Origin of the sequence: Nonomuraea sp. NPDC049158, from assembly GCF_040648335.1 — a bacterium.
GTDB lineage: Bacteria > Actinomycetota > Actinomycetes > Streptosporangiales > Streptosporangiaceae > Nonomuraea.
In genome coordinates this window covers 1-55729 of record NZ_JBEZDM010000040.1, presented here as the reverse complement: position 1 = coordinate 55729, position 55729 = coordinate 1, and the positions used below count along the sequence as shown (strand labels likewise).

The 55729-nt window shown below is 69.6% G+C and carries 52 protein-coding genes (1 of these 52 cut by a window edge); 19 read left to right on the top strand and 33 right to left on the bottom strand.

Going from position 1 to position 55729, the window contains the following annotated elements; translation table 11 throughout:
• The 3 genes from AB0B61_RS48165 to AB0B61_RS48155 all read right to left on the bottom strand — a co-directional run.
• On the bottom strand, nucleotides 1-313 hold the start of the coding sequence (locus AB0B61_RS48165; RefSeq protein ID WP_358447594.1) for an N-acetylmuramoyl-L-alanine amidase. It extends 551 nt beyond the left edge of the window; the window shows 313 of its 864 coding nt (coding positions 1-313); its start codon is at nucleotides 311-313; its stop codon lies off the left edge, out of view.
• A gap of 76 nt (nucleotides 314-389) precedes the next feature.
• Nucleotides 390-644, bottom strand: a complete 255-nt coding sequence (locus tag AB0B61_RS48160; protein WP_358447592.1) for a hypothetical protein — start codon at nucleotides 642-644, stop codon at nucleotides 390-392.
• 96 nt (nucleotides 645-740) lie between these two features.
• Complete coding sequence (locus tag AB0B61_RS48155) at nucleotides 741-1712, bottom strand: LacI family DNA-binding transcriptional regulator (protein WP_225301705.1); 972 nt, start codon at nucleotides 1710-1712, stop codon at nucleotides 741-743.
• A gap of 278 nt (nucleotides 1713-1990) precedes the next feature.
• On the opposite strand from AB0B61_RS48155, the gene AB0B61_RS48150 reads away from it, so the two are divergent.
• Nucleotides 1991-2602, top strand: a complete 612-nt coding sequence (locus tag AB0B61_RS48150) for a TetR/AcrR family transcriptional regulator (protein WP_358447591.1) — start codon at nucleotides 1991-1993, stop codon at nucleotides 2600-2602.
• Between the two features lie 135 nt (nucleotides 2603-2737).
• On the opposite strand, the gene bldC is transcribed toward AB0B61_RS48150, so the two are convergent.
• Together bldC and AB0B61_RS48140 are read right to left on the bottom strand one after the other, a co-directional pair.
• Nucleotides 2738-2941 carry a developmental transcriptional regulator BldC gene (gene bldC, locus AB0B61_RS48145; protein ID WP_013133571.1) on the bottom strand — a complete coding sequence of 68 codons (204 nt, stop codon included), beginning with the start codon at nucleotides 2939-2941 and terminating at the stop codon, nucleotides 2738-2740.
• Nucleotides 2942-3263: 322 nt separating this feature from the next.
• The gene (locus AB0B61_RS48140) at nucleotides 3264-4127 is read right to left on the bottom strand and encodes a hypothetical protein (protein ID WP_358447589.1); all 864 of its coding nucleotides are present in this window, start codon (nucleotides 4125-4127) and stop codon (nucleotides 3264-3266) included.
• A 107-nt stretch (nucleotides 4128-4234) separates the two neighbouring features.
• Here AB0B61_RS48140 and AB0B61_RS48135 point away from each other — a divergent pair, with 107 nt between their 5' ends.
• Entirely contained in the window at nucleotides 4235-5314 is a 1080-nt protein-coding gene (locus tag AB0B61_RS48135) for a Glu/Leu/Phe/Val dehydrogenase dimerization domain-containing protein (RefSeq protein ID WP_358447587.1), read from the top strand.
• 151 nt (nucleotides 5315-5465) lie between these two features.
• Entirely contained in the window at nucleotides 5466-5678 is a 213-nt protein-coding gene (locus AB0B61_RS48130) for a DUF3073 domain-containing protein (protein WP_358447586.1), read from the top strand.
• Between the two features lie 360 nt (nucleotides 5679-6038).
• Here the strand turns inward: AB0B61_RS48130 and purM are convergent, their stop codons facing one another.
• The 4 genes from purM to AB0B61_RS48110 all read right to left on the bottom strand — a co-directional run bounded on the left by purM (nucleotide 6039) and on the right by AB0B61_RS48110 (nucleotide 9419).
• Nucleotides 6039-7064 carry a phosphoribosylformylglycinamidine cyclo-ligase gene (gene purM, locus AB0B61_RS48125; protein ID WP_358447584.1) on the bottom strand — a complete coding sequence of 342 codons (1026 nt, stop codon included), beginning with the start codon at nucleotides 7062-7064 and terminating at the stop codon, nucleotides 6039-6041.
• Nucleotides 7061-8497, bottom strand: coding sequence for an amidophosphoribosyltransferase (gene purF / locus AB0B61_RS48120; protein WP_358447582.1), 1437 nt, complete (start codon nucleotides 8495-8497; stop codon nucleotides 7061-7063). The genes purM and purF overlap by 4 nt, the downstream gene beginning before the upstream one ends.
• A 141-nt stretch (nucleotides 8498-8638) precedes the next feature.
• Complete coding sequence (locus tag AB0B61_RS48115; protein ID WP_358447659.1) at nucleotides 8639-8938, bottom strand: SDR family NAD(P)-dependent oxidoreductase; 300 nt, start codon at nucleotides 8936-8938, stop codon at nucleotides 8639-8641.
• Nucleotides 8939-9014: 76 nt separating this feature from the next.
• Nucleotides 9015-9419, bottom strand: a complete 405-nt coding sequence (locus AB0B61_RS48110) for a MarR family transcriptional regulator (protein ID WP_358447580.1) — start codon at nucleotides 9417-9419, stop codon at nucleotides 9015-9017.
• 142 nt (nucleotides 9420-9561) lie between these two features.
• Between AB0B61_RS48110 and AB0B61_RS48105 the strand changes: the two genes are divergently transcribed.
• Nucleotides 9562-10548 carry a hypothetical protein gene (locus AB0B61_RS48105; protein ID WP_358447578.1) on the top strand — a complete coding sequence of 329 codons (987 nt, stop codon included), beginning with the start codon at nucleotides 9562-9564 and terminating at the stop codon, nucleotides 10546-10548.
• 9 nt (nucleotides 10549-10557) lie between these two features.
• On the opposite strand, the gene AB0B61_RS48100 is transcribed toward AB0B61_RS48105, so the two are convergent.
• Entirely contained in the window at nucleotides 10558-10968 is a 411-nt protein-coding gene (locus AB0B61_RS48100; RefSeq protein ID WP_357939646.1) for a sterol carrier family protein, read from the bottom strand.
• A gap of 196 nt (nucleotides 10969-11164) precedes the next feature.
• Here AB0B61_RS48100 and AB0B61_RS48095 point away from each other — a divergent pair, with 196 nt between their 5' ends.
• Both AB0B61_RS48095 and AB0B61_RS48090 read left to right on the top strand, forming a co-directional pair.
• Nucleotides 11165-13165, top strand: a complete 2001-nt coding sequence (locus AB0B61_RS48095) for a PhoX family phosphatase (protein WP_358447576.1) — start codon at nucleotides 11165-11167, stop codon at nucleotides 13163-13165.
• 34 nt (nucleotides 13166-13199) lie between these two features.
• Entirely contained in the window at nucleotides 13200-15077 is a 1878-nt protein-coding gene (locus AB0B61_RS48090) for an ABC transporter ATP-binding protein (RefSeq protein ID WP_358447575.1), read from the top strand.
• Nucleotides 15078-15119: 42 nt separating this feature from the next.
• Here the strand turns inward: AB0B61_RS48090 and AB0B61_RS48085 are convergent, their stop codons facing one another.
• Nucleotides 15120-16547 carry an MFS transporter gene (locus tag AB0B61_RS48085; RefSeq protein WP_358447573.1) on the bottom strand — a complete coding sequence of 476 codons (1428 nt, stop codon included), beginning with the start codon at nucleotides 16545-16547 and terminating at the stop codon, nucleotides 15120-15122.
• A gap of 69 nt (nucleotides 16548-16616) precedes the next feature.
• Between AB0B61_RS48085 and AB0B61_RS48080 the strand changes: the two genes are divergently transcribed.
• Together AB0B61_RS48080 and AB0B61_RS48075 are read left to right on the top strand one after the other, a co-directional pair.
• Nucleotides 16617-17273 (top strand): TetR family transcriptional regulator, encoded by a 657-nt coding sequence (locus AB0B61_RS48080; protein WP_358447658.1) that lies wholly within the window; start codon nucleotides 16617-16619, stop codon nucleotides 17271-17273.
• A 10-nt stretch (nucleotides 17274-17283) separates the two neighbouring features.
• Complete coding sequence (locus tag AB0B61_RS48075) at nucleotides 17284-18033, top strand: methylenetetrahydrofolate reductase (RefSeq protein ID WP_358447571.1); 750 nt, start codon at nucleotides 17284-17286, stop codon at nucleotides 18031-18033.
• A gap of 15 nt (nucleotides 18034-18048) precedes the next feature.
• Here AB0B61_RS48075 and AB0B61_RS48070 read toward each other — a convergent pair whose 3' ends face one another.
• The 8 genes from AB0B61_RS48070 to purS form a co-directional block, all read right to left on the bottom strand.
• Complete coding sequence (locus tag AB0B61_RS48070; protein ID WP_358447569.1) at nucleotides 18049-18174, bottom strand: hypothetical protein; 126 nt, start codon at nucleotides 18172-18174, stop codon at nucleotides 18049-18051.
• Between the two features lie 116 nt (nucleotides 18175-18290).
• Nucleotides 18291-19721: an MFS transporter gene (locus AB0B61_RS48065; protein ID WP_358447568.1), complete on the bottom strand. Its 1431-nt coding sequence runs from the start codon at nucleotides 19719-19721 to the stop codon at nucleotides 18291-18293.
• Nucleotides 19722-19765: 44 nt separating this feature from the next.
• Complete coding sequence (locus AB0B61_RS48060) at nucleotides 19766-20428, bottom strand: Crp/Fnr family transcriptional regulator (protein ID WP_358447567.1); 663 nt, start codon at nucleotides 20426-20428, stop codon at nucleotides 19766-19768.
• Nucleotides 20429-20460: 32 nt separating this feature from the next.
• Nucleotides 20461-22479, bottom strand: a complete 2019-nt coding sequence (locus AB0B61_RS48055; protein ID WP_358447565.1) for an adenylate/guanylate cyclase domain-containing protein — start codon at nucleotides 22477-22479, stop codon at nucleotides 20461-20463.
• Nucleotides 22480-22981: 502 nt separating this feature from the next.
• Nucleotides 22982-25186 carry a phosphoribosylformylglycinamidine synthase subunit PurL gene (gene purL / locus AB0B61_RS48050; RefSeq protein WP_358447656.1) on the bottom strand — a complete coding sequence of 735 codons (2205 nt, stop codon included), beginning with the start codon at nucleotides 25184-25186 and terminating at the stop codon, nucleotides 22982-22984.
• Between the two features lie 44 nt (nucleotides 25187-25230).
• Nucleotides 25231-25908 (bottom strand): phosphoribosylformylglycinamidine synthase subunit PurQ, encoded by a 678-nt coding sequence (gene purQ / locus AB0B61_RS48045; protein ID WP_358447564.1) that lies wholly within the window; start codon nucleotides 25906-25908, stop codon nucleotides 25231-25233.
• A 138-nt stretch (nucleotides 25909-26046) separates the two neighbouring features.
• Nucleotides 26047-26433 carry an ATP-binding protein gene (locus tag AB0B61_RS48040; protein ID WP_225301701.1) on the bottom strand — a complete coding sequence of 129 codons (387 nt, stop codon included), beginning with the start codon at nucleotides 26431-26433 and terminating at the stop codon, nucleotides 26047-26049.
• 222 nt (nucleotides 26434-26655) lie between these two features.
• Entirely contained in the window at nucleotides 26656-26901 is a 246-nt protein-coding gene (purS, locus tag AB0B61_RS48035) for a phosphoribosylformylglycinamidine synthase subunit PurS (protein ID WP_225301645.1), read from the bottom strand.
• A gap of 226 nt (nucleotides 26902-27127) precedes the next feature.
• Between purS and pdhA the strand changes: the two genes are divergently transcribed.
• From pdhA to AB0B61_RS48020, 3 genes are read left to right on the top strand one after another with little or no spacing between them, the layout of a single operon-like run.
• A complete protein-coding gene (gene pdhA, locus AB0B61_RS48030) occupies nucleotides 27128-28219 on the top strand; it encodes a pyruvate dehydrogenase (acetyl-transferring) E1 component subunit alpha (RefSeq protein WP_358447562.1) in 1092 nt (363 codons plus the stop codon).
• 45 nt (nucleotides 28220-28264) lie between these two features.
• Complete coding sequence (locus AB0B61_RS48025; RefSeq protein ID WP_357652161.1) at nucleotides 28265-29245, top strand: alpha-ketoacid dehydrogenase subunit beta; 981 nt, start codon at nucleotides 28265-28267, stop codon at nucleotides 29243-29245.
• A 12-nt stretch (nucleotides 29246-29257) separates the two neighbouring features.
• On the top strand, nucleotides 29258-30706 hold the full coding sequence (locus AB0B61_RS48020; RefSeq protein ID WP_358447560.1) for a dihydrolipoamide acetyltransferase family protein: 1449 nt from the start codon (nucleotides 29258-29260) through the stop codon (nucleotides 30704-30706).
• 62 nt (nucleotides 30707-30768) lie between these two features.
• Here AB0B61_RS48020 and AB0B61_RS48015 read toward each other — a convergent pair whose 3' ends face one another.
• The 4 genes from AB0B61_RS48015 to AB0B61_RS48000 are packed head-to-tail and all read right to left on the bottom strand — an operon-like array spanning nucleotide 30769 to nucleotide 34510.
• A complete protein-coding gene (locus tag AB0B61_RS48015) occupies nucleotides 30769-31941 on the bottom strand; it encodes an adenylosuccinate synthetase (protein ID WP_358447558.1) in 1173 nt (390 codons plus the stop codon).
• 52 nt (nucleotides 31942-31993) lie between these two features.
• Nucleotides 31994-32929 carry a hypothetical protein gene (locus AB0B61_RS48010; RefSeq protein ID WP_358447556.1) on the bottom strand — a complete coding sequence of 312 codons (936 nt, stop codon included), beginning with the start codon at nucleotides 32927-32929 and terminating at the stop codon, nucleotides 31994-31996.
• 10 nt (nucleotides 32930-32939) lie between these two features.
• A complete protein-coding gene (locus tag AB0B61_RS48005; RefSeq protein WP_358447554.1) occupies nucleotides 32940-33782 on the bottom strand; it encodes a molecular chaperone DnaJ in 843 nt (280 codons plus the stop codon).
• A complete protein-coding gene (locus AB0B61_RS48000; protein WP_358447552.1) occupies nucleotides 33779-34510 on the bottom strand; it encodes an NUDIX hydrolase in 732 nt (243 codons plus the stop codon). Before AB0B61_RS48000 ends, AB0B61_RS48005 begins: the two co-directional genes overlap by 4 nt.
• A 143-nt stretch (nucleotides 34511-34653) precedes the next feature.
• Here AB0B61_RS48000 and AB0B61_RS47995 point away from each other — a divergent pair, with 143 nt between their 5' ends.
• Together AB0B61_RS47995 and AB0B61_RS47990 are read left to right on the top strand one after the other, a co-directional pair.
• Nucleotides 34654-37917 carry a fibronectin type III domain-containing protein gene (locus AB0B61_RS47995; RefSeq protein ID WP_358447550.1) on the top strand — a complete coding sequence of 1088 codons (3264 nt, stop codon included), beginning with the start codon at nucleotides 34654-34656 and terminating at the stop codon, nucleotides 37915-37917.
• A 4-nt stretch (nucleotides 37918-37921) separates the two neighbouring features.
• Nucleotides 37922-38215 (top strand): Dabb family protein, encoded by a 294-nt coding sequence (locus AB0B61_RS47990; RefSeq protein ID WP_358447549.1) that lies wholly within the window; start codon nucleotides 37922-37924, stop codon nucleotides 38213-38215.
• Here the strand turns inward: AB0B61_RS47990 and AB0B61_RS47985 are convergent.
• Nucleotides 38205-39188 (bottom strand): CU044_5270 family protein, encoded by a 984-nt coding sequence (locus AB0B61_RS47985; RefSeq protein ID WP_358447547.1) that lies wholly within the window; start codon nucleotides 39186-39188, stop codon nucleotides 38205-38207. The two genes, AB0B61_RS47990 and AB0B61_RS47985, sit on opposite strands and share 11 nt — an antisense overlap.
• Nucleotides 39185-39721, bottom strand: coding sequence for an RNA polymerase sigma factor (locus tag AB0B61_RS47980; RefSeq protein ID WP_358447545.1), 537 nt, complete (start codon nucleotides 39719-39721; stop codon nucleotides 39185-39187). The genes AB0B61_RS47985 and AB0B61_RS47980 overlap by 4 nt, the downstream gene beginning before the upstream one ends.
• 244 nt (nucleotides 39722-39965) lie before the next feature.
• Between AB0B61_RS47980 and AB0B61_RS47975 the strand changes: the two genes are divergently transcribed.
• The gene (locus tag AB0B61_RS47975; protein ID WP_358447544.1) at nucleotides 39966-40886 is read left to right on the top strand and encodes an NAD-dependent epimerase/dehydratase family protein; all 921 of its coding nucleotides are present in this window, start codon (nucleotides 39966-39968) and stop codon (nucleotides 40884-40886) included.
• Here AB0B61_RS47975 and AB0B61_RS47970 read toward each other — a convergent pair.
• The 3 genes from AB0B61_RS47970 to AB0B61_RS47960 form a co-directional block, all read right to left on the bottom strand.
• Nucleotides 40883-41107, bottom strand: a complete 225-nt coding sequence (locus AB0B61_RS47970; RefSeq protein ID WP_357652141.1) for a hypothetical protein — start codon at nucleotides 41105-41107, stop codon at nucleotides 40883-40885. The two genes, AB0B61_RS47975 and AB0B61_RS47970, sit on opposite strands and share 4 nt — an antisense overlap.
• 65 nt (nucleotides 41108-41172) lie before the next feature.
• Nucleotides 41173-42114 carry an MBL fold metallo-hydrolase gene (locus AB0B61_RS47965; protein WP_358447542.1) on the bottom strand — a complete coding sequence of 314 codons (942 nt, stop codon included), beginning with the start codon at nucleotides 42112-42114 and terminating at the stop codon, nucleotides 41173-41175.
• A gap of 117 nt (nucleotides 42115-42231) precedes the next feature.
• Complete coding sequence (locus AB0B61_RS47960) at nucleotides 42232-44037, bottom strand: acyl-CoA dehydrogenase (RefSeq protein ID WP_358447540.1); 1806 nt, start codon at nucleotides 44035-44037, stop codon at nucleotides 42232-42234.
• Nucleotides 44038-44128: 91 nt separating this feature from the next.
• Between AB0B61_RS47960 and AB0B61_RS47955 the strand changes: the two genes are divergently transcribed.
• Nucleotides 44129-44938, top strand: coding sequence for a methyltransferase domain-containing protein (locus AB0B61_RS47955; RefSeq protein ID WP_358447538.1), 810 nt, complete (start codon nucleotides 44129-44131; stop codon nucleotides 44936-44938).
• A 41-nt stretch (nucleotides 44939-44979) separates the two neighbouring features.
• Entirely contained in the window at nucleotides 44980-45480 is a 501-nt protein-coding gene (locus AB0B61_RS47950) for a zinc-binding dehydrogenase (RefSeq protein WP_358447536.1), read from the top strand.
• On the opposite strand, the gene AB0B61_RS47945 is transcribed toward AB0B61_RS47950, so the two are convergent.
• Entirely contained in the window at nucleotides 45446-45895 is a 450-nt protein-coding gene (locus tag AB0B61_RS47945) for a hypothetical protein (RefSeq protein WP_358447534.1), read from the bottom strand. The two genes, AB0B61_RS47950 and AB0B61_RS47945, sit on opposite strands and share 35 nt — an antisense overlap.
• An 84-nt stretch (nucleotides 45896-45979) precedes the next feature.
• Here AB0B61_RS47945 and AB0B61_RS47940 point away from each other — a divergent pair, with 84 nt between their 5' ends.
• Nucleotides 45980-46444 carry a GNAT family N-acetyltransferase gene (locus AB0B61_RS47940; protein ID WP_358447533.1) on the top strand — a complete coding sequence of 155 codons (465 nt, stop codon included), beginning with the start codon at nucleotides 45980-45982 and terminating at the stop codon, nucleotides 46442-46444.
• Here the strand turns inward: AB0B61_RS47940 and AB0B61_RS47935 are convergent.
• Nucleotides 46417-46965: a PadR family transcriptional regulator gene (locus AB0B61_RS47935; protein ID WP_358447531.1), complete on the bottom strand. Its 549-nt coding sequence runs from the start codon at nucleotides 46963-46965 to the stop codon at nucleotides 46417-46419. The genes AB0B61_RS47940 and AB0B61_RS47935 overlap by 28 nt on opposite strands.
• Before the next feature lie 67 nt (nucleotides 46966-47032).
• Here AB0B61_RS47935 and AB0B61_RS47930 point away from each other — a divergent pair, with 67 nt between their 5' ends.
• Entirely contained in the window at nucleotides 47033-47770 is a 738-nt protein-coding gene (locus AB0B61_RS47930) for a hypothetical protein (RefSeq protein WP_358447529.1), read from the top strand.
• On the opposite strand, the gene AB0B61_RS47925 is transcribed toward AB0B61_RS47930, so the two are convergent.
• On the bottom strand, nucleotides 47748-49727 hold the full coding sequence (locus AB0B61_RS47925) for a molybdopterin oxidoreductase family protein (RefSeq protein ID WP_358447527.1): 1980 nt from the start codon (nucleotides 49725-49727) through the stop codon (nucleotides 47748-47750). The two genes, AB0B61_RS47930 and AB0B61_RS47925, sit on opposite strands and share 23 nt — an antisense overlap.
• 231 nt (nucleotides 49728-49958) lie before the next feature.
• Between AB0B61_RS47925 and AB0B61_RS47920 the strand changes: the two genes are divergently transcribed.
• A complete protein-coding gene (locus tag AB0B61_RS47920) occupies nucleotides 49959-52337 on the top strand; it encodes a lysylphosphatidylglycerol synthase transmembrane domain-containing protein (protein ID WP_358447525.1) in 2379 nt (792 codons plus the stop codon).
• On the opposite strand, the gene mgrA is transcribed toward AB0B61_RS47920, so the two are convergent.
• Together mgrA and AB0B61_RS47910 are read right to left on the bottom strand one after the other, a co-directional pair.
• Nucleotides 52306-53304 (bottom strand): L-glyceraldehyde 3-phosphate reductase, encoded by a 999-nt coding sequence (gene mgrA, locus AB0B61_RS47915; protein WP_357939709.1) that lies wholly within the window; start codon nucleotides 53302-53304, stop codon nucleotides 52306-52308. The genes AB0B61_RS47920 and mgrA overlap by 32 nt on opposite strands.
• Nucleotides 53301-55349: a S9 family peptidase gene (locus AB0B61_RS47910; RefSeq protein ID WP_358447524.1), complete on the bottom strand. Its 2049-nt coding sequence runs from the start codon at nucleotides 55347-55349 to the stop codon at nucleotides 53301-53303. Before AB0B61_RS47910 ends, mgrA begins: the two co-directional genes overlap by 4 nt.
• Between the last annotated feature and the right edge of the window lie 380 nt (nucleotides 55350-55729).

Sequence of the window (55729 nt, the reverse complement as noted above, 5' to 3'; positions counted from 1 at the left end):
ATGGCTTCCACTTGGTCAGCACGTTGACCTTGCGGTTGATGGCCGTGGGATTACGGTAGTTGCCGCCGTTGTGCCCAGGGTCGATGACGATGGTCTTGCCCTCCAGCGGGCCGGCCACCGCCTGGGGCTTGGCATGGGCCTGAGACTTCGCCTGAGCCGGCGCCTGACTCGGCGCCGACGCCGGGGCCGAGGCTGGGGTCGTCGCCGCTGCTCGGGCGGCCTGACCTGCCGCGGCGCCACCGCTGCCGGTGCCGCCGCACGCGGTGGCGATCAGGCCGCAGGCGGCGAGGAGTGACGCTGGAAGAGCACGCATACGCTCCAACTTACGTCAAGCGGCGTCCTCACCTGACGCTTATGTCAAGAGCGGCTCATGTGTGCAGCGCGGCTCGTCACCAGACGTGTTCGCCCACCTCCTGCCGCTCCAGCAGCGCGGCGAGCTCCCGGGCGTCCTCGGCGTCGAGGCCGAGGACGACGCGGGGACGGCCCCACGGGTGGTCGAGGGAGTGGGCGACGTAGCTGGCCACGGACTCCGCGCCGACGTCGGTACCCCTGTCCCTGTCCCGCCCCGCGCGCCACTGCGCCCAGGCACGTTCGAGCTCGGTCGCCGCGCGCTGGGCGCAGGACACCAGTTCCGGATCACGCATGGCTGTCCCCCCGGATCAGATCGTGTCGCATGACCCTGATGAGTAAACCGCCGTGCGGCGCCGCCACCGCACGGGTTGACCCAGCTTTGGTTCTCTCTAAACGGGACCCGTGCTCCGCCGGACGATGAGTTCGGGGGTCACCTGACGCAGGCGGGCTACTTTCGCGGGGTCTCCGATCCGGTCGCTGAGCAGTGCCGCCGCGGACCGGCCCATGGTACGGCGCGGCTGGTCGACGGAGGTGAGGGAGATGTGGTGCGAGGCGGCCAGGTGGGTGTTGTCGTAACCGACCACCGACAGGTCGTCCGGCACCTTCAGGCCCAGTTCCGCCGCGGCCGAGAGGACGCCGAGCGCGACCACGTCATTGGCGGCGAAGATCGCCGTGGGCCTGGGTTCGCGGCTGAGCAGGGCGAGGGCGGCCTGCCGGCCGTCCTCCTCGGTCGACTCCGCGGCCTCGACCATGATGTACGGCGCCAGCGAGTGCCTGCGCATCGCCACGAGATAGCCCTCGCAGCGTGAGGAGCGCGGACCCTCGATGTGCGCGATCCGTTTGTGGCCGTGATCGACCAGGTGGTCGATGGCCAGACGGGCGCCGAGCTGGTCGTCGTCGACCACGATGTCGACGCCCTCGAGCTCGATGTCACGTTCCCCTACGACGACCGTCGGCGTGTAGGAGGTCGCCTCGATCAGCGTCTCGCTGGTCGGCGCGATGCCGAGTAACACCAGCCCGTCGACCCTGAGCTCCAGGAAGGCCTCCACGGCCTCGTCCTCGAAGGCGGGGTCCCATTGGCTGTTGCCGATCAGCATGCGCAGTCCGTCGCCGTGCAGGCTCTCCTGCAGTCCGTCGAGGAACTCGGCGTAGAACGGGTTGTGCAGGTCGGCGACGAGCGCGCCGACGAGGTGAGTACGGCCTTCCACGAGGCTCCGCGCGACCGCGTTGGGCCGGTAGCCGAGCTCGCGCGCCGCCTGCAGCACGGCTTGCCGCCGGTGCTCGCTCACGTGCGGGGATCCGCGTAGTACGAGTGAGACCAGCGATTTCGAGACGCCGGCTCGCTCGGCGACGTTGCGGATGGTCGGTCGTGGCCGAGGTACCGCGTCTACCTCCCGGAGCTCGGTAATAGTTGAAGTGTTGACGGGTGGTCCTGACATGTGTCTCCCCCGCGATGCGAAGTTGGGCACCTGTCTGACCAAACGATCGAGTTCGCCGCAGGGTACGGCCTCATGTTAGGGAAGGCTGATATTGACCCCTTGGCTACATGTCCGCTATTAGGCACGGCGTCGGATACTGTGCTGTTGTGACACCCGGGAAGTCAGCCGAAGCGGCCCGACCGGCTCGGCGCAGGCTCAGCGTGGATCGCCGTCGCGAGGAGCTCATGACCGCGGCCCTCGAACTCTTCAGCACACGCGACGCGGAAGACGTCTCGATCGACGACGTGGCCTCGGCCGCCGGCGCTTCGCGGGCACTGGTCTACCACTACTTCGGCGGCAAGCAGGAGCTGTACGTCGCGGCGCTGAAGAGCGCGGCCGACCAGCTGGAGTCGCGGCTGCGCCCGCAGGGCGGCGGCAGACCCCTCGACGAGCTGGCCTCGGGGCTCGGGCGCTACTTCGACTTCGTCGAGGAGCACGCGGCCGGCTTCGCGGCGCTGCTGCGCGGCGGCCCCGCCAACCGGGCGGGGGAGATCGGGGAGATCGTCGACGGTGTGCGGCAACGGCTCTTCCGGCTCATCCAGCGGCAGATGCGGGTGGAGCAGCCGAGCCCGGTGCTGCGTACGACGCTGAGATCGTGGATCGCGTCAGTGGAGACCGCCGGCCTCGACTGGCTGGAACACCGCGACATCGAGCGCCCGACGCTGGAGAAGATGCTCGTGGACCACATGGTCGCACTACTCGGAGTAGCCGCCGGCTATGACCCGGAGGTCAGCCGGCTGCTGGATCTGCTGACCAAGGAACAAGTGGCTTAGGTCCCCTTCGGGAAGGATGGCGCCGGGCGGGCGGCGCCAGCTCCCCATTACGACATGACGTCGTCACCTGGGTGGACCGGGCTGTCCAGCACGGCCCACCATTCAACCCCCCTGAGGTTCGTGACGACCCCGGCACTACTCCGAGCGCTGCTGCGGAATCCCCGCCAGCAGTGCGCGGACCTCGGTCTCCCGGTAACGCCGGTGACCGCCGAGGGTACGAATCGACGTCAACTTGCCTGCCTTCGCCCACCGGGTAACGGTCTTGGGGTCGACCCTGAACATGGTCGCGACCTCAGCGGGCGTGAGCAGCGGCTCGGCCTCGGGTGTACGAGCTGACATTTGTGCGGCCTCTCCTCCGTGTGGACCGGCTCAGCGATCCTGTGACTCCCTTTGCGCGTGTCACGGATGTCCCCCTATAGCCCAGAGCGTGCGGCTTTTCTGAGCCATATGCGGCATCACCCGAAGTGACCATACCGCCACGCAGAGCGATTTGCGAGCCCTTCTTTGACCCAACTGCCCGCTCACATGGCGATGTCACGCTCGGTGATTCTAGCGACACGTTTCGTGGTATCGCAGTGAAAACGGCAAACTACTCAGTTCGCAGAAGAGAGCAGCCGCGAGTCATGACCTACTTATGCAGGTCAGACGGTTGTATTGGGGTTCAGTTGGCAGATTCCAGAAGTTGCATTGACTTCCAGCGCAGGATCACCCTCTGATACATGGCGTAGGCAAGCTCTTCTTGACCCGTGTCCAGGCCCGTGAGGGCCGCTGAGAGCTCCGCGACGGACTGATCCGCTTGCAGAGCGTCATCGTTCATGAGGCGTACGAGACCGCCGTAGTCGAGCTCGACCAGCGAGTGCGGATGGAACTCCTCCAGCCACCTGGCCACGTCCTCCACGTCCAGGTTGGCCGCCACGTCGCCCAGGTGCCTGCGCAGCACCTGCAGCGCCCGCGCGGAGCGCCTCCTGGCCTGGGCCATGGAGGTGACGTAGATGAGGTTGCGTCCCGTAGTGGTGGTCACGTCCTGTCCCGGCGTCGAGGAGCCGAGCACCAGCCAGCGCTCGTTGCCGTCGAAGGGCACGAACCACGCGGGTGGCACGTGCCACGCCGTCGTGCGGATGTGGGTGCGCAGCGCGGCGGAGTCGCCCGCGCGCTTGTAGCGGTCGAAGTCGTCGGCGGTCTGCTCGGCGATCGCCTTGGGCACGAAGCGGTCCATGAGCTTCGCGGGAGTACTGCCGCGCAGCCTTGAGAAGGCCAGCCACGAGCGCAACCGGGTCTGCCACGGACACACATAGAGACGGTCCTCAACGCGCCGCAGATACGCGTTGGGGCTCTCCTGCGCGGGTGCCGGGTGGGGCGGCATGCCGAGCAGGCGCCTGACGGCCTCGGCGTGCTCGGCGTTGAGCGCGGTGGCCCGGCGGGGACGATCACGCGATTCGGCGTACTCGGCCCAGACCTTGCGCTCGGACTCGGCGAACGCGGTCAGCGGCTCGTAGACCCGGAGGTAAGCGGCATAGGGCAGCACGGAGGCATCGTGTCATGAAGACAACCTGCTCGCATCGTCGCGCTACTACGCTGATAGACGAGATCCGTCGCAACGGGGCGGCGGACACGGGACAGGGAGTCACTACCGTGACCGATGTCTTCGGCTCGTCCCACAAGGACGTCCATGAGCAGGTCGTGTTCTGCGCAGACGAGCAGAGCGGCCTGCGGGCCATCATCGCCATCCACAACACCGCGCTCGGGCCGGCCCTGGGAGGCACCAGGTTCTATCCGTACGCGGGCGAGCAGGCGGCGCTGGCCGACGTGCTCAACCTGGCCAAGGGCATGGCCTACAAGAACGCGCTGGCCGGTCTCGACCATGGCGGCGGCAAGGCCGTCATCATCGGCGACCCGCGCCGGGACAAGAGCGAGGCGCTGCTGCGCGCCTACGGCCGCTTCGTCGAGTCACTCGGCGGGCGCTACATCACCGCCTGTGACGTGGGCACCTACAGCGAGGACATGGACGTCATCGCCCGGGAGTCACGCTCCGTGATCGGCCGCACGCCGGCGCACGGCGGCGCGGGCGACTCCTCGATCCTCACCGCCTTCGGCGTCTACCAGGGCATGCGCGCCTCGGCCGAGCGCGTCTACGGCTCGCCGTCCCTGCGCGGCAGGCGGGTCGGCGTCGAGGGCGTCGGCAAGGTCGGCCACCGGCTGGTCGACCTGCTGCGCGAGGACGGGGCCGACGTGGTCCTGTGTGACGTCGATCCCAAGGCGGTCGAGCGCGTACGACAGCGTCACCCCGAGGTCGACGTCGTCGGCGACGCGGTGGCGCTCACCGGGGCGGACATCGACGTGTTCGCGCCCTGCGCGCTGGGCGGGGCGCTCGACGACCACTCGGCGGCCAGGCTCCGCGCCAAGATCGTCTGTGGCGCGGCCAACAACCAGCTCGCCCACCCGGGCGTGGAGAAGCAGCTCGCCGAGCGCGGCATCCTCTACGCGCCCGACTACGTGGTCAACTCGGGCGGCGTGATCCAGGTCGCCGACGAGCTCGAGGGCTTCAACATGGAGCGTGCCAGAGCCAAGGCGACCCAGATCTACGACACGACTCTGAAGATCTTCGGCATCGCGGCCGACGAGGGCGTCCCTCCGGCGGTCGCAGCAGATAGGCTGGCCGAGCGCAGAATGTCGGAAGTCGGGCGTATTAGGGGCATTTGGCTGGGCCACTGACGCCCCGCGCCCATACGACGTACCGAGCTGGGCACAAAACAGGTACGGTAATAGGCGAACGATAGGCTGACGCCCAAAGTCAGGCGGCGTCAGTGTGTGGTGCGTTAGCGACGAGGGGTCGGGGACGACCCCACACGAGGGGGTCGAGCCAATGGGGCGCGGCCGAGCAAAGGCCAAGCAGGTCAAGGTTGCTCGCCAGCTGAAGTACAACAGCGGTGGCACGGATCTTGATCGTCTTCGCGATGAACTCGGGGTCGGAGACTCCAGCGACAATGACGACGCCGCCGACGACCTCAGCGATGAGCTGGCGGATCGCTATGCAGATTACGCCGACGACTACGGCAACAAGGACGACGACCGGTAACTGTTGTTCCGGTTGAGTACGTCGCCCCACGGCACCCACCCGTGGGGCTTTTTCACCTCTCAGACGGCTGGCCGCCACCCCTTTCGATCCTTTGGGGTTACGGCAAGCCCGGCCGGCCCCACCCGCCGTACAGGGCTGAGGGCCTCCAGGAATACGGCCGCTGATCCCGCACAGGGCCGGGCGCCGTTACAAGACGGTGTAACCGTCTGGGTGCCAACGGGTGGCAGGTGTCGTCGCCAACCCCTGCCCCGGTGCGTCTACGTGACCTCTGCCACACCGTGCCGCTACGCGACCTTCCACCCGGTGCGTCTGCGGCGATCCCGCTTCCCCGCGTGTCCACGTTTTGGGTGTTGTCCCGTGTCAGCGGTAGGTGGCTTGGCCGGTGCCTTCTGTGATTTCGCCCATGATCCAGGCGGGTTGGTCGCGTTCGGCCAGTAGGCGCATCGACTCGTCCGCTGCCTCCTGGGAGACGATGGCGGCCATGCCGACGCCCAGGTTGAAGGTCTTGTCCATGTCCTTCTGTTCGATGCCGCCGTAGCCCGCCAGGACCGAGAAGATCGGGGGCGGGGTCCACGAGGAGCGGTCGAGGACGGCGTCGAGGTGGTCGGGGAGTGAGCGGGACAGGTTGCTCTCGATGCCGCCGCCGGTGATGTGGGCGTAGGCGTGGACGTCAACCCTCCGGGCCAGTTCCAGGCAGTCGAGCGAGTAGATCCTGGTGGGTTCCAGCAGCTCGGCGCCCAGCGGCCTGGCCAGCTCGGGCAGGTCGGCGTCGAGCGACAGCGACGCCTCGCGCAGCACGTGGCGTACCAGCGAATAGCCGTTGGAGTGCACTCCCGACGACGCCAGGCCGAGGACCACGTCGCCGGCCCGTACGCGGTCGGCGCCGAGCATCGCCGACGCCTCCACGACGCCGGTGCCCGCGCCCGCCAGGTCGTATTCGTCGGGGCCCATGGCGCCCGGGTGCTCGGCGGTCTCGCCGCCGAGCAGGGCCGCCCCGGCCAGCCGGCAGCCCTCGGCGACCCCGCCCACGATCTCGGCGATGCGCTCGGGCACCACCTTGCCGCAGGCGATGTAGTCGGTCATGAACAGCGGCTCCGCGCCGCACACCACCAGGTCGTCGAGGACCATGGCGACGAGGTCGACGCCGATCGTGTCGTGCTTGCCGTACTGCTGGGCGAGCATGACCTTGGTGCCCACGCCGTCGGTCGAGGTGGCCAGCAGCGGACGCTGGTAGCGCAGCAGGGCCGAGGCGTCGAACAGGCCGGCGAACCCGCTGGCGTCGTCGACCACCTCGGGTCTGCGTGAGCGGGCCACCTTGGCCTTCATCAGGGAGACGGCGCGCTCGCCCGCCTCGATGTCGACCCCGGCGGCCTCGTACGTCGTCACGCCTTGCTCTCCAACACGAACTTGCCCACGTTGTCCTGGTCGATGGGGATGGGATAGGAGCCGTCGAAGCAGGCCCGGCACAGCCGCTCGGCGGGGATCGTGGTGGCCTTGGTCAGGCCCTCCAGCGAGATGTAGCCCAGCGAGTCGGCGCCGAGCGAGGCCCGGATCTCCTCGACGCTGAGCGAGCCGGCGATGAGCTCGGCCCTGGTGGCGAAGTCGATGCCGTAGAAGCACGGCCAGGCCACGGGCGGCGAGGAGATGCGTACGTGCACCTCTTTGGCGCCGGCCTCGCGCAGCATCCTGACGATCGCGCGCTGGGTGTTGCCGCGCACGATCGAGTCGTCGACGACGACCAGACGCTTGCCCTCGACGACCTCGCGCAGCGGGTTGAGCTTGAGCCTGATGCCCAGCTGCCGGATGGTCTGCGAGGGCTCGATGAAGGTGCGGCCGACGTAGGAGTTCTTCACCAGGCCCTGGCCGTAGGGGATGCCGCTCTGCTCCGCGTAGCCGACGGCGGCGGGCGTGCCCGACTCTGGCGTGGGGATGACCAGGTCGGCCTCGACAGGGTGCTCGCGGGCCAGCGCGCGGCCGACCTCGACCCGGGTGACCTGGATGCCGCGCCCGGCGATGGTGGTGTCGGGGCGGGCCAGATAGACGTACTCGAACAGGCAGCCCTTCGGCTCGGCCAGCGCGAACCGGCGCGACCTGACGCCGCGCTCGTCGATGGTGAGCATCTCGCCCGGCTCGATCTCGCGGGTGAACGTGGCGCCCACGATGTCGAGCGCGGCCGTCTCGGAGGCCACCACCCAGCCCCGCTCCAGGCGGCCCAGGACCAGCGGGCGGATGCCCTGCGGGTCGCGGGCCGCGTAGAGCGTCTTCTCGTCCATGAACACCAGTGAGTAGGCGCCCTTGACCTGCGGCAGCAGCTCGGCCGCCGCGTCCTCGATGGACCGGTCGCGGTCCTGGGCGAGCAGCGTGGTGAGCACCTCGGTGTCGGTGGTCGCCCTGGTCGCCCCGGGGGCCAGCCGCTGGGCCAGCTCCGGGGTGTTGATCAGGTTGCCGTTGTGGGCGAGCGCGAGACCGCCCTCGTCGGTGGAGCTCAGCGTGGGCTGGGCGTTCTCCCACACACTGGAGCCGGTCGTGGAGTAGCGGCAGTGGCCGATGGCCAGATGACCCCTGAGGGTGCCGAGCACCGACTCGTCGAAGACCTGGGAGACCAGGCCCATGTCCTTGTAGACGAGGATGCGGCTGCCCTCGCTGACCGCGATGCCCGCGGACTCCTGTCCGCGGTGTTGCAACGCGTACAGTCCGTAGTAGGTGAGTTTGGAGACTTCCTCGCCTGGCGCCCAGACACCGAAGACGCCGCAGGCGTCTTTAGGAGCATGGTCTTGGGGGTCCAGGTCATGGCCGAGCCGGCCGTCGCCTTTCAGCACGTGCTTCAGTCTAGGTCGGCCGCTCCCCTGCTCGCACCCGGGGGCCAGATCAGAGGGCGTGCGCCGACCGTCCGGCGTTGGATCCGTCGCGGATGATCTCGCCGGTGAGGTTGCGGTTCGCCGCGGAGCCGAGGAAGACGATCAGCGCCGCATGCCGGGCAGCACGGCTCCCGCGAGGATCGCGTTGCCGACCACGTTGGCGTGCAGGGCGGCCGTCCACTCCGCCGCGGGCACGTCCTCGAAGGGGACGCTGTTGGGCATGATCGTGCCCCAGCGCACGGCGTTGGCGACCAGCGCGTCCACGGGCCCCGCCTCCCACACGGCGGCGGTGATGCTCGCGTGGTCCTCCAGATCGAGGTGGACGGCCGTGGCCTCGCCACCGGCCTGCTCCACGCGCTTGACCACCTCGGCCGCCCGTTCCTGGCCCGAGTGGTAGGTGATGGTGCCGACTAATTAGCCAGCTAACTCCATGGCGACGCCTGTCCGCAAGGCGGTTTCGCTGGGAGTGAAAGGGTCTTTAGGGCATGGCACGCAGCAGGCGGCCGAACATGTCCCGCTCATCCGGGTCGAACGCGCTCAGCAGTTCCTCGTCCATCCTGGCCCAGATCTGCTCCACGGGCTCGCGGACGGCCTTGCCCGCGTCGGTCAGCCAGACCCGGCTCACCCGCGGCCGGTCGGGGTCGGGCGTGCGGTGCAGGAAGCCGGCCCGCTCCAGGCGCTGGACGGTCTTGGTGACGGTCGGCGGCTCGACGCCCAGCCGCCGGATGAGCTCGCTCTGGGTGAGGCCGTCCTCCCGCCACAGCTGGTTGAGCAGCAGCTCCTGGCCGCTGTGCAGGCCGAGCGGGACCAGGGCGGCGGCCATCTGGTTGCGTTTCGTCTTCATGACCATGATCAACGCGTAGGTCAGGGTCTCTTCCAGCATGTCCTCATCTTGCCCGTCGCCTGCCATTTTGGCGCATGGTGACCCAAGGATGAGCGGGCTCTTACCGTGTCGCGCGGTTTCGGGGATGTCAGCCGCGAAAAGGTGAAGTATCCGGCATACAGACCCGTCGGGAGACGCAGACGTGACCACACCTGGGGATCCGAACCAGCCTCGCCCGAACGACGGCGACCCTTCGAAGGAGGAGCCTCCGGAGGAGCAGCCGCGGCCCCGCCGCGAGCCGGGCAAGCCGTTCCACCCCGACCTGCCCACCTCGCCCGAGACCCCTGGTCCGGCCGAGGGTCAGGAAGGTGGCGACGCGGAGGAGACCCAGGTGTTTCCGACGCCGGGCGCGCGGCCGACCTACCCGGGCTGGGACGACGAAGGCGGGGAGCCGCAGCCCGGCGCGCCGGGACCCACGCCGCCGTCGCGCTATGAACCGCCGACCTCGCCCGAGGGCGAGTCGCCGCGTCACGAGCCGCCACCGTCGCCGCCGGGCGTGCCGCCGCGCCACGAGCCCCCGTCCGCCCCTCCGACCTCGCCGCAGGGTGAGCCGCCGCCGTCACCGCCGGAGGACCGGCCGTCGTTCGTGCCGCAGACTCCGTCGTACGGGGAGACCGGGCCGCAGACCCCGTCCTATGGGGAAGGCCGGCCGCCGGAGCCGCCCCCTCGAACCGAGCCCATCCCGGCCGTGCCCGGCACCTCGCCCTCCAGCCCGTACGGTGGCCCGCCCGGTGGCGGAGGCCCTGGCTACGGCCCGCCACCAGGGGGCGCCTACCCGCCAGGGGGTCCGTACCAGCCCTACCAGACCGCCCCGCCCGCCCCGCCGGGCAGCGGCCTGGCCACGGCCTCGCTGGTGCTGGGCGTCGCCAGCCCGTTCCTCGTCTTCGTCTGCTTCACCGGCCTGCTCACCGCGATCCTGTCGATCGTCTTCGGCTGCGTCGCGCTCAGCAAGGGCGTGGGCAAGGGCCGCGCCATCGCGGGCATCGCGGTCAGTGTCCTGGCCCTGATCCTCTTCACCGTCGTGGCCATCTGGTTCTGGAGCGTGGTCCAGGAGTGTGGCCACCTTCCCGGCCAGCTCGCCGACCAGTGCTTCGAGAGCAAGTTCCCCTGGATGAGGCGTACTCGCTAGTTGGTCCCGCTAGGAGAGCGGGAGATGGCCGGACAGGTCGGCACGGGCGCCGCTCGCTGAGACGGCGCCCTTCGCCATGGCCTCGGCCCAGGTGAGGCGGCCCAGCGCGAGCTCGATCCAGGTGCGGCCGTCGGTCTCCACGACGTTCGGGGGAGTACCGCGCGTGTGCCGCGGCCCGGCGATGGCCTGTACGGCCGCGTACGGGGGCACGCGCACCTCCACCGTCCGGCCGGGCGCGGCGGTCGCCAGCCGGTCGAGCAGGTGGCGTACGGCCTGCCGGGCGGCGTCGCGCTCGGGCCGGAGATCCCGTTCGTAGGCGGCGAGCACGGCGGAGACCAGCGCGTCGGCCAGTGCCGAGGACGGTCCGTCGAAGGGCGGTTCGTCCAACGCCACGAGCTGGGCGTCCAGTGCGGCCCGCATTTTTTCCGGGTCCAATTTCCGCGAAGGCACTTGACCATTGTGTCGTGGAAAGCGTTCATCGTGTCGGAGGTCCTCGTTCACCTGCGGTTTCGATGGCGGTCGTAGCGTCCCCGCCGTAAGACAGCTCATTTTTGGAGGAACTGTGGCGAACCGGTTGCTACCGCTGCTTCCCGCGCATACATCTGGACGATCGGCGATGACCTGCCGGTTCCGCTGCGGCAACGCTTGTGCGCACGACGTGGCCAACACCAGCGACAACACCTACTTCGGCGACGTGGTCACCGAGGCGATGTCCCGCCGGGGCATGCTCCGCGCCGGCGCCCTGGGCGCCCTGGCCGCCGGGGTCGCCGGGGTCGGTGTCGCCGGGGCCGTACCGGCTCTGGCCGACCCCACCGAGCCGCCGGAGGCCGAGCTCATGGGCCGCTCCTCGGGCGGCATCCGGTTCACCCCCGTGCCGCCGAACAAGGAGGACGCGCTGACCGTCGCCGAGGGCTACACCTCGAGCGTCGTCGCGCGCTGGGGCGACCCCGTGACGGCGGACGCGCCCGCGTTCGACTTCGACAAGCAGAGCCCCGAGGCGCAGGCCAAGCAGTTCGGGTACAACTGCGACTTCGTCACGCTCTTCCCGATGGGCGCCAACCGCGGGCTGCTCTGGGTGAACCACGAGTACACCAACGAGAACCTGATGTTCCGCGGCTACACCACCGGGGCCGCCGCCACCGAGGACCAGATCAAGATCGCGCTGGCCGCCCACGGCGGATCGGTCGTCGAGATCGAGCGCGTCCGGGGCACCGGCCAGTGGAAGCTGGTCACCACCGGCCGCCGGCGGTACAACCGGCGCGTCACCGCCCAGACGCCGATGCGCTTCAGCGGCCCGGCCGCGGGCGGCGACCTGCTCAAGACCGCCGCCGACCCGAAGGGCCGCACCCCCGTCGGCATGTTGAACAACTGCTCCGGCGGATCCACGCCGTGGGGCACCGTGCTGACGGCCGAGGAGAACATCGACCAGTACTTCGTCAACGGCGACAAGGTCCCGGCGGCGCAGCTGCCGTACATCTCCCGCTACACGATCACCACCGGCACCCCGTCGAGCAGCCGCCGCTTCGACCGCGTCGAGGAGCGCTTCGACCTGGCCAAGCACCCGAACGAGGCCAACAGGTTCGGCTGGGTCGTGGAGATCGACCCGTTCGACCCCGACTCGACGCCCGTCAAGCGAACCGCGCTGGGCCGCCTGAAGCACGAGGCCGCCAACACCACGCTGGCCCGCGACGGGCGCGTGGTCGTGTACATGGGCGACGACTCCCGCTTCGAGTACATCTACAAGTTCGTGTCGAAGAACCGTTTCATCCCCGGTAACGACCGGCACAACAGGAACCTGCTCGACGAGGGCACGCTCTACGTCGCCAAGTTCACCGGCGACAGCCCCGCCGCCGAGATCGACGGGTCGGGCAAGCTGCCCTCCGACGGCGCCTTCGACGGCTCCGGCCAGTGGATCCCGCTGGTCTCGGGCGACAAGTCGTACGTGGACGGCATGACCGCCATCGAGGTGCTGGTCTACACCCGCGTCGCCGCCGACAAGGTGGGGGCGACCAAGATGGACCGCCCCGAGGACATGGAGCGCAACCCCGTCACCGGTGGCGTCTACGTGGCGCTGACCAACAACACCAACCGCACCGCGGCGCAGGTCGACGAGGCCAACCCGCGCCCGTCCAACAAGCACGGCCACGTGCTGGAGATCGTCGAGCGGCGTGACGACGCGGGGGAGAAGACGTTCGCCTGGTCGATCCCGCTGGTCTGCGGCGACCCGAACGACGCCGCGACCTACTTCGCCGGCTACGACAAGACGAAGGTCTCGCCGATCTCCTGCCCGGACAACGTGGCCTTCGACCGGGACGGCAACCTCTGGATCTCCACCGACGGCAACCAGCTCGGCAGCAACGACGGTATGTTCGTGATGCCCGTGCGCGGCAAGGAGCGCGGGCACCTGCGGCAGTTCCTCACGGTCCCGCTCGGCGCGGAGACCTGTGGCCCGATGGTCACCGAGGACCAGCGCAGCGTGTTCGTCGCGGTGCAGCATCCGGGCGAGCTGGACGGCGCCACCCCCGACAAGCCGGCCAGCCACTGGCCCGACGGTGACCAGCCGCGTCCGTCGGTCGCGGTCGTCTGGCACGAGAAGGGCCAGAAGATCGGTTCTTGACCTGAAGTTAAGTTGAGGTCCTAGGCTGCCATGCATGAGCATGGAAATGACCGCCTGGCATCAGCTGTATTCGATGAACAACCAGACGGAGCGTCGCCCCCTGTCCCGGGCGACGCTCCGTCGCGTCGGCGCCTTCGCCCGGCCGCACCGGCGCAGGGTGACGCTCTTCCTGGTGTTAAGCGTGGTGATGGCGGCCTTGGCGGTGGTCGCGCCGGTCCTCGCGGGCCGGGTCGTCGACGCGATCGTCAAGGGTGAGGCGTTCGGCATCGTGGCCGGGCTGGCGGGGTTGATCGCGATCCTCGCCCTGGCGGAGGCCGGGCTCGGCCTGGTGACCAGATGGCTGTCGGCGGGGCTCGGCGAAGGACTGATCCTCGACCTGCGTACGGCGGTCTTCGACCACGTCCAGCGGATGCCGATCGCCTTCTTCACCAGGACCCGCACGGGCGCCCTGGTCAGCCGGTTGAACAACGACGTGATCGGCGCGCAGCGCGCCTTCACCGACACCCTGTCCAGCGTGGCGGGCAACATCGTGACGCTGGTGCTGACCCTCATCGTGATGATCGGGATCTCCTGGCAGATCACGCTGCTCGCGCTGTTGCTGTTGCCGGTGTTCGTCCTGCCCGCGCGCCGGATGGGCTCCAGGATCGCCCGGCTGCGGCGTGAGGCGGCCGACCACAACGCGGCCATGGGCACGCAGATGACCGAGCGTTTCTCCGCGCCCGGCGCGACGCTGGTGAAGCTGTTCGGCCGGCCCGCCCGCGAGTCGGCGGAGTTCGCCGCCCGGGCCAGGCGGGTGCGTGACATCGGCGTGCGCACGGCCATGACCCAGTCGGTCTTCGTCACCGCGCTCACCCTGGTCTCCGCGCTGGCCCTGGCCCTCGTGTACGGCCTCGGCGGCTTCTACGCCCTGCGCGACCAGCTCGAACCCGGCTCGGTCGTCGCTCTGGCCCTGCTGCTCACCCGCCTCTATACGCCGCTGACCGCCCTGGCCAGCGCCCGGGTGGACGTGATGAGCGCGCTGGTCAGCTTCGAGCGGGTCTTCGAGGTGCTCGATCTCGAACCGCTCATCAAGGAACGGCCGGGCGCGGTCCAGGTCCCCGACGGGCCGGTCGCCGTGGAGTTCGACGACGTGCATTTCGCCTACCCCGCGGCCGACAAGGTCTCGCTCGCCTCGCTGGAGGAGGTCGCCGTCCTCGACTCGCGTGGCGGGGTCGAGGTGCTGCACGGCGTCTCCTTCACGGCCGAGCCGGGCCAGATGGTCGCCCTCGTCGGTTCCTCGGGCGCGGGCAAGTCGACGATCGCCCAGCTGCTGCCGAGGCTGTACGACGCCGACTCGGGGTCTGTGAAGATCGGCGGCGTGGACGTCCGCGACCTGACCGCCGACTCGATCCGCGACACCCTCGGCATGGTGACCCAGGACGGGCACCTGTTCCACGAGACGATCAGGGCCAACCTGCTGCTCGCCCGGCCCGAGGCCGACGAGACGGAGCTCTGGGAGGTGCTCGGCCGGGCCAGGCTGGCCACGCTCATCGAGTCCCTGCCCGACGGGCTCGACACCGTGGTCGGGGAGCGTGGCTACCGGCTGTCGGGCGGCGAGCGCCAGCGGCTGACGATCGCCCGGCTGCTGCTGGCCCGGCCCAGGGTGGTGATCCTGGACGAGGCCACCGCGGCGCTCGACTCCACCTCGGAGGCGGCCGTGCAGGAGGCGCTGGGTGAGGCTCTGCAGGGCAGGACCGCCGTGGTGATCGCGCACCGCCTGTCCACGATCCGCGCCGCCGACGTGATCCTGGTGATCGAGGACGGGCGGGTGGTGGAGCGGGGTACGCACGCCGAGCTGCTCGCCGCCGGGGGTCGCTATGAGGAGCTGTACCGGACCCAGTTCGACGAGCCCGCCACCGTCGGGGCCGCGTGAATGGGTGCGGCTCGGCCGCGCGAGCGGCTGGGGCTCGGTCGCTTAGGCGGCGGTCGTCTGCTCGTGCCGCTCGGGTCGCGGCTGGTTCACCTGGCTGTCACTCGTACGGCGGGCGCGCAGGGCGTACAGGCTGACCGGGATCGCCGTCAGCACGAGCACGGCCGCCAGCACCAGCGTGAACTGGTAGGCGTCGAGGAAGGCGGCCAGCGGCGGCCGGTCGCTGGCGCTCTGCCTGGAGCTGAGCACCGCGCCCAGGACGGTGATGCCGAGCAGCCCGAACACCTCGCGCGAGACGTTCAGGACCCCAGAGGCGATGCCCGACCTGCCCTGGGGCATGCCGGACAGGATCGCGGCGGTCAGGGGCACCAGCAGGCCGCCGCCCAGGCCGTACACCAGGAACCAGGGCAGCACGTCGCCGTAGCCGCCGTCGGCGCCGATCCCGGAGATCATGAACAGGGCGCCGCCCATCAGCGCCATGCCGAGCGCGACGGTCGGGCCGATGCCCAGCCGCGCGCTGACCCGCTGCGACAGGATCGCCATGACCGCCATGACCAGGGCCATCGGCACGAACGCGGCGCCGGCCTCGGTGGGGGAGAAGGCCAGCACGTTCTGCAGCCAGAGGGCGCTGAAGAAGTAGATGCCGAACACGCCGAACGACCAGATGCCCATGGTGATCAGGCCGCCGCTGAACATCCTCGCCCTGAACAGTGACAGGTCGATCATCGGCTCGGCGGACCGCGCCTCGACGATCAGGAACGCCAGCGCGGCCGCGAGCGCCACACCGAAGGCGGTCAGGATCTCCGGCGAGGTCCATCCGGCGCCGTCGCCCTCGATCAACCCGTAGGTGAGGGCGAACAGCGCGAGCGCCGAGGTGGCCAGGCCCGGCAGGTCGAGGCCGCGCGGTACCCGGGTGAAGGCGGGACGGACGGCCCAGAGCGCGAGACCGAGCGTGACCGCCCCGATCGGCACGTTGATCAGGTAGATCCAGCCCCAGTGCAGCCGCTCGCTGATGAAGCCGCCGGCCGCCGGGCCGAGCGCCATCGACAATGCGCCGGAGGCGCTCCAGATGCCCACGGCCCGCCCGCGCTCGCCCGGGTCGGGGAAGATCTGCGTCAGCAGTGAGAGCGCCGTCGGCGTGAGCATGGCCGCGCCGAAGCCCTGCACGGCGCGGGCGGCGATCAGCATGGTGCCGTCGGTGGCCAGCCCGGCGGCGAGGGACGACAGCGTGAAGATCACCAATCCGGTCGTGAACACCCGCCGGGCGCCGAACACGTCGGCCAGCCGGCCGCCGACCAGCATGAGCCCGGCGAACACCAGGATGTAGCCGCTCACGATCCACTCCAGGCCGGAGATCGTCAGCCCGAGCTCCCGCTGGATCGTCGGCAGCGCGACGTTCGCCAGGTTGTTGTCGAGATAGGTCATGAAGGTGCCGAGCGTCACCGCGGTGAGCGCCCACCAGCGCCGGTCCATATGCGTCCCCTATACGCCGTACTTGTACGTCGTATAGTGAACTTGTACGTCGTATAGTTGTCAACCGTGATGGGAAAACTGACCGCGGTGGCCATCGTCGAGCGGGCCCTGGAGATCGGTGACGCCGAAGGGCTCGACACCGTGACGATCAGGCGACTGGCGGCCGACCTGGGGGTGACGCCGATGGCCCTCTACTGGCACTTCAAGAACAAGGACCAGCTGCTCATCGGCATGGCGGACCACCTGATCCTGGGCTTCGGGATCAAGACCGATGACGACGACCGCCCGTGGCCCGACCGGCTGCGGGAGCTGGTCGAAGGCCTGATCAGGGTCCTGCGCGCCCACCCGTGCGCGAAGAGCGTGCTGGAGCAGGTGGACCAGGGCGCGGTGCCCAGCTTCCTGGCGGTCTGGGACCTGGCGCTCGGGCTGGCGCGGGCGGCGGGGTTCACCGTGGAGGAGTGCTGCCTGATCTCCAAATACCTGCTGCAGAGCGCCATCTCCATCGCCGACGCCCCGGTCCACTTCCGCTCCCGCCACACCTCGGAGGAGATCGCCGAGATGGTCCGGGTGAAGCGCCTGGGCCTGGAGTCACTGCCGGCGGCCCAATACCCGAACCTGGTGGAGATGGCGGGCCCGATGGTCGAGGGGATGACGGCCGGCTTCTACGACTCGTTCGGCGTGGACCTGGTCATCAGCGGCGTGGAGGCCTTGGCGGCCAGACGTTAGGGTGCTCGGCATGACTTTCGAGCTGGTCTGCGAGATCGAGCCGCCCACGACGCCTGACCTGAAGCACGTACGGCACCAGATCGGCACGATGAGCAAGATCGCCCACTCGTTCCTCATCCCGGACAACCACATCGGCCGGGCGACCGTGTCCAGCGTGGCCGTCGCGCACGAGGTCGAGGCGATGGGCGGGCGGAGCATCGCCTGCCTCAACTCCCGCGACCGCAATCTGCTCGGCTTCCAGCGCGACCTGCTGACGGCAGCGGCCTATGGGGTCGACGAGTTCCTGTTCGTCTACGGTGACAAGCCGGCGAGCGGCAACCGGACCAGCGACCTGACCGTCCGCTCGATGATCGAGGAGGCCAGGAACTTCGACGGCGGGTTCCGCGTCGGCGCGGCGGCCGGGCTGCGTCCCCTGCCCGCCTGGAAGCGCGCGGCCGACTTCCTGTTCCTCCAGGTCGGCTTCTCTCTGGAGGCCCTGCTGCGCTGGCGCGAGGCCAACCAGGTCGATGTGCCGGTCTACGCGGGAGTGATGGTGCTGGCCAGCGAGCGCCACGCCCGCACTCTGGCAGCGGCGATCCCCGACATCGCCATCCCCGACCAGCTGATCCACGCGGTGGCGGCCGACCGTATGGCGGGCGTGGACGCGGCCTGCGAGCAGGTCCTGGCCATCCGCGACTCGGGCGCCTTCGACGGCGTCCACCTGATCCCGGTCAGCCGCTACCGCGACGTGGAGTCTCGACTGGCCACGGCTTTCCGCTGAGGCCGCTGCTCGCGGTCACCTCGGAGCCTCGTGCGCGTCCGGTGTGACACCCATGAAGCGCTGGATCGCGAGCATCTCGGCTTGATCGTCGGGATCGTCCCGCAGTCGGGCGGCGTCGGCCGCGGCCTGCTCCAGCAGCATCTCCCGACGGAACCGTGCCGCCTCCGAATCGTCTGCCGGTGCGCGGTGTGCGCTCTCCCTCGCTTCATCAGGGCGAATGTTGTGCATGGTGTCAGATGTAACACATTCCGTGACCGTCACGACGGTCGCGGTCGGGCCAGGGCGGCGAATAAGGCGCCCGTCAGGGCGACGGCGAACAGCATCGCGTACGTTCGCTCGAACCCGTGCATCACCTGCCCCACCGCCACCGGCGACAGCTTGGCCAGCGTCCCCGCGTACACCTGGGCCCGTTCGGCCGGCCCCACCGAGCCGGCCAGGACGCTCAGTGACACGCCCACGCTGATCACGATCCCCATGTTCATGATCATCACCCGGAACCCGTTGACCACCCCCAGGCTGCCGCTCGGCAGCGCCCGCATGACCTGCGTGGTGTTGCCGGTCAGGAACGTGCCGCTCCCGCACCCGGCCACGAAGAGGCCGACCCCGATGATCCAGTACGGCGTGGCGGGGTCCGCCGTCAGCATCAGCGTGCCGAGTCCGACGGCGCTCATCAGCGCGCCGCCGATCGACACGACGTACGGGGAGATCTTCAGCGAGCCCGCCAGCGGTGAGGCCAGCGCCATGCCGACCGGCACCGGCAGCACGCTCAGCCCGGCCGTGAAGGCGTCCACACCCCTGGCCGCCTGGAAGTACAGCGCCACGACCAGGATCAGCGCCGAGCGGGCCAGCGCGTTGCAGAACGAGGCCAGGTTGGCGAAGGCCAGCAGCCGCTCCCCGAACAGCCGCAGGTCGAGCACCGGATGCGCGGCCCGCCGCTCCACCAGCACGATCAGCGGCACCAGCACCGCGAACACCGCCACCCCCGTCAGCACGGCCGGGCTCGACAGCCCGGCCGAGCCCGCCTCCGACAGGGCGATGAGGATGGCCGAGAGCGCGGCGAACACCAGGGCGTTGCCCAGCGCGTCCACCGGTTCGCGCGGGCCCCGGGGCATCTTGCGTAAGATCACCGCGCCCCAGCCGAAGGCGATCAGGCCGGCCGGTACGTTCACCCAGAAGATCCACTGCCAGCCGGCCGTGTCCGCGATGAGCCCGCCCAGCGTCGGCCCGGCGAGCTGCGCCACGGAGAGGGTGCCGATGTAGACGCCCATGCCCTGGCTGAGCCGGTCGGGCGGGAAGGCGTCGGTGATGATGACCGTGCCGTTGGCCAGGATCATCGCCGCCCCGACCGCCTGCAGCACGCGCATCGCGACCAGGAACCACACGCCCGGCGACAGCCCGGCCAGCAGCGAGGCGACGGTGAACAGCGCGAACCCGGCCAGATAGATCTCCCGCCGCCCCAGCAGGTCCGCCACCCGGCCGAAGAACACCAGGCTCGCGGTGTTGACCAGCAGGAACGCCAGCAGGATCCAGCCGGACTCAAAAGGGCTCGCGTGGAAGTGCCGGACCACGGTGGGCAGGGCGACGTTCAGGGTGCTGCCCGCGATGCCGATGAGGACGAGGCCGAGGCTGGTGACCGAGCAGACGCGCCAGGCGTAACGGAGGCGGTCGTCTTGGGCGGCGAGGGGCATGCCGTCCACTATGACGTACGACGTACGTCCGATTTGTCGGGGGGTTATCTGGCCCGCTTGCGCAACCCGTCAAGATCGTGGATCACCACGCGCCGCCGCCCGGTCTCGATCAGCCCGCGGTCCCGTAGCAGCCGCAGCGCCTTGCTGACGGCCTCACGTGAGGCCCCGGTCCACCCGGCCAGCTCGTCCTGGGAGAGCGGCAGAGCGACGCGTACGCCGCTGTTGGTCTTCTCGCCGTAGCGCTCGGCCAGCTCGATCAGCCGGGTCGCCACCCGGCCCGTCGTGTCGAACGCCCCGTACTCGATCCGCTTCCGGTCGGCGTCGCGCAGCCGGCCCGTGACCAGCTGCATGAGGAGTACGGCGATGCGCCCATGGGCTTGCAGGAACGCGGGGAAATCGCGGATCACGATGCCTGCGATCGGCTCCAGCGCGGTGACCGTGGCCGACCGCGGCGAGCCGTCGATGGCCGACATCTCCCCGAGCAGTCCGCCCGGCCCGCGTACGGCCAGCACCACCTCGGTGCCGCTGCTCGTGTGCGACGAGACCTTCACCCGGCCCTCGGTCAGGACGAGCACCCAGTCGGAGGTGTCGCCCTCGCTCATCACGGTCGTCCCGCGTTCCCACCTGCGCGGGCGTCCCGCGGCGCGCATTTCCTCGACCTCGTCGGCTGTGAGCATGGAGAGGAACTCGCCGGGATCTGGGTTCATGCGCCGATTATGTCGGTACGGTCAGCGCCCTTCTAGGTCATCGCGGTCAGAACGTAGGCACCCACGAGTTCTTCCTTGCCCTTGAGGCTCAGCTTTCCGAGGGGGTTCACCGTGACGCCCGCTCCCAGTTGCCTGCGCGTCGTCTCGCCGATCACCACTGTGCCCGGCTCGGCGAGGGACTGCAGCCTGGCGGCCACGTTCACGCAGTCGCCCATCGCGTTGAAGCCGCGCAGCTCCGGGCTGCCGATGTTGCCGACCAGGGCGGGACCGGTGTTGACGCCGACCCGGAACGTCGGCCACGCCTCCGCGTCCTCCCGCTTCCAGGCGATCTCCTCGGCCACCTCGGAAGCGGCCTCCTGCATGGCCAGCGCGGCCCGGCAGGCGGCCCTGGCGTGGCCGTTCTGCGTGGCCGGGGCGTTGAACAGAGCCAGCAACGCGTCGCCGACGAACTGCACGATCGTGCCGCCGTTGGCCAGGATGCAGGGCACCGCGGCCGTGTGATAGCGGTTGAGCATCTCCACGATCTCGCCGGGCGTGACCCGCTCCGAGAACGTGGTGAAGCCCTTGAGGTCGGCGAAGAGCGCGGTCAGCTCCTTCATCTGGCCGCCGAGCGCCGCCTGGCCGGGGTCGGCGAGCAGGGCGTTGGCCACGTCGGGCGACATGTACTGCCGGAAGAGGGTGTCGAGCTCCTGGTAGAGGCGGGCGTTCTCCAGCGAGATCGAGATCTGCCCGGCCAGGGTGGCGGCCAGCGCCTCGTCCTGCGCCGTGCGGCCGACCGGCACCTCCAGCACGCCCGCCAGGTGGCCCTTGACCGTCAGCGGGAAGGCGAACAGGTTGTCGCGTCTGATGGGGGCGTCTCCGGCGAACTCGTACGCGCGGGAGCCGATCTGCGTCTTGCCGTCGGCGACGAGGCCGATCCGCACGTCGCCGTACGCCTGACGGACGCGTTCGAGCGTGGTGGCCAGGAGGTCGCTCTCGGACTGGCGTACGCGGGTCTGGGCGCTCACCGCCACCAGGGCGCTCAGGCGCTCCGAGAGCTCACGCTCACGGGCCAGTGCCTCGCCGGCCCGGTCGAGGACCGCGGCCTGTCCCTCGTTGAGCCGGAACTTGTCCGATAACCGGGTGGCCGCCAGCGGCTCGCCGCGTCGTACGTGCTCGACCAGCTCTTCCAGGACCTCGTCGTAGTTCCGCTGGATGCGGGCCACGGTCGCCGACAGCGCGACCGAGTCGAACAGACCGCCGCTCGACCCCTCGCGCCTGAACTGTATGTAGGCGCTGTAGGCGACGAAGACGAAGGCCAGCGTCAGCAGGATGTGCCACTCCCACCAGGACAGATGCCAGTTGAGCTGCGACATCCCGGCGATCATGGCCTCGGCGAGCAGCGCGTAGGCGGTGATCAGGCTGACCAGCGTGGCCGAGGGCCGCTGCCGGTGCAGCTGGAACATCATCACACTGGCCGCGCCGTACAGGCCCAGGCCCGGTAGCGACAGCCATACGAGCCAGTTGACCGGCTCCTTGAGCGGTGGCTCGCTGAGCGGCGTCAGCCCGGGGATCAGCGAGGCGAGCCCCCAGAGGATCATGAATCCGAGGAGCACGCCCCGTATGAGGTGCTGGGATCTCATGACCGTCCGCGCCGCCCGCTCGCCCAGCGGGAAGGCCGAGACGAAGGCGAACCCCGAGGCGATCGTCAGCCCGACCTGCTGCCCGAGGTCGAACCCCATCGATCCGGTGGGCAGGATGATCTGCGGAGTGGCCAGGCCGTGCAGGAAGAAGAAGCCGGCGCTGGCCAGGAACACCATCGAGACCAGGAAGAGCCGGGCGTCCTGCCGTTTCCGCGACGCCTCGCTGATCAGCGCGCCGAGCGCCACGTTGAGGCCGGCCACCGAGATGATCATCCAGAAGTGGCTGGAGTGGTGCTCCCACATGATGTTGAGGTGGCCCTGGGCCAGCAGCAGCCACAGGCCGAGCAGCGGCAGGACCAGGTGGATGGCCCAGACGACCCCTCGCACCGGCTGCGTGGCAGGAGGGAGGTAGGGACTGGCGGTCGACAAGGTCATCCTCCGTGGAATGCGTGTGCCCCCGAACGGTCCCGATTATCCACTGGAGTCGGCGCATGCCGATGCGTCCTTTTACCCATAGCCGACACGGCGCTGACGGCAAGGACGGCGCTGAGGGCAAGAACGACCGTCTACCTGGATGCGGGCCAGCGCTCCCCTCTTCAGGCGGGTGGTGTAGGCCCGTGCGTGAGTGCTCTCTGGGGCGCGAGCGAGCTGCAGTTATCGGAACTGGTTGAGACGTCTCAATCACGAACGGTAATGTTTCCGTGGCCGAACGGGCAAGCGATAGCCAAGCTGGCCGTGAGGTCACTTCCTGGATTCATCGGTACGACGAGGCCGCCGGGCGGGCGGTGACAGCACGGGAACCCTTGCCTCTGCAGGGCGAGGAGCACGTCAAGTGGTCTGCCTCGAGAAGGCATGACAGACGCGACAAGGGCCGGTACGGCAATGACGAGGGCCGGTACGGCAAGTGCGTACCGGCCCCCTCACTGAAACCTCAGCCGAACAGCGCGGGCAGCGTGCCGGAGTGCGTCTCGCGCAGCTCCGCGACCGGCACCTCCAGCACCCCCTCCACCACCAGCGACGTGCCGCCGGTGGTGCCGAGGCCGTAGCAGGGCACCTCGTGGTCGGCGCAGAGCGCGGCGAACCGGTCGAAGGCCTCCGGCCGGACCACCACCAGCGCGCGGGCCGACGACTCGCTGAACAGGTCGGTGAACGCCTCGCCGCTCAGCGCCACCGTCGCCCCGATGCCCCGCGCCAGGCAGGACTCGGCCAGCGCGATGCCCAGACCGCCGTCGGACAGGTCGTGGGAGCCCTCAAGGAGCCCCTGGGCGGCGGCCTCCACCAGCACGGTGGCCATGGCCTGCTCGGCCGCCAGGTCGGCCGCCGGCGGCAGGCCGCCGAGGTGGCCGTGGGAGACGTGCGCCCACTCCGACCCGCCGAACTCCTCCTTCGTCTCACCGAGCAGCGCGATGCGCAGGCCCTCGGCGACGAACCCGGTGGCGACCCGCTTGGCCACGTCGTCGATCACGCCGAGCACGCCCACGACCGGTGTCGGGTGGATCGGGGTCGAGCCGGTCTGGTTGTAGAAGGAGACGTTGCCGCCGGTCACCGGCACACCGAGGGTCCGGCAGGCGTCGGCGAGCCCGCGTACGGCCTCGGCGAACTGCCACATGACCTCGGGGTCCTCCGGAGAGCCGAAGTTGAGGCAGTTGGTGACGGCCAGCGGGCGGGCCCCGGTGACGGCGACGTTGCGGTAGGCCTCGGCCAGCGCGAGCTGGGCGCCCGCGTAGGGGTCGAGCCGCGCGTAGCGGCCGTTGCCGTCGGTGGCCAGGGCGATGCCCCGGGTCGTCGGCTCGGCGCCGGCCATGACCTCGGAGATGCGCAGCATCCCGGCGTCGGCGGGCTGGGCGAGCACGGTGTTGGAGCGGACGTAGCGGTCGTACTGGGAGGTCACCCACTCCTTCGACGCCAGGTTCGGCGAGCCGAGCAGCTCCAGCAGGGTGACGCGCAGGTCGGCGGGCCGGTCGAGGCGGTCGGGGGTGTCGGCGTTGAGCGCGACCTGCCCGGCGGGCTCGTGGAAGGGCCGCTCGTAGACCGGGCCGTCGTCGGCCGCGGTGCCGGGCGGGATGTCGACGATCGTCTCGCCGTCCCAGGTCATCACCAGCCGGCCGGTGTCGGTGACCTCGCCGATCACGGTGGCCGGGACATCCCACTTCTCGCAGATCGCCATGAACGCCGCGATGTCCGACGGCCGGACCACGGCCATCATCCGCTCCTGCGACTCGCTCATCAGGATCTCCTCGGGCCTGAGCGAGGGATCGCGGAGCGGGACCAGGTTGAGGTCGACGTGCATGCCGCCGGTGCCCTTGGCGGCCAGCTCCGTGGTCGCGCACGAGACGCCGGCCGCGCCGAGGTCCTGGATGCCCACGACCACGTCGGCCGCGTACAGCTCCAGGCAGCACTCGATGAGCAGCTTCTCCATGAACGGGTCGCCGACCTGTACGGCGGGCCGCTTGGCGTGCGACTCGTCCTCGAAGGTCGCCGAGGCGAGCACCGACGCGCCGCCGATGCCGTCGGGCCCGGTCGAGGCGCCGAACAGCACCACCTTGTTGCCCGGCCCGGGCGCGGTGGCCAGCTTGATCTGGTCCTTGCGCAGCAGGCCCACGCACAGCGCGTTGACCAGCGGGTTGCCGATGTAGCAGGGGTCGAAGACGACCTCGCCGCCGATGTTGGGCAGGCCCAGGCAGTTGCCGTAGCTGCTGATGCCCTCGACCACGCCGGGCAGCACCCGCCGGGTGTCGTTCTGGTCGGCGCCGCCGAAGCGCAGCGCGTCCATGACCGCGATCGGGCGGGCGCCCATCGACATGATGTCGCGGACGATCCCGCCCACGCCGGTGGCGGCGCCCTGGTGCGGCTCCACGTAGGACGGGTGGTTGTGCGACTCGATCTTGAAGGTGGCGGCCCAGCCGTCGCCGATGTCGACGACGCCGGCGTTCTCTCCCATGCCGACGAGCAGTGCGTCGGACTTGGGGGCCTTCGTGGCGAACTGCCGCAGGTGCACCTTGGACGACTTGTACGAGCAGTGCTCGGACCACATGACGCTGTAGATGGCCAGCTCGGAGCCCGTGGGACGACGGCCGAGGATCTCCTTGACCCGGTCGTACTCCTCCTGCTTCATCCCCAGCTCGGCGAACGGCATCGGCTCGGCGGGCGTCTCGGCGGCCCGCTTGACGCTGTCGGTGCTCACGCGTTCACCAGCTTCTTGAGGATGGAGGTGAAGAAGCCGAGCCCGTCCGTGCTCGGCGCGCCGACGAGGTTCTCGACGGCGTGCTCGGGGTGCGGCATGAGCCCGACGACGTTGCCGGCCTCGTTGCGGATGCCGGCGATGTCGTTGGCGGAGCCGTTGGGGTTGCCGAGGTAGCGCACGACCACGCGGCCCTCGGCCTCGAGCGCGGCGATCGTCTCGGGGTCGGCGACGTAGCGGCCCTCGCCGTGCTTGATCGGCAGCACGACCTCCTGGCCGGTCTCGAACGAGTTCGTCCAGGGCGTGCCGGTCGCCTCGACCCGGAGCCGCTGGTCACGGCAGACGTAGTGCAGCGAGGCGTTGCGCGTCAGCGCGCCAGGCAGCAGGTGCGCCTCGCACAGGATCTGGAACCCGTTGCAGGTGCCGAGCACCGGCAGCCCCTCGCGGGCGGCCGGGACGAGCTCCCGCATCAGCGGCGCGAACCGCGAGATGGCGCCGCACCGCAGGTAGTCGCCGTAGGAGAAGCCGCCGGGCAGGAAGACGGCGTCCACACCCTTGAGGTCATGGTCGGCGTGCCACAGCGGAACCGCTTCCGCGCCGGACAGTCTGATCGCTCTGGCGGCGTCCTGATCGTCGAGAGTTCCTGGAAAGGTGACTACCCCCACGCGGGCGCTCATGTCTTGCGTTCCTCCAGCGTTCGTGGTGTGCACCGCCAAGGCTATCTGGTGCTCGCCGATGCCTCCCAACGGCGTGTACGGCACGCCAGGGGGCGGGCCGCCATGACAGCCCGCGAAGAGGTCGGATGGAGCGGACGGCTAGACCGCGGCCAGCTCGCGGGAGCGGCGGTTCGCCGTTTCCTCCCAGGCGAGGGTCTTGCGGAGGTGGACCGTGGTGCCGCGGCCAGGAGTGATGCCGAAGGAGATCTCGTCCACGACCGAGCGCATGATCAGCAGGCCACGGCCGTTCTCGGTGTCGGGGGGCGGAAAGTGCAGGGGCATCGAGGGCAGGCCGACCCCGTTGTCGACGACGCGTACGTCGCAGCGGCCGTAGCCGATCGAGGCCGTGACCTCATAGCGGTTGGCCGGGCCGCCGTGGCGTACCGCGTTAGAGCACGCCTCGGAGACCGCGAGCAGCATGTCGGAGATGCACGCCTCGCTCACGTTGAGCGAACGCATCGCATCCCCTAGCACTCGTCTGACCATCGGTATGCCGATCGCATCCCGAGGCAGCGCCAACGAGAACTCAATATCCACCGGACTCCTCCGGGCTCCGGAATGTCACCTGGAGTAGGTTTCCCCGTGAAATCGGGGCTAACCGCAAAATCACGTTGTTGTTATTTACTGTTGGCAAGCCCGTGGCATTGTGGCATGCCGGAACCCGACTTTAGCCGCTCGCGGGTATTTCGATGCGTCAAATGTGCTGTTCTACTCTTCGACGCGTACGACGTAGTCCTCGATGACGGTGTTGGCCAGCAGCGTCTCGGCCATCTTTCGGACGTCCGCAAGTGCCGCCTCGTCGGCCGGACCGTCCAGTTCGACCTCGAAGCGCTTGCCCTGCCGGACGGCCGCGACGCCGGAGAAGCCCAGCCTGGGCAGCGCGCGGGCGATGGCCTGGCCCTGCGGGTCGAGAATCTCGGGCTTCAGCATGACGTCTACGATGACGCGCGCCACTGCGTTCCTCCTGGATGCGGCGGGAGATGGGAAAGCCAGCCTACCGGCGCGTGTGGCAGGCAACACAACGGGAACGGGGAGGGCATGGGGCTTGCGCGAAGGGCTGTGACGTCTGCCACCATGTCCCCAAACGCGTACGAACCACCACCACATGGTCCGACGCTCGAAAGGCTGGCCTAAGGTGGCAACCCCATCGACTCCGGCCCTGACCGCACAGGAGTGGCACGTGACACTCGACGCCTCTCGTGGTGCACAAGCACCCCCGGAGCTCGTCCAGCTCCTCACCCCCGAGGGTGAGCGGGTCGAGCATCCCGACTACGACATCGACCTCAAACCTGAAGAGGTGCGGTCCCTCTACCGCGACCTCGTGCTCGTCCGGCGCGTCGACCTGGAGGCGGTCGCTCTGCAGCGGCAGGGCGAGCTCGGCATCTGGGCGTCGCTGCTCGGCCAGGAGGCCGCGCAGATCGGCTCGGGCCGCGCGCTGACCGACGCGGACATGGCCTTCCCCACCTACCGGGAGCACGGCGTGGCCTGGTGCCGCGACGTCGACCCGGTGAAGCTGCTCGGCCTGTTCCGTGGGGTGAACCACGGCGGATGGGACCCCAAGGAGCACAACTTCCACCTCTACACGATCGTGATCGGCAGCCAGACCCTGCACGCCGTCGGCTACGCGATGGGTGTCCAGCGCGACGACGCGAACGCGGCCGTCATCGCCTACTTCGGCGACGGCGCCAGCTCCCAGGGCGACGTGAACGAGTCGTTCGTCTGGGCCAGCGTGTTCAACGCGCCGATCGTGTTCTTCTGCCAGAACAACCAGTGGGCCATCTCCGAGCCGCTGGAGAAGCAGAGCCGCATCCCCCTCTACCGCAGGGCCTCCGGGTTCGGCTTCCCCGGCATCAGGGTCGACGGCAACGACGTGTTCGCCTGCCTCGCCGTGACCAGGCAGGCGCTCAAGAACGCCCGCGAAGGCCAGGGCCCGGTGCTCATCGAGGCGTTCACGTACCGGATGGGCGCCCACACCACCACGGACGACCCGACGCGTTACCGCGTGGCCAGCGAGCTGGAGGCGTGGAAGCTCAAGGACCCGATCGAGCGCGTCAAGGCGTACCTGTTCAAGAACGAGTTCGCCGACCAGGCGTTCTTCGACTCGGTCGAGGGCGAGGCCGACCAGCTCGGCGCCGACCTGCGCAGGCGCTGCCTGGCGATGCCCGACCCCGGGCCGCTCGCGATGTTCGAGCACGTCTACTCCGAGCCGCACGCGCTGATCGACGAGGAGCGCGCCCAATACGCCGCTTACCTGGAGGGCTTCAGTGAGTGAGCGAACCCCTGAGCGCCGCATGACCGTCGCGCCGAAGGAGGCGTCATGACCGTGCTCAGCCTGTCCAAGGCGCTCAACGAGGGCATGCGCAAGGCCATGGAGGACGACCCCAAGGTCCTCATCATGGGCGAGGACGTCGGCAAGCTCGGCGGCGTGTTCCGGGTCACCGACGGTCTGCAGAAGGACTTCGGCGAGGACCGGGTCATCGACACCCCGCTGGCCGAGTCCGGCATCATCGGCACCGCGATCGGCCTGGCGCTGCGCGGCTACCGGCCGGTGTGCGAGATCCAGTTCGACGGGTTCGTCTTCCCCGCGGCCGACCAGATCATCACCCAGCTGGCCAAGATGCCGATGCGTTCGCTCGGCGCGATCAAGCTGCCCGTCGTCGTACGCATCCCCTGCGGCGGCGGCATCGGCGCGGTCGAGCACCACAGCGAGTCGCCGGAGGCCTACTTCACGCACACCGCCGGGCTGCGCGTGGTCGCCTGCTCCAACCCGGCCGACGCGTACACGATGATCCAGCAGGCCATCCGCTGCGAAGACCCGGTCATCTTCTTCGAGCCCAAGCGCCGCTACTGGGAGAAGGCCGAGGTCGACACCCTCAGCACCGACTGGTGGCTGCCCCTCGACCGCGGCCGGCCGGTGCGCCAGGGCACGGACATCACGCTGATCGCCTACGGCCCGATGGTGAAGACCTGCCTGGAGGCCGCCACGGCCGCCGAGGCCGACGGGCGCTCGGTCGAGGTCCTCGACCTGCGCTCGCTCAACCCGCTCGACGCGCCGCTGGTGATGGAGTCGGTACGCCGTACCGGCCGGGCCGTGGTGGTGCACGAGGCGCCGATCAACAGCGGCTTCGGCGCCGAGCTGGCGGCCAGGATCACCGAGCAGTGCTTCTACCAGCTGGAGTCACCGGTGCTGCGCGTCGGCGGCTTCTCCACGCCCTACCCGCCGTCGAAGCTGGAGGAGCACTACCTGCCCGACCTCGACCGGGTGCTCGACGCCGTCGACCGCGCCTTCGGCTACTGAGGAGGGGGACTCATGCGACGTGAATTCAAGCTCCCCGACGTGGGCGAGGGTCTGACCGAGGCGGAGATCGTGCGCTGGCACGCCAAGCCCGGTGACACGGTCAAGGTCAACCAGATCGTGGTGGAGATCGAGACGGCCAAGTCCATCGTCGAGCTACCGATCCCCTGGGACGGCGTGGTCTCCGGGCTGATGGCCGACGAGGGCCAGACGGTCGACGTCGGCAGGCCCATCATCGCCGTCGACACGGACGAGCCGGACGACACCTCCGGGGCCGGCCGTACCGAGACGGCTGACGCCGACCGGATCGAGGCGTTGGCGGACGACCTGGTACCGCGCCCCCCGGCGGAGGGAGCCGTCGAACCCGGCGCCCATGGCAGCCCCGCCCCCAAGGAGGAACGCCAGGCGGTCCTGGTCGGTTACGGCGTCAAGACCGGCACCACAAAACGCCGCCCCCGCAAATCCCGCCCTGACGGGCCCGCCGAGTCGCCCGTGATCCCGGCCGCTCCCGAGTCGCCCGTGTTCCCGGCCACCCCGGTCGCGAACCCGTCCCGCGTCGAGGTCACCGCGCCATCAGGTCCGGCGGCGCTCGACACCCCGCGACGGGTCGCGGTCCTGGCCAAGCCACCGGTCCGCAAACTGGCCAAGGACCTGGGCGTGGACCTGAGCACCCTGGCCGGCTCGGGCCCGAACGGCTCGATCACCAGGGACGACGTCCACGCCGCCGCGGAGCGGCCCGCCCCGCGGGCGACCGCCCAGCAGGGCGAGGAGGAGCGCATCCCGGTCAAGGGCGTCCGCAAGATGACCGCCCAAGCCATGGTGACCAGCGCCTTCACCGCCCCGCACGTCACCGAGTTCCTCCAGCTCGACGTCACCGAGACCATGGAGGCCGTTCGGCGCCTGCGTACGATCCCGGACTTCGCCGAGGTCAAGGTCTCGCCGCTGCTCCTGGTCGCCAAGGCCGTGCTCACGGCCGCCCGGCGCCATCCGATGATCAATTCCGCATGGGACGAGGCCGCTCAGGAGATCGTGGTCAAGCACTACGTCAACCTGGGCATCGCCGCCGCCACCCCGCGCGGCCTCGTCGTCCCCAACATCAAGTCCGCCCACGGGCTGTCCCTCCCCGAGCTGGCCGCCGAGCTGGGCCGGCTGACGGAGACCGCCAGGGCGGGCCGCACCCAACCGGCCGAGATGGCGGGCGGCACGATCACGATCACGAACGTGGGCGTGTTCGGCGTCGACACCGGCACCCCGATCCTCAACCCGGGCGAGGCCGCCATCCTCGCCTTCGGTCAGATACGGGACATGCCGTGGGTGGTGGACGGCGAGCTCGCGGTACGCAAGGTGACGACGCTGGCGCTCTCCTTCGACCACCGGATCGTGGACGGTGAGCTGGGGTCGCTGTTCCTGCGCGACGTCGGCGCCATGCTGGAGGACCCACTCCGCATGCTCGCCTGGAGCTGATCAAGGGCTGATGTGAGGACGCGCTCGTCTGGCAGGAGGGCGGGCGCGGGGACCCGCCCGAGCTAACCGAGGGCGGGCGTGAGGACGCGCTTGTCGGCCGAGGTCGGGCCGTGTGACCCGACCCAGACGGGTGCGCCCAGAGCGTCCGCCACGGCCGCGGGCCAGTCGGTGACGGCGTCGCCGTACACCGGCTTGGCCCGCAGCAGGCGAGCGGTGCGCGTGGCGGGGTCGCCGAGCCGGAAGTCGGCCCCCTCGTACGCGTGACACAGCCGCGAAACCGGCGCGTCCAGATGCGTCAGCGCCAGCCCGTCGACCCCGCCCGCCACCTCCACCGCGTACCGATGCGCCACGGCGTCGAAGTGCCCCACCCTGAACGGCCCCTGCCACGGCCCGGTGCCGTTGTGCGGCTCCGCCAGCTCCAGCGTGGGGTCCTCCGTGACCAGCGGCCCCGGCCCGTGCCGGGGAGTGTAGGTCCGCAGCACGCCCAGCCGGAGCGCCCCGGCCCCGCCGAGCAGTTCCAGCGCGTTCGCGAAGGTCGTGGTGCTCCAGGTCGTGTACGGGTCGAACCCGTGGTTCTCGTCCAGCAGCACCCCCTGAGCCCCCTCGAACACCACCGGCCCCCGCCTGAGCAGCTCATCGGTGGAGTCCACCAGCCGCACCCGCGACGCGAACGCCCGGTAGGCCGCCACGCAGTCCGCCACCGGCGGCCCGTCCACCCCGAGCGCCTCCCGCAGCAGGCCGAGCTTGCGGGTCAGCGTCGCGGGGGAGTCGCCCGCGCGCGGGGCGAGCGCGCCGTGCGACAGCGCGTACGCCATCGCCTCGCCGACGCCCATCCCGCACGACCCGTGCCGCTCCGCCCCGCGCGCCAGCTCGCGCCGCCGGCCCGCCTCGACGTGGTACGGCGTGGCCAGCAGGCAGTCCCGATGGACCGTGATCAGCCCGAACGGATCCGGCACGCCGAGTCGTTCCAGATGGGCGGCCTCGGCGGAGAGCGCCAGCGGATCGACCACCACGAACCTCGACAGATGCGTCGGCACTCCCCGCAGCGTCCCCGAGCCGAACTGCGCGAACGCGTGGTGCCGCCCGTCCGGCAGCACCACGTTGTGCGCCGCCTGGGCGCCGCCGTTGAAGCGGATCACCGCGTGGACCGGCCGGGTGGCGCAGAGCCAGTCCACGACGGTGCCCTTGCCCGCGTCGCCGTACCCGAGGTCGGCGACGATGACGTGTTCGCTCACGCGCCGAGCCCATCGAGCGCGCCGAGCCCGTCGAGCGCGCCGAGCCGTTCGATCACGAGTCGAGCCCGTCGAGCGGCTCCGACACCACGAGCGAGCCTCGGTCCAGCTTGGCCAGCGCCTTCGACACCGAGGCGCCCGCGGCCGAGCCGAGCCCGGCCAGGTCGTCGAGGCCCTCGTCAAGACCGATGGCGTCCTCGCCGAGCCCGATCGTCAGCGCGATCGTCTCGCAGACCGCGTCGAGGTCGTCGAGCTCCAGCACGTTCTGGCCGAGCAGGTCGCGCCAGGTTCGCAGCACCCGCGCGTCGCCGGCGTAGCTGGAGCCGGCGGGCAGGATGTAGTAGACGTCGTACTTCTCGGTCAGCTCGGCGACCATCGCGGCCACGTCGATGTCGCGCTCGCGCGGACCGCCGATCAGCTTGGCGACGGCCTTCCCGCTGACCCGTGGGTAGGGCAGCTCGTCGCCGATGATGAACAGGTAGCCCCGCTTGCCGCGCTTGTCGTAGCAGTCGATCGCGGTGTGCCTGGCCATGAAGTACATGGCCAGCTCGTACGACTCCGACATCTGCCCGCCGCCCCCGCCCTCCAGCAGGATCTGGCCGAGCTGCTCGTCCATGCGGTTGTCGGACTCGAACTGCCCGACCTGGAGCGGCGCCCGGTCGCAGGTCGCGTCGCCGATGGCGCCGAACATGATCTGCGGGTCGGCGGCGTACCCCTTGCGCAGCAGCAGTCCGAGCAGGTCGGGCAGCTTGGCCTGCAGCGTGCGCGGCACGTGGCCCATCGAGCCGGTCACGTCGAAGAGCACGGCGACGGCCAGCGAGTCCGGGTGCTCGTCGGAGTCGCGGCTCTCCCGCGTGACGCCGAACGGGTCGAGGTCGGGGTGGGTGGTGGAGGCGCCGCCGTCGCTGTAGGCGAAGGCGCTGGCGCCGGTGGCGGCCCGGTAGCGGGCGGCCGAGCTGTAGACGTCGGTGGACCAGATTCCGCTGCCCATGATGTTCTCCCTAGAGGTGAAGGGGCCGGTAGGTACGCGGTCCGTAAAGGTCTTCGAGGAGCTCGTCGAGCTCGCCGAGCAGCGCCCACGCGTCGGAGGGCGGGCGCAGCAGGCAGCCCCGGACGAAGGCGCGCATCGTGCGGGGGTGCCCGCCGAGCAGCCCGGCGACGCATCGGGTGAGGCCGAGCACATCGTCGGACGGGTCGGAGAGCTGTGACCGGCACCAGTCGACGAGGACGAGCCCGTGGTCGAGGGGATGGACGAGTACGTGGCGGGGGAGCACGGCGCCGTGCGTGACGCCGGCCCGGTGCGCCAGGCCGGCGGCCACCAGCAGCCGCCGCCAGATCCAGGCCACGTCCCGGGGGTCGAGGCCGGTGCCGATCCGGTTCAGGGGGACGAAGCCGCCGGGTGCCTGGCTGAGGACGTTCGCCTGCCGGACGGCCCGCCCGGCTTTATGCCGAAATTTCGAGACAAGGCGGGGGACGTAGGGCAGGAAGCGCGGGTCCGCTTCCGAGGCGATCCGGGTGAGCGTGGCGGCCTCCCGTACCAGCAGGTGGTTGTCGGCCGGGTCGCGCGGCAGCTTGAGCAGCACCTCGCCGTCCGCCGGATACAGGACGGCGGTGCCGCCCCGATGCAGCGGCGGCCCGATCCGGTACGGCCCGACCTGCTGACCCCGGTTGAAGTCGGACCACAACTCGGCCAGCCTGGCGAACGCCTCAGCGGTCCCCGGAGACATGTCTGGGTGGAGTAACCGGGCATAGCGCCGGTAGACCCGCGCGGGGGAGTCGCCTGTGAAGAGGTCGGCGGCCGAACGCGCCCCTGTGACGATCGACGCGGCCTGCTCGGCGTTCACCGGATCTCCTCCTCTCGCGAGGGCCGCAGCAGGGCGGGGTGCAGCAGCCGGGCGTCGCCCGCGCGGTACAGCTTGGCCCGCGGCCCGCCCCTGGGCCCGCCGGTCTGCGTGCTCTCGCCGGTGCCCTCCACGAACCCGGGCACCGACAGCACCTTCCGGTGGAAGTTGCCCGCGTGCAGCGGCGTGCCCCAGACGCTCTCGTAGATCAGCCGCAGCTCGGAGATCGTGAAGGTGTCGCCCGCGAACGCCGTGGCCAGCGGGGTGTACTCCAGCTTCGACCGGGCCCGCTCCACGCCGTCGGCCAGGATGCGCTGATGGTCGAAGGCCAGCCGCGGCACGTCGTCGACCGGATGCCACACGGCCGCCGCCGCGTCGGTGCCCGCCCGGGGATCGGGCAGGTCGGGGGCGAAGGCCAGGTACGAGATCGACACCACCCGCATCCGCGGGTCCCGGCCGGGACCGCCGTAGCTGGCCAACTGCTCGATGTGCGCGGGCGCGGTGTCCAGCCCGGTCTCCTCGGCCAGCTCGCGCACCGCCGCCCCCGCCAGGTCCTCGTCGGGCCTGATGAAGCCGCCGGGCAGCGCCCAGGCGCCCTCGTACGGCTCGACGCCACGCTCCACGATCAGCACGTGCAGCCGCCGATCGCGGATGGTCAGCGCCACCACGTCGACCGTCACCGCGACCGGTGGGTAGCGACGCGGGTCGTAGCCGGCCAGGAACTCTTCCATCGATAGTCCTTCTCAATCTGAGTCAATCTCGACTTGAGAATAACCAGCCGACTCCCCGATGTCCAGAAATTTGGGCATTTACGAGATCGCGTTTAGTTGTTAAGAAGGTTTATTAACAAACTCCATCGGCCTTGCGAGGACCCATGGCGCGCTCCCGGCTCATCCTCATCCTGCTCTGGACCTGCACTTTGCTGGTCAGCGCTGGAGGTGTCGCCCTGGCCGCCCCGGCCGCGACCGCCTCCTCGACAGCTCTCTCCGGCTACAAGATCCAGTCATCCGCCAAGGTGTCGGACTCCGGCGCCGCGATCTCCACTCCCGGCTACGCGGCCTCCGGCTGGTATCCGGTCGGCCCGCGCTCGACCGTCCTGGCCGGGCTGCTGGAGAACAACGTCTACTCCGACCCGTTCTTCTCCACGAACATGCAGTCGATCCCGACCGCCGACTTCGACGTGCCCTGGTGGTACCGCTCGGACTTCACGCTCGGCTCGGAGACCGGGTTACGCACGTTCATCGACATCAGCGGGGTGATGTCGAGCGCCGACGTGTGGGTCAACGGCAGTCAGGTGGCCACGGCCGCCCAGATCGCCGGCGCCTACACCCGCAACGAGCGCGACATCACCGCGCTGGTCCACCCGGGCGCCAACTCGGTGGCCTTCCGTGTCAACGCCAACAACCCCAACAACCACCTGACGATCGGCTGGATCGACTGGGTGCAGGTCCCGCGCGACGACAACACGGGCATCTTCCGCGACGTGCTGATCAGGCGCAGCGCCGACGTCTCCCTGCGTGACGCGCACGTGATCACCAACCTGGCCGTCCCGGCGCTCGACCGCGCCGACCTGACGATCAAGGCCGATGTACGCAACGGCACGGGCAGTGCGGTGACCACCACGGTCAGCGGCACGATCGGCTCGCTCACCTTCTCCCAGAACGTCTCGTTAGCGGCGAACGAGACCAAGCGCATCACGTTCTCCCAGACCCTCACCAACCCTCAGGTCTGGTGGCCGTACCAGATGGGCGCCCAGCCCCTGTACGACCTCAACCTCACGGCGACCGTCGGCGGCGCGGTGAGCGACTCGCTGACCCAGCGCTTCGGCGTCCGCAAGGTGGAGTCGGGCAAGAACGCCAGCGGCCGCCGCTTCTACAAGATCAACGGCCGGTCGATCCTGATCAGGGGCGGCGGCTGGTCACCGGACATCTTCCTGCGCAAGGACCTGCGCTACCTCGAAGACAAGATCCGCTACGTCAAGGACCTCGGCCTGAACACGATCCGCGTCGAAGGCCACCTGGACACCGACGAGCTCTACGACCTGGCCGACAAGTACGGCATCCTGACCATGCCCGGCTGGGAGTGCTGCAACAAGTGGGAGGGCTCGTTCGCCACGGCCGACTACCCCATCGCCAAGGCGTCGATGCAGGCGGAGGCCACCCGGCTGCGCAACCACCCCAGCGTGATCTCGTTCCTGATCGGCTCCGACAACCCGCCGACGGCCCAGAAGGAGACCAACTACCTCGACGCCCTGACGGCCGCCGAATGGCCGCTGCCGATCGTCTCCGTGGCCTCGGACAAGTCCAGCCCGCAACTGGGCAACTCCGGCCTGAAGATGCCCGGCCCGTACGAATGGGTGCCGCCGAACTACTGGTACAACAAGCGCGAAGGCGGCGCGTTCGGCTTCAACTCCGAGACCAGCGCGGGACCGGACGTACCGACGCTCGACTCGCTGAAGCGGATGATGACCACCGCGCAGATCAACTCGCTGTGGCAGAGCCCGAGCGCGACGCAGTATCACCGCTCCCCGTCGAGCACGTTCAACAACCTGACGATCTACCACAACGCCCTCAGGGGCAGGTACGGCGTGCCGTCCAGCCTGAATGACTATGTGAAGAAGGCGCAGCTCGCCCAGTACGAGGCGGTCCGCGCGCAGTTCGAGGCCTACGGCCGCAACTTCACCGACTCCAGCAACCCCTCGACCGGCGTCATCTACTGGATGCTCAACAGCGGCTGGTCGTCGCTGCACTGGCAGTTGTTCGACTACTACCTCGACCAGGGCGGTTCCTACTGGGGAGCGCGTGAGGCGAACAAGCCACTGCACGTGCAGTACTCCTACGACAACAAGTCCGTCGTCGTGGTCAACTCGGGCACCTCGGCCGCCTCGGGCCTGACGGTCAAGACCGACGTGTTCAACATGGACGGCACCTCGAAGTACACCAACACGGCCACCGTCACCGCCCCCGCCGACGGCGGCAAGGCCACCGCGGTCACCGTCCCGTCGATCAGCGGCCTGTCCACGACCTACCTCGTACGGCTGAGCCTGCTGCGGGGCGGCGAGGAGATCGACCGCAACGTGTACGCCCTGTCCACCGCGAGCGACGTCATCGACTGGGACAACAACGACTGGTACTACGTGCCGACCACCAGCTACGCCAACCTGACCGGGCTCAACGGCCTGGCCCAGGCCCCGATCACCGCCACCGCCACCTCGCCGTCCCCCGGGAACGTGAGTGTGACGATCAGGAACACCGGCACGGGCGCGATCCCTGCGTTCATGCTCGACGCGCACGTCGTGGACGCGACCGGCAAGCCGGTGCTGCCGATCCAGTGGTCGGACAACGCCATCAGCCTCTGGCCGGGCGAGTCCAAGACGCTGACCGCCACGTTCCGGGCCTCGGACCTGAGCGGAGCGGCGAGCGTCAGGGTCGCCGGCTGGAACACCGCGACGCTCACCGTACCGGCCGGTCCGTCCGGCCCGCCCGACACCGAGAAGCCCAGCGTGCCGGGCAACCTCCACACCACCGGCAAGACGTCCACCAGCGTCTCGCTGGCCTGGGACGCCTCCACCGACAACACCGGGGTGACCGGCTACGACGTCTACAACGGCACGACCCCGGCCACCACGGTCACCGGCACCACGGCGACGGTCTCGGGACTGACGGCCGCCACGTCGTACACGTTCACGGTCAAGGCCCGCGACGCGGCCGGCAACACCTCGGACGCCTCGAACGCGGTCACCGAGACCACCGGCAGCGGCCCGGTCATCTACCAGGCCGAGGACGCGACGATCTCGCAGGGCGTGGTGGAGTCGAACCATGACGGCTACACGGGCACCGGGTTCGTGAACTACGACAACCTGACCGGCAGCTACGTGGAGTGGACGGTCAACGCCCCCGTGGCGGGACCGGTCACTCTGGAGCTGCGCTACGCCAACGGCACGACGGTGAACCGGCCGATGTCCATCACGGTCAACGGTGGCGCCGCCGTGACCCGCGACTTCAACGCCACCGGCAACTGGGACACCTGGCAGACCTCCACCCTCACCGTCACCCTCGCGCAAGGAGTCAACAAGATCAGAGCCACCGCCACGACGGCCAACGGTGGCCCGAACGCGGATCGGATCTCGATAGGCTGACCTCATGATTCGCCACGTCGTGCTGTTCACCTGGACCGAGGACGCCACCGAGGAGCAGAAGGCCACGGTGGCCACCGAGTTGCGGAAACTGCCGGGGATCATCCCGGAGATCCGCGCGTACACGGCGGACGCCGACGCGGGCATCAACCAGGGCAACCACGAGTTCGGGGTGGTCGCCGACTTCGACAACGTCGACGACTACCTGGTGTACCGCGATCACCCTCAACACCAGAAGGTGATCGCGGAGCACATCAAGCCCATCATCGCGAGCCGGGCGGCCGTGCAGCTCAGCCTTTAGGCGTCTCGTCGGTCCACCCCAGCTTCTTGATCACCCACGACTCGAGCGGCCGGCCGTCAGGGCGCCCGTACTCGCCGTTCGGCCGGAGCAGCACGGTCTGAGCGGCGAGCAGGTCGCCGCTCTCCCGATCGATGATGATCTGCTGCTGATACCCATCCGGGTGCTCGAACAGCAACGCGACTCCGGCTCGCCCTTCGACGTCCGAGACCTTGTCGGTCACCTGCACGCCAGGCAGTCCCGCGAGCATCCGATAGAGCGCCGCCCTCGTGCCCGGTGTGCTCTGGGTCTCGAAGAGCAGCCATTTGGCCGTTGCCCAGAGCCACCAGGCCTCCGTCTGTCCGTCACCGGCCGAACGCCTCGTCAGCAACTCGGCCTTGAGCGCCTCCGCGTCGGTGGGCAACCGCGTCACGGGCTTCAGCGATTCCGGGTCCGCAGAGGGCCAAAAGAGCGTGGCGACCGCGCACTTGCCCTTGGGGACGCAGAGCGGTGGAGAGCCGGCGTCTTTCCACGCCTGCTCGTCGGCGGGAGTGAGCAGCGCGGACGTGACGTCCCCCTGCTCCAGCTGCTCCTCTCCTTCCCGGTTCACCCACAGCACCTGTGTGACGCGCTGCTCGACGGTGAACGATGGGTTGGCTTTGGTCCTGATCCTCCCCACCTGCAGCGTCTCTCGCCGCCACCAGGCGCCCGTGCCCAGGGGCTGCGCGGCCAGCCGGTCCGCCGCCGCCGCGAGCACCGGGGGCACGTTCGAGGTGGCGGCCGTGTCGACCTCGCTCCCGCCCAGTCTGGGCACCACCACGAACCCGCCGACCAGCACCAGGGAAACGGCCGCCGCCGCGAGCGTCACCCGGGACCAGCCGGGCAGCCGGCGGCGCGGGGGGCGGCCCATGAGCCGCGCCCGGATCCCCATCGTCCTGGCCGGATCGGCGGGCGGCACGTCCGGCATCACATCGTCGATGAGCTGGAACTCCTTCATGACACCTCAACTCCCAGCGCGTCACGCAGCTTGGTCCTGGCCCGGCTCAGCCGGGAGGCGACGGTGCCGTTGGCGATGCCGAGCGCCGCGGCCACGTCGTCGTAGGTCAGCTCGCCGTAGGTGACGAGCAGCAGCACATCGCGCTCACCGCGCGAGAGCCCGGCCAGCGCGGCCGAGAGCTTCTGTACGGTCACTCCGGCGGTGACCCGATCGGCGACCCGCTGGTCATGGCCGCCCTCGTCCGGAGGCGGGCCGGATCTGGCCAGTGCCCGGTAACGCCGGAGCTCGGCCCGCCGGTGCTTGCCGACGAGATTGGTGGCGATGCCGTACAGCCAGGATCTGATGCCGCCTTTGGCGGCGTCGAAGCTGTCGCGGCGCCGGAAGGCGATGAGGAAGGTCTCGGCGGCGAGGTCCTCGGCGATGTCGAGGTCGAGGCGGCGGCCGATGTAACGCCGGATCTCCTCGTAGTACGTGTCGAAGACCGTCGCGAACCGCTCGGGATCGGCGACCGCTCCGTCAACAGATGCGATCATGCAAGGGTCTCCCTTGCCGGGGAACAGGGACACCTGTGATTACCCGCTCCCGGGAGACCCTTCCATCAGATTGCCAAGGAACCCAAACGCCTGGTTGACCGTGGCCGTACCCAAGCCCGCGACCTGCTGTTCCGCAAGAATCGTTGGATCGGCGTCCTGAAATGAGAGCACTGCTCTTGACTCAGTCGCCCATTTGCGAGAGCATTGATCTCGTAAGAGAGCGGCGCATCAAACGGAGGACATCATGGGCAAGCACGTCATCGCCGGAGCGGGACAAGTCGGCAAGCACCTCGCCGGGCACCTGCTCGCCCAGGGGCACCAGGTCGTTGTGATCACCAGGTCGGGCAAGGGCCCTGCCGGCGTCGAGACCGTCGCGGCCGATCTCACCGACCGCGACCGGCTCACCCGGATCGTCAAGGGCGCTGACGCCCTCCACAACTGCGCGGGTCCCGCCTACCCCCGCTGGGCCCAGGACTGGCCGCCGCTGGCCGCCTCGTTGCTGGCCGCCGCCGAGGCCACCGGCGCGGTGCTCGTCACCGCCGGCAACCTCTACGCCTACGGACCCGTGACCACGCCGATGGTCGAGGGTCTCCCCCTCGCCGCCCCCGGCGTCAAGGGCCGTGTCCGCGTCAAGATGTGGACCGACGCGCTGGCCGCGCACCAGGCCGGCCGTGCCCGCGTCACCGAGATCCGCAGTTCCGACTACTTCGGCCCGGGCGCCAGCGACCAGACCCCCGTCGGCACCCGCTTCGTGCCTTCACTGCTCGCCGGCAAGAGCACCTCTTTCCTCGGCGACCCCGACCAGCCCCACTCGTGGACCTACCTGCCCGACGTGGCCGCCGCGATGGCCATCGCCGCAACCGACGAGCGCGCCTGGGGTCGCGCCTGGCACACCCCCAACAACGCCGCGCTCTCGGCCCGCGCACTGGCCGGGCGGCTGTGCGAACTCGCCGGAGCGCCCGCGCCGCGCCTCAACCGCCCCCCGGCGCCGATCCTGTTCGCGCTCGAGCTGATCAACCCCGTCATCCGTGAGCTGAAGGAGACGCGCTACCAGTTCGACCGGCCCTTCGTCGTCGACTCCTCGGCGTTCGAGAACACCTTCGGCATGACCGCCACCCCGCTCGATGCCGCCCTCAAGGCCACCATCGCCGCGGCGTCGAACTAGATTTCCGGCGGGTTGTTCTCGCGGTGCATCAGCTGGTTGTCTGAGGTGCGGCCCCGCCTAGGGGCCAGCACGATGCTCAGGACCACGCCCACCCCGCCGACGATCATGAAGATGACGCCGATCGTGTCCATGTGCACGCTCTGACCGAACACGTCCGGTTCGATGGCGAATCGCAGGATGGCGCCGAGCGTGAGGAAGAAGATGCTGACCCCGACACCCATGACGACCTCCAGGACGGCAAAGAACGCGTACGCCCTCGGTCATACCCGGGTATGGGTGATCACACTCAGGCGAGACAGGACAGTGGCTTTCCGTCGTTGTACGTGATCATGTCGACGACGGCGGCGACGAGGTCGATCGTGCCGCCCCGGGGCAGTCCGTCCAGCTCGGCGTAGGCGCGGTGCAGGTTGCCGACGATGCGCTCGGCGTCCAGGAGCTCGCCCCACTCGCCCAGATCGGTCTCGCGGGCCGCCTCCAGGGGAGTCAGCCCCGCCGCCCGGCCGCGTTCGGCGGTGGCCAGCACGAACTCCAGGTAGCCCCGCACCGGGTCGAAGACCTCGGGCCCGCACACGTCGCCGTGGCCGGGCACGACCGTCTCCGCGCCCAGTTCCCTGAGCTGGTCGAGTGCCTCGATCGCGCCCGTCACCGAGCCCATCAGCACGAACGGCGTGCCGCCGTTGAAGGCCAGGTCGCCCGCGAACAGCACCCGCCGCTCCGGGATCCAGACATAGGAGTCGTTGGTCGTGTGCGCGGCGAAGCCGACGTGCCGCACCTCGCAGCGCAGGTCGTCGGAGTAGACCGTGACCCCGTCGGTGTAGGTGAGGAACGGCGCCACCGCCTCCAGATCGCCCCACTCCACGTCGGGCGACCAGGCGAACGTCCGGTAGTCGGGGATGCCCTCGGCCAGGATCAGCTCACGGGTCCGCTCGTGGGCGACGATGGTGGCCTCGGGGAAGAGGTAGTTGCCGAAGGTGTGGTCGCCGTGGTGGTGGGTGTTGATCAGCGTGGTGATCGGCCGGTCGGTGACCTCGGCGATGGCCTGCCGGTACGCCCGGGTGCGGCGCTCGGTCGAGCAGGCGTCGATCGAGATCACGCCGCGCCGCCCGGCCAGGAAGCCGGTGTTGTTGATCCACCAGCTGCCGTCGGGCTGGATGTAGGCGAAGACGCCCGCCGAGACCTCTTCGACGCGAGGCGGGGGCAGCGGGTGATCGTGGGTGGACGCGCTCATGCCGCGAACGTACCCCGTGCGGACCGTACGGACTGTGTGTTTCTCAGCAGAACGCCCGCTCCAGAGCGAAGCGGGCGTTCAGCGGGAGGCGGCTGGTCTCTTCGGGTCTCTTCGGATCTAGAAGGCGTCCTCCGGCAGGTCCATCAGGTCCTGGCCGGTGGCGGTCAGCACCCGGCGCTCGGTGGCCAGGCGGGGCAGCACGGTCGTCGCGAAGAACGAGGCGGCGGCGACCTTGCCCTGGTAGAAGGCGTCCTCGCCGTCGGCGAGCCGGGCCAGCGCGATCTCGGCCTGGCGCAGCAGCAGCCAGCCGATCACCAGGTCGCCCAGGGCGAGCAGCAGCCTGGTCGTGTTGAGCCCGACCTTGTAGACCTCGCTCGGCGTCTCCAGCGCGCCCAGCGCCCAGCCGGCCATCGTGTCGCCCATGGCCTTGATGTCGGCGGCGGCCTCGGCGAGCAGCTTGCGCTCCTCCTTGAGGCGGCCGTTGCCGGCGTCGGAGGAGGCGAAGGCGTTGATCTCGGCCAGCAGCGAGCCGATCGCGGCGCCCTGGTTACGCAGGATCTTGCGGAAGAACAGGTCCAGGCCCTGGATCGCGGTGGTGCCCTCGTACAGGGAGTCGATCTTGGCGTCGCGGATGTACTGCTCGATCGGGTAGTCCTGGAGGTAGCCCGAGCCGCCGAGCGTCTGCAGGGACCGGGCGAGCAACTCGTACGACCGCTCGGAGCCGACACCCTTGACCAGGGGCAGCAGCAGGTCGTTCATGTCGCGCGCGTGCCGGTCTCCGGGGTCCATCTGGATGGCGTCCTGGAAGGTGGCCGTGTAGAGCACCAGCGCCCGCATGCCCTCGACGTACGACTTCTGCAGCATCAGCTCGCGGCGTACGTCCGGGTGGTGCGTGATCGGCACCCGGGGCGCGGACTTGTCGGCCATCCTGGTCAGATCGGCGCCCTGGGCGCGGCTCTTGGCGTACTCCAGGGCGTTCAGGTAGCCGGTGGAGAGCGTGGCGATGGCCTTGGTGCCGACCATCATGCGGGCGTGCTCGATCACCATGAACATCTGCCTGATGCCCTCGTGCACCTCGCCGACCAGCCAGCCGATGGCCGGGTGCTTGTCGCCGAAGGTGAGCTCGCAGGTCGTGGAGACCTTCAGGCCCATCTTCTTCTCCACGTTGGTGACGTAGGCGCCGTTGCGCTCGCCCAGCTCACCCGTCTCCAGGTCCACGTGGAACTTGGGCACCAGGAACATCGACAGGCCCTTGGTGCCGGGTCCGTGCCCCTCGGGGCGGGCCAGCACCAGGTGGAAGATGTTCTCGGACATGTCGTGCTCGGCGCTGGTGATGAAGCGCTTGACGCCCTCGATGTGCCAGGTCCCGTCGGGCTGCCGGATCGCCTTGGCCCGGCCCGCGCCGACGTCGGAGCCCGCGTCGGGCTCGGTCAGCACCATGGTGGCGCCCCAGTCGCGCTCGATGGCCATTTCGGCGAAGCGCTTCTGGTCGTCGGTGCCGACCTCCCACAGCGTGTAGGCGAAGTTGGGGCCGGCGGCGTACATGTAGAGGGCCGGGTTCGCGCCGAGGACCATCTCGGCCGTGGCCCAGGCCAGGCTCCGGGGGATGCCGGGGCCACCCAGCTCGCGCGGCAGGTCGAGATGCGCCCAGCCACCGTCGACCAGCGCCCGGTAGGACTTCTTGACACCCTCCGGCACGGTGACCGAGCTCGTGGCGGCGTCGAAGACCGGCGGGTGGCGGTCACCCTCCTCGAACGAGTCGGCGAGCACGCCGGTGGCCAGTCTGTTGACCTCTTCCAGAATGCCGCGGGCGACCGATTCGTCGATGTCGGCATACGGCCCGGTGCCGAGGATCTCGCGTCGCCCGAACACCTCGAAGAGGTTGAACTCCAGGTCACGGACGTTGCTCTTGTAGTGGCCCATGAGTGTCGATCTCCTTGAACCGGGGGCGTTATGTACTGGCCAGTAACCTTACTCGAAATGCTACCCGCGAGTAACCGTGAATATGCGTGGCATGCTCATCTCCATGGACGCCGAAGAACTCGCCACCCGCTGGCGAGAGCGACTGGACTCCTGGGCCATCCCCGCCGAGATCATGGCCAAGGCGCCGGTCGATCCGTGGGGTCATCACCCGGCGCGCTTCGCCACGCGCACCGACAGGGCGCTCGCCGAGCCCGACGACGGGCCGACCGCGACGCACCTCAGCGAGGCGCTGGACGAGGGCGCCACGCTGCTCGACGTCGGCGCGGGCACCGGAGCCGCGTCGCTGCCCCTGCACGACCGGCTCTCCATGCTGTACGCGGTCGACATCTCCGCCGCGATGCTCGACGAGCTCACCCTCAGGGCGGACAAGCTCGGCGTCCCGCTCACCACGATCGAAGGCCGCTGGCCCGACGTGACGGAGCAGGTGCCGGTCGCCGACGTGGTGGTCTCCGCCCACGTCATCTACAACGTGCCCGACCTGGCCGACTTCCTCCGCGCGCTGAACGCCCACGCCAGGCGCCGCGTCGTCATCGAACTCCCGCACCGCCACCCCATGAGCTGGATGGCCCCCCTGTGGCAGCACTTCCACAACGTGGACCGCCCGGTCCGGCCGGTCGCCGAGGACTGCGTGGCACTGGCGGCCGCGCTCGGCTACCCCGTACGCGTCGAGGAGCGCGAAGCGCCGCTGGACCGTTTCAACTCCCTGGAGGACCTGGCCGACAGCGTCTGCCAGCGCGCCTGCCTCGATCCCGCGCGCTCGGCGGAGGTCGGTGCGACGGCTCTGGAGCTCGGCATGTGGCCGCTCCCACGGGAGCGCTGGACCACGATCTGGTGGGACTGACCAGCTTGTCAGAATGATGTTCTATCGGGGACGCTGTCCGGATGAAGGCAGTCGTCTGCACCGCGTACGGCAAGCCGGTCGAGCTCGTCGAGCGGCCCGATCCCGTCGCGGGCCCCGGGCAGGTGGTGGTCGAGGTCGAGGCGGCCGGGGTCAACTACGTCGACGGGCTGAAGGGCGCGGCCAGGCGCTGGGGCGTGGACGTGGTGGTGGACCCGGTGGGGGGCGAACTGTCCGAGGAGGCGCTGCGCTCGCTGCGCGAGGGCGGGCGGCTCCTGGTCGTCGGCTTCGCCGGGGGCGGCATCCCGCGGTTGCCCGCCAACCAGGTGCTGCTGCGTAATCGGGCGGTGGTGGGGGTGGACTGGGGCGCGTGGTCGATGAGCCACGCGGCCGCCAACCGGCTGATGCTCCAGGAGCTGCTCACGATGCCCGGGATCGACCCGGCACCACCGCGGGCCAGGCCCCTGGAGGAGGCCGGGCGGGCCATGGACGACCTGATCAACCGCCGGGTCACTGGGAAGATCGTGCTCGTCCCTGCCTCGTGAGCGTCAGGACGCCGGCGATCACATAGACCAGGGCGCCATGCCAGATCGACTGGAACGCCGAGCCGAACACCCCCTCCCCGTCGAGTACGAGCTGCACCGGGTAGTCCAGGACCGCCGTGATGGCGGCCGGCAGCAGCGCGAACCTCCACGGGTGCTTCAGCGCCCACAGACGCGCCTGGCGCGTGACCCGGTCGCCCTCGTTCGGCTTGGACACCGCGCCGATGGCGGCGACCAGCGCGAACACGCTGATCCCCAGGCCGAGCGACCACACCAGGCCGGCGGTGTCGGTAAGCACACCCAGCCCGAAGCTGACCGCGGCCGTCGCGCCACCGCTGACGGCGGCGGTCTTCCAAGGGGCGCCACGCAGAGCGGCGCCGGACAGCGAGACCTCATCGCGTCGACTGATTTCGTTCATGTCCCCAGAGTGCCTTTCGACACCCCTTTATCGCATCGGGGACCTACCCTGAGCCCTCCCTGACTTGTCGGGCATGATTCGGGCATGGACGAAACCTGGATTTTCCGCCTGGCCCGTGCCGACGACGTGCCCGCAGTCGTGGCGATGCTGGCCGACGACCCGCTCGGCGCCAAGCGCGAGGGAGATCCGGCCGACGAGCGGTATCTGGCGGCCTTCGCCCGGATCGACACCAACCCCTACGACGAGCTGATCGTCGCCGAGCACGGCGGCAAGATCTTGGGGACCATGCAGCTCACCTACCTGGCCGGGCTCTCGCGACTCGGGGCCGAGCGCTGTCAGGTCGAGGCCGTCAGGGTCGACGCCTCGACCCGGGGTCAGGGTCTGGGCCGCGAGATGATGCGCTGGGCGATCGACCGGGCGCGGGCTCGGGGTTGTGCGATCGTCCAGCTCACCTCGGACAAGTCGCGCACCGACGCGCACCGGTTCTACGACTCGCTCGGCTTCGAGGCCTCCCACGAGGGCTACAAGCTCTCGCTGTCGCCCAGCTGATCGATCATCCATCTGCACCACTCGGCGCGGTGCCGCTCATATCCCAGGCCGCACCGCAGCGTCGCGTAGTTGCCGAAGCGCGGATCGCCGAACGGCGGTGGGCCGCCGAACGCCGCCTCCTCCCGTTCGTACTCGGCCAGCCGCGCCTCGTGCGCGGCCAGCTGGTCGGCGAACATCCGCCTGACCAGCCCCGCCTCGGCCAGCCACGCCGCGTACGTCTTGAGCACCAGCTCATCCCGCTCTGGCCGCTCCTTCGGCGGCCGGGTCACCCACCCGCGCAGCTCCGCGGAGCCCTCGTCCGTCAGGTGGTAGACCTTCTTGTCCTGCGGACCCGGCCCGTGTTCGGCCTCGTAGCCGACCAGGCCGGCGGCCAGCAGCTTCTGCAGCTCGGCGTGGATCTGGCTGTGCCCGGCGGTCCAGAAGAAGCCGATGGGCCGCCGCATGCCCGCGGCGATGTCGTATCCGGTGCGGTCGCCGCGAGCCAGCACGGCGAGGATCGCGAATCCCAGCGTTGAGGTCATGGTGCCGCCAAGGGTATTGTCACCAACGACTATGTCACTTCAGACATAGTGTGGTGAAAGGGCGGCGATGCGCGCGATCATCGGCTCGATCGGGCTTGTTCTGGTGCTGACCGCCTGCGGAGGCGCGGTCAGCACCACGACCGCGCCCGCCACCCCGCTTCGGACCACGCCTGTTCCGGCGCCCAAAGTCACCGGCCCCAACGTCTCCGGCTGCTTCACCAGCGCCGACGGCAAGATCTTCACCTACGGCGACGACCTGCCCGGCGTCATCACCGGCAAGGGCGCGGTCGGCGTGGTGATCACATACGAGCGCAACGGCAACGTGTGCACCTGGCGCCCGCTCTCCGACCGCCTGGTCGCGGCCGGTTACCGCGTCCTGCTGTACGCCAGGAAGAGCGCCGAATACCCCGACGAGGTGACGGTCGCCATGGCCAAGCGGCTGTCCAAGGAGAAGGGCGTGCGGCGGCTGTTCCTGGTCGGCGGCTCCATAGGCGCGACCGCCTCCGTCCCGGCGGCGGAGCGGCTGGGCGCCAAGGTGGCCGGGGTGGTCGCCCTGTCCGGCGCGGTCGCGGAGGACGAGGCGGCCAGACTGACGGTCCCGCTGCTCCAGATCGGCAGCGAGAACGACGCGTACGGCGGCGCCAAGGATCTCCAGCGCACCCACGACGCCGCCACCAAGGCCCCCGACAACGAGCTGCACGTCATCAAGGGCGAGAGCCTGCACGCCTCAGCGCTGTTCGGCAGCCCTCACGGCCCCGAGGTGCTGGATCAAATCATCGCCTTCATGAACCGGCACAGGGGCTGACCTCGACCAGGTTGTCATGGTAGGCGGGACCCCGGCCCATGTCGGCGTCGCGTTCGGCCACGACCGCGTTGGCGTTCGCGCCGCCGGGGCTGTGCTTGGGCCAGCGGCCCTTGGGCGAGGCCACCACGCCGCGCGCCACCCGGTCGCTCACCTCGACGTCGGCCAGGAACTCGCCGCTCGCGTTGTGCACCCGTACCCGCTGGCCGCTCACCAGCCCGCGCGCCTCGGCGTCGGCCGGGTTGACCAGCACCACGGGCTCCTTGGCCCGGCGCCTGAGCTCGGGGTTGTTGCCGAAGATCGTGTTGAGGAAGGTGTGCGCCGCGGGCGTCACCAGGGTCAGCGGGTACGGCGAGCCGTCGGCCGTACGCAGGGAATGAGGTGGGACGTACGCCTTGCCGCGCGGCGGGAAGCGGAGCCGGCCCGAGGTGGTGGGGAAGCCGTCGGCGAAGGGGGTGAACGGCTGGGGGTAGTTCATCCGCACCCATCCCTCCTTGCGCAGCCGGTCCAGCGTGACGCCCTCCAGCGACGGATGGCCGCTGCTCAGCAGCTGCTCGGCCAGCTCCAGGTCGGAGTCGTACAGCGACGGCTCCGTCATGCCCATGTGGGCGGCCAGGCGGCGGAAGGTCTCGGTGGTGGACAGGCACTCGCCCGGCGGCGTCACGGCGGGCTCGTTCCAGAGCAGGTAGAGGTGGCCGTACCCGGCGTGCAGATCCATGTGCTCGGTCTGCATGGTCGCGGGCAGCACGATGTCGGCGTAGTCGACCGTGTCGGTGGGGAACTGCTCCATGACCACCGTGAACAGATCCTCGCGGAGCAGCTGCCGCCGGATCCGGTTGGCGTCGGGGGTCGAGCCGACCGGGTTGGCGGCGTACACCCAGAGGCACTTCACCGAGTCCAGCTCGGAGGCCAGCCGGGTCATGGTCAGCGTGCGGACCGGCTTGGCCAGCAGGTCGTCGCGCCTGTCGATGTCGAGATGCACGTGGCCGCTGGTGGAGTAGGCCACGCCGCCGCCCGGGTGGCGCCAGTCGCCGGTCACGCCGGGGATCGCGGCGATCGTCCGCAGCGTGGTGCCGCCGCCGGCGTGCCGCTGGATGCCCATCGTGGTCCGGATCGCGGTCGGCCGGGTGTGCGCGAGCCGCGTCCCCAGCTCGCGGATGTCGGCGGCCGGGATGCCGGTGATCTCGGCGGCCCGCTCGACGGGACAGGCCAGGATCTCCTCGCGGAAGGTCTCCCAGCCCTGGGTGTGCTCGGCGAGGAACTCCTCGTCCTGGGCGCCCTCGGCGAGCACCACGTTCAGCAGGGCCAGCGCGAGCACCGCGTCGGTGCCCGGCCGGATCGCCAGGTGCCGGTCGGCCTGGTCGGCGGTCCTGGTGCGGATCGGGTCGATGGCCACCACGTACGCGCCGGCCGCGCGGGCGTCCTGGACGAACTTCCACAGGTGGTGCCCGCTGGTCAGTGTGTTCGTGCCCCACAGCAGGATCAGCCTGGACAGCGCGAGGTCCTCGGGGTCCATGCCGGCGGGTGTGCCGTTGGTCAGGCTCAGCCCGGCGCCGCCGGCCGTGGCGCAGATGTTCAGCCAGTGCTTGGAGGCGCCCAGCATGTTCCAGAACCGGCGCCCGGCCACGCCCTCGCAGCCCTGGATGTAGCCGAGCGAGCCCGTCCCCACGTACGGCCAGATGGCCTCGCCGCCGTGCTCGTCGATGATGTTCCGCAGCCTGAACGTAATCTCGTCGAACGCCTCCTCCCAGGTGATGCGCTCGAACTCGCCCGACCCCTTGGGCCCGGTACGGCGCAGCGGGTAAAGGATGCGGTCGTCGGCCTCGGTATGCTCCAGATATCGGTTGACCTTCACGCAGAGCGCGCCCCGGGTGTAAGGCTGCTCCGGGTTGCCGCGCATCTTCACGGCCTTGCCGTCTTCGACCGTGACGATCCAAGAGCAGGTATCAGGGCAGTCCAATGGACATGCCCCCAAAACTCGCAACTCACCCGACATGCGACACAGCTTACGTGTCGCTCGGCCAGGCATTAGGGGAGCCACGGCATGCCCCGACGCGCGGTAGAAATCAAGGGTGAAGGATTGAAGGGGCCCAAAGATCGTACGGTCGGTCGGGAAGGTGCAGAATCTCTGTCGGTGGCCGAAATCAGGGAACGTGATGACGCGGAGGACCTCGTGGAGGGGGATCCAGCCGTGGCTGAAGCGCGCGCTGAAACGGACGTCTATGTAGTCGAGCCGCTGCTGCCCCAGCGGCTGCGCCGGCCCTCCGACCTGCTGCGCTTCCTCACCACGCTGCTCGTGCTCGCCGCGGTCGTCCTCATCGCCCTGGTCGCCAAGCAGACGCTCAACGGCCTCGAGGCGGACGTCAAGGAAGGCACCACCCTCGTCCCCGATCTGCTCAGCCGCGTGGCGACGTTCCTCGGCGGCGCGGCCGTGCTCATCGTGCCGGTGGCCTTCGCCGTCGAGCGCGTCTTCCACCGCGACGGCCTGCGCGTGGCCGAGGGCCTGATCGCCGCGATCATCGGCATGGTCGGCTCGTTCCTGCTCGGCCAGTGGCTGATCGGGGGCAGCGTCGAGGACCTGCGCATGCTGCTGACCGGCGGGCGCTCCATCGAACCGCTCAACACGCTGCTCACCTCGGTGGTCGCCTACGCCACCGCCGTGCGCATCTCGCGCCGCCCCACCTGGCGCATGCTCATGTGGACGGTGATCGCGCTCGACATCTTCGCCCTCTTCTCCGGCAGGCAGATCACGCTGCCGGGCGCGATCGTGCCCGTCCTGGTCGGCATGGCCGTGGGCTACGGCACCCTGTACGGCGTGGGCAGCCCCAACACCCGCCCGCCCGGCAACGCGGTCGTCGCCGCGCTCCGCAAGCTCTCCTTCTCCCCGCAATCGGCCCGCCGCATCGAGGACGACCACCAGGGCAGCCGCCGCTACGCCATCGGGCTCAAGGACGGCAGCAGCCTCGACGTCACCGTGCTCGACCGCGACCGGCAGGTCGCCGGCCTGCCGTACCGGCTCTGGCGCCGGATCCGGCTCAACTCGGAGACCAGGCGCCGGGCGATCAGGTCGCTCCGCGCCGAGCTGGAGCGCGAGGCGCTCATGGCCTACGCCGCGCAGGCGGCGGGCGCGAGCACCCCGCGCCTGCTCGGCACCAGCGAGATCGGCACCGAGGCCGCGCTGCTCGCCTACGAGCACCTCGAAACCCGCCCGCTCGACGACGTGCTCGACGCCGACATCGACGATGCCCTGCTGGCCCAGATCTGGGAGCAGGTCGCGCTGCTGCAGATCCAGCGGCTCGCCCACCGGCGGCTGACCGGCGACAGCATCCACCTCGACCGGGCCGGCCGGGTCGTGCTCACCGACGCCCGCAGCGGCGAGATCGCGGCCGGCGACCTGCTGCTCCGGCTCGACGTCGCGCAGCTGCTCACCTATCTGGCGCTGCGCGTCGGCGCCGAGCGCTCCGTACGGGCCGCCGCCGCCGTCATGGGGTCCGACGCGCTGGCCGCCGCGATGCCGCTGCTCCAGCGCATCGCCCTCACCCGCGAGACCCGCTCGGCGCTGTCGAAGGACAAGGGCGTGCTCGGCGAGCTGCGCGAGCACATCGTGGCGCTCAAGCCACAGGGCAAGGTCGAGGAGATCCGGCTGGAGCGGTTCCGGCCGCGCACGCTGGTCACGATGATCGCCAGCACCCTGGCCGCCTACTTCCTGCTGTCGCAGCTCAGCCAGGTCAATGTCGTGCACGTGGTGACCACCGCCAACTGGGCCTGGTCGGTGCTGGCGCTGGCCGCCTCGTTCGTCAGTTTCGTGGCCGCCGCGCTGATGCTCAGGGGCTTCGTACCCGAGCATCTACCGCTCTGGCGCACGGTCCTCGTCCAGTTCGCGGCCTCGTTCGTCAAGCTCGTCACGCCCGCCGCCGTCGGCGGCGTCGCGATCAACACGCGTTACCTGCAGAAGCGCGGCATCTCGCCCGCGCTCGCGGTGGCCAGCGTGGGCGCCTCGCAGCTCAGCATGATGGTCTTCCACATCGCGCTGCTGCTGCTGTTCGCCTACATCACCGGGTCCAACACCGCCACCGCGTTCAGCCCGTCCCGTGGGCTGGTCGTGGTGATGCTGGCGGTCGCGGTGCTGGTCGTGGCGCTGTTCGGGGTGCCGCCGCTGCGCCGGTTCATCACCGGGCGGATGCACAAGCTGTTCGCCAACGTGCTGCCCAGACTGCTCGATGTGCTGCAGTCACCGCGCAAGATGATCGAGGCCTGCGTCGGCACCCTGATGATCACGATCGCGTTCGTCGTCTGCCTCGACGCCTGCGTCGAGGCCTTCGGCGGCGAGCTCAGCTTCACCGCCGTCGCCGTCGTCTACCTCACGGCCAACGCGATCGGCTCGGCCGCGCCCACACCTGGTGGCCTGGGCGCGGTCGAGGCGTCGCTCACACTGGGCCTGACCGTGGCCGGGCTGCCCGCCGAGCTGGCCACGTCGGCCGTCCTGCTGCACCGGCTGCTCACGTTCTGGCTGCCGGTGCTGCCCGGTTGGGCGGCCTTCACCTACCTCCAGCGGCACGAAGCTCTATGACCTTGTCGATGGCGTCGAGCTCGTCCTGAGTGAACGCCGGGCCGTCGACGCAGGCCACGTTGTCCTCCAGCTGCTTCACACTGCTCGCGCCGATCAGCACGCTGGTCACCCGCGAATCCCTGATCGCCCACGACAGCGCCATCTGCGCCAGCGACTGGCCGCGCGTCTTGGCGATCTCGTTGAGGTCGCGCGCCAGGTCGCGGTCGATCCGGTCGGCGCTCAGGAACCGGCTGGTCGCCGCCCGCGAGTCGTCGGGGACGCCGTCGAGATAGCGGTCGGTCAGCAGCCCCTGGGCGAGCGGTGAGTAGACGATGCACCCCATGCCCGCCTCCTCCAGCACGTCGAGCAGCCCGTCCTCGATCCAGCGGTTGATCATCGAGTAGGACGGCTGGTGGATGAGCAGCGGCGTGCCCAGCCCCCGCATGATCCGCGCGGCCTGAGCCGTCTGCTCGGCGGAGTAGTTGGAGATCCCCGCGTACAGCGCCTTGCCCGAACGCACCGCCCGGTCCAGCGCGCCCATCGTCTCCTCCAGCGGCGTCTCGGGATCGGGCCGGTGGCTGTAGAAGATGTCGACGTAGTCGAGCCCCATCCGCTCCAGCGACTGGTCGAGGCTGGCGAGCACGTACTTGCGCGAACCCCACTCGCCGTACGGCCCCGGCCACATGTCATACCCGGCCTTGGTGGAGATGACCAGCTCGTCCCGGTAGCGGGTGAAGTCCTCGCGGAAGATCCCGCCGAAGTTGCGCTCCGCCGAGCCGTACGGCACGCCGTAGTTGTTGGCCAGGTCGAAGTGCGTGACGCCCAGGTCGAACGCCCGCCGCAGAATCGCCCGCGAGTTGTCGATCGGCCGGTTGTCGCCGAAGTTGTGCCAGAGACCGAGCGAGACGGCAGGCAGCTTCAGGCCGCTGCGCCCGCTGCGGTTGTACGGCTGGCGCTCGTAGCGGTCGTCGTCCGGCTGGTAGGTCATGAGGTGCCTCTCTCGATGATCCAGGAGAGCGCGAAGGCCTCTTCGCGCCAAACGTCATAGCGCCCGCTCCGGCCGCCGTGACCCGCGCCCATCTCCGTCTTGAGCAGGAACGGACCGCCACCGGCCGTGGCCCGCAGCCTAGCGATCCACTTCGCGGGCTCGTGGTAGAGCACCCGGGTGTCGTTCAGGCTGGTGATCGCTAGAATCGGCGGGTACGGGCGATCGTCCACGTTCTCGTACGGCGTGTAGCTCTTCATGTACGCGTAGACGTCGGCGTTGTGCAGGGGGTCGCCCCACTCGTCCCATTCGATCACGGTCAGCGGCAGCGACGGGTCGAGGATGGTGTTGAGCGCGTCGACGAACGGCACCTCGGCCACCACGCCCGCGAACTCCTCCGGCGCCAGGTTCGTCACCGCGCCCATCAGCAGGCCGCCGGCCGAGCCGCCCCTGGCGACGATCCGCTCGCTCCAGCCCGACGCCTTCAGGTGCTTGGCCGCCGCGACGAAGTCGGTGAAGGTGTTCTTCTTCTTGGTGAGCTTGCCCTCCTCGTACCAGCGACGGCCCATTTCGCCGCCGCCCCTGATGTGCGCCACGGCGAAGATGAAACCGCGGTCGAGCAGGGACAGCCTGGGGACCGAGAAGCCGGGGTCGATGGAGGTCTCGTAGCTGCCGTAGCCGTACAGGACGGTCGGGGCGGGCTTGGCGGTGTCCTTGCGCTTGACCAGGGAGATCGGCACCCGGGTGCCGTCCTCGGCGGTGGCCCACTCGCGGAACTGCTCGTAGTCGGCCGGGTTGTAACCACCCAGGACAGGTCGCTGCTTGAGCAGGATGAGCTCATGGGTGGCCAGGTCGTAGTCGTAGACGCTGGCCGGGGTGATCATGCTGGTGTAGGCGATCCGGAGCCTGCCGGTGCTGAACTCCGGGTTGCCCGCGGGCCCGACGTCGTAGAGCGGCTCGGGGAACTCGATCTCGTACTCGTCGCCCCCGTACGGGAGGACGCGGATGCCGGTCAGCCCGTCGCGGCGGAAGTGGACGACGGCGTGGCCGGCGAACGCGTCGATCTCCAGGAGCCTGGTGTCCGCGCTGTGGGCGATCACCGGCGTCCAGGTGCTGGGGGCGTCGAGCGGGGCGGTGGCCAGCTCGAAGTTCTCGGCGTTCTCGTTGTGGAGCACGTAGAAGAAGTCGCCGGCGTGCTCGATGCCGTACTCGACACCGGACTTCCTGGGACGGATGACCTGGAACTCGCCCGTCGGGTCGGCGGCGTCGAGGATGCGCACCTCACTGGTGATCTTGCTCCCGGCGCCGAGCACGAGGTATTTCTCGCTGCGGGTGAGCCCGACCCCGACCCAGTAGCGCTCGTCGCTCTCCTCATAGACCAGCACGTCGTCCGGCGAGCCGAGCGTGTGCCGGTAGACCTGGAAGGGCCGCCAGGCGTCGTCGACGCGCGTGTAGAAGAACGTCGACCCGTCGGCCGACCAGGCGCCACCGTAGAAGACGTTCTCGATCTCGTCGTCGAGCAGCTCGCCGGTCTCCAGGCTCTTGAACCTCAGAGTGAAGCGCTCGTCGCCCTTGTAGTCGGTGGAGTAGGCCAGCATCGTCCCGTCGGGCGTGATGGCGCTGGTGCCGACGGAGAAGAACGCGCTGTCGCCCGCCAGCTCGTTGCCGTCGAGGATGACCTGCTCCCGGTCGAGGCGCTCGCCCGGGGTGACCGCGGGCGGGGTCTCGCCGTCCGCGGGCACACGGCAGGAGACGGCGTACTGCTTGCCCTCCTCGGTCCGGCTGAAGTACCACCACTCGCCCTTGCGGCTCGGCACCGACAGGTCGGTCTCCTGGGTGCGGCCCTTGATCTCCTGGAAGACCTGCTCCTGGAGATCGCCGAGGTGAGCGGTCTGCTGCTGGAGGAACGCGTTCTCCGCCTCCAGGTAGGCGATCGTGTCGGGATCGTCCTTATTGGTGAGCCAGGCGTACTCGTCGATCACGGTGTCGCCGTGATGGGTGCGCTCAGTCGGTGACTTCTTCGCCAGCGGCGGTGTTTTGCTACTCACGTGGGGAGTCTATGTTCCGGGCCGTGATCGTTCTGTGGCCTCCGATCGGAGTGAAGGCGTCTCGAGCGCTCGGGGGCGCTGCTAATCTTTAGAAGTCGCCAGGTGCGGCGCAACCAAACTCCTCCACTTCGGTGGCTTTGACGTGGGTTGTGCTGTGCTCGGTGGCAGTCGCTTCGATTCGCTCCCCGGTCTACGGGATGGTAAATTGAAGAGGCGGTCGAAATTCTAAGCAAGTCCGGTCAATTTGACAGAAAAACGGACTGGTGAAAGAATAGAGACACAACGGAAAACGAAATGAACGCCTCTCGCAGGTTGGGGAGTACGCGTCCGTTTCTTGAGAACTCAACAGTGTGTTAAAAGCCAGTGCATGATGCACAACC

What these genes read in the sequence shown, in the direction of transcription:
- AB0B61_RS48160 (WP_358447592.1), bottom strand. Translation starts at nt 644, where the DNA reads ATGCGTGATCCGGAACTGGTGTCCTGCGCCCAGCGCGCGGCGACCGAG.
- bldC (WP_013133571.1), bottom strand. Translation starts at nt 2,941, where the DNA reads ATGTCAGCTCGTACACCCGAGGCCGAGCCGCTGCTCACGCCCGCTGAG.
- AB0B61_RS48130 (WP_358447586.1), top strand. Translation starts at nt 5,466, where the DNA reads ATGGGGCGCGGCCGAGCAAAGGCCAAGCAGGTCAAGGTTGCTCGCCAG.
- AB0B61_RS48110 (WP_358447580.1), bottom strand. Translation starts at nt 9,419, where the DNA reads ATGCTGGAAGAGACCCTGACCTACGCGTTGATCATGGTCATGAAGACG.
- AB0B61_RS48100 (WP_357939646.1), bottom strand. Translation starts at nt 10,968, where the DNA reads ATGCGGGCCGCACTGGACGCCCAGCTCGTGGCGTTGGACGAACCGCCC.
- AB0B61_RS48095 (WP_358447576.1), top strand. Translation starts at nt 11,165, where the DNA reads ATGACCTGCCGGTTCCGCTGCGGCAACGCTTGTGCGCACGACGTGGCC.
- AB0B61_RS48090 (WP_358447575.1), top strand. Translation starts at nt 13,200, where the DNA reads ATGAGCATGGAAATGACCGCCTGGCATCAGCTGTATTCGATGAACAAC.
- AB0B61_RS48085 (WP_358447573.1), bottom strand. Translation starts at nt 16,547, where the DNA reads ATGGACCGGCGCTGGTGGGCGCTCACCGCGGTGACGCTCGGCACCTTC.
- AB0B61_RS48080 (WP_358447658.1), top strand. Translation starts at nt 16,617, where the DNA reads ATGGGAAAACTGACCGCGGTGGCCATCGTCGAGCGGGCCCTGGAGATC.
- AB0B61_RS48075 (WP_358447571.1), top strand. Translation starts at nt 17,284, where the DNA reads ATGACTTTCGAGCTGGTCTGCGAGATCGAGCCGCCCACGACGCCTGAC.
- AB0B61_RS48070 (WP_358447569.1), bottom strand. Translation starts at nt 18,174, where the DNA reads ATGCTGCTGGAGCAGGCCGCGGCCGACGCCGCCCGACTGCGGGACGAT.
- AB0B61_RS48065 (WP_358447568.1), bottom strand. Translation starts at nt 19,721, where the DNA reads ATGCCCCTCGCCGCCCAAGACGACCGCCTCCGTTACGCCTGGCGCGTC.
- AB0B61_RS48060 (WP_358447567.1), bottom strand. Translation starts at nt 20,428, where the DNA reads ATGAACCCAGATCCCGGCGAGTTCCTCTCCATGCTCACAGCCGACGAG.
- purL (WP_358447656.1), bottom strand. Translation starts at nt 25,186, where the DNA reads ATGCCGTTCGCCGAGCTGGGGATGAAGCAGGAGGAGTACGACCGGGTC.
- purQ (WP_358447564.1), bottom strand. Translation starts at nt 25,908, where the DNA reads ATGAGCGCCCGCGTGGGGGTAGTCACCTTTCCAGGAACTCTCGACGAT.
- AB0B61_RS48040 (WP_225301701.1), bottom strand. Translation starts at nt 26,433, where the DNA reads ATGGTCAGACGAGTGCTAGGGGATGCGATGCGTTCGCTCAACGTGAGC.
- AB0B61_RS48025 (WP_357652161.1), top strand. Translation starts at nt 28,265, where the DNA reads ATGACCGTGCTCAGCCTGTCCAAGGCGCTCAACGAGGGCATGCGCAAG.
- AB0B61_RS48020 (WP_358447560.1), top strand. Translation starts at nt 29,258, where the DNA reads ATGCGACGTGAATTCAAGCTCCCCGACGTGGGCGAGGGTCTGACCGAG.
- AB0B61_RS48010 (WP_358447556.1), bottom strand. Translation starts at nt 32,929, where the DNA reads ATGGGCAGCGGAATCTGGTCCACCGACGTCTACAGCTCGGCCGCCCGC.
- AB0B61_RS48000 (WP_358447552.1), bottom strand. Translation starts at nt 34,510, where the DNA reads ATGGAAGAGTTCCTGGCCGGCTACGACCCGCGTCGCTACCCACCGGTC.
- AB0B61_RS47995 (WP_358447550.1), top strand. Translation starts at nt 34,654, where the DNA reads ATGGCGCGCTCCCGGCTCATCCTCATCCTGCTCTGGACCTGCACTTTG.
- AB0B61_RS47990 (WP_358447549.1), top strand. Translation starts at nt 37,922, where the DNA reads ATGATTCGCCACGTCGTGCTGTTCACCTGGACCGAGGACGCCACCGAG.
- AB0B61_RS47985 (WP_358447547.1), bottom strand. Translation starts at nt 39,188, where the DNA reads ATGAAGGAGTTCCAGCTCATCGACGATGTGATGCCGGACGTGCCGCCC.
- AB0B61_RS47980 (WP_358447545.1), bottom strand. Translation starts at nt 39,721, where the DNA reads ATGATCGCATCTGTTGACGGAGCGGTCGCCGATCCCGAGCGGTTCGCG.
- AB0B61_RS47975 (WP_358447544.1), top strand. Translation starts at nt 39,966, where the DNA reads ATGGGCAAGCACGTCATCGCCGGAGCGGGACAAGTCGGCAAGCACCTC.
- AB0B61_RS47970 (WP_357652141.1), bottom strand. Translation starts at nt 41,107, where the DNA reads ATGGGTGTCGGGGTCAGCATCTTCTTCCTCACGCTCGGCGCCATCCTG.
- AB0B61_RS47965 (WP_358447542.1), bottom strand. Translation starts at nt 42,114, where the DNA reads ATGAGCGCGTCCACCCACGATCACCCGCTGCCCCCGCCTCGCGTCGAA.
- AB0B61_RS47960 (WP_358447540.1), bottom strand. Translation starts at nt 44,037, where the DNA reads ATGGGCCACTACAAGAGCAACGTCCGTGACCTGGAGTTCAACCTCTTC.
- AB0B61_RS47955 (WP_358447538.1), top strand. Translation starts at nt 44,129, where the DNA reads ATGCTCATCTCCATGGACGCCGAAGAACTCGCCACCCGCTGGCGAGAG.
- AB0B61_RS47950 (WP_358447536.1), top strand. Translation starts at nt 44,980, where the DNA reads ATGAAGGCAGTCGTCTGCACCGCGTACGGCAAGCCGGTCGAGCTCGTC.
- AB0B61_RS47945 (WP_358447534.1), bottom strand. Translation starts at nt 45,895, where the DNA reads ATGAACGAAATCAGTCGACGCGATGAGGTCTCGCTGTCCGGCGCCGCT.
- AB0B61_RS47940 (WP_358447533.1), top strand. Translation starts at nt 45,980, where the DNA reads ATGGACGAAACCTGGATTTTCCGCCTGGCCCGTGCCGACGACGTGCCC.
- AB0B61_RS47935 (WP_358447531.1), bottom strand. Translation starts at nt 46,965, where the DNA reads ATGACCTCAACGCTGGGATTCGCGATCCTCGCCGTGCTGGCTCGCGGC.
- AB0B61_RS47930 (WP_358447529.1), top strand. Translation starts at nt 47,033, where the DNA reads ATGCGCGCGATCATCGGCTCGATCGGGCTTGTTCTGGTGCTGACCGCC.
- mgrA (WP_357939709.1), bottom strand. Translation starts at nt 53,304, where the DNA reads ATGACCTACCAGCCGGACGACGACCGCTACGAGCGCCAGCCGTACAAC.